54 protein-coding genes and 1 pseudogene (1 of these 55 running past the window's edge) are annotated in these 55,803 nt (G+C 58.2%); 30 read left to right on the forward strand and 25 right to left on the reverse strand.

Annotated features, from left to right (window positions below; genetic code table 11):
- The 6 genes from opgC to CYR55_RS06850 all read left to right on the forward strand — a co-directional run.
- A protein-coding gene (opgC, locus tag CYR55_RS06820; RefSeq protein WP_101815402.1) for an OpgC domain-containing protein crosses the window boundary here: on the forward strand, positions 1-262 show its 3' portion. The gene continues 950 nt to the left of window position 1, outside the view; the window shows 262 of its 1,212 coding nt (coding positions 951-1,212); its start codon lies off the left edge, out of view; its stop codon occupies positions 260-262.
- Between the two features lie 320 nt (positions 263-582).
- Positions 583-1,338 (forward strand): hypothetical protein, encoded by a 756-nt coding sequence (locus CYR55_RS06830; protein ID WP_101815569.1) that lies wholly within the window; start codon positions 583-585, stop codon positions 1,336-1,338.
- A gap of 26 nt (positions 1,339-1,364) precedes the next feature.
- Positions 1,365-2,642 (forward strand): PP2C family protein-serine/threonine phosphatase, encoded by a 1,278-nt coding sequence (locus CYR55_RS06835; RefSeq protein WP_101815403.1) that lies wholly within the window; start codon positions 1,365-1,367, stop codon positions 2,640-2,642.
- An 11-nt stretch (positions 2,643-2,653) separates the two neighbouring features.
- Positions 2,654-2,995 (forward strand): STAS domain-containing protein, encoded by a 342-nt coding sequence (locus CYR55_RS06840; protein WP_101815404.1) that lies wholly within the window; start codon positions 2,654-2,656, stop codon positions 2,993-2,995.
- Positions 2,996-3,005: 10 nt separating this feature from the next.
- Entirely contained in the window at positions 3,006-3,485 is a 480-nt protein-coding gene (locus CYR55_RS06845) for an ATP-binding protein (protein WP_101815405.1), read from the forward strand.
- Between the two features lie 170 nt (positions 3,486-3,655).
- Entirely contained in the window at positions 3,656-4,069 is a 414-nt protein-coding gene (locus CYR55_RS06850) for a GNAT family N-acetyltransferase (protein ID WP_101815406.1), read from the forward strand.
- An 81-nt stretch (positions 4,070-4,150) separates the two neighbouring features.
- Here the strand turns inward: CYR55_RS06850 and CYR55_RS06855 are convergent, their stop codons facing one another.
- Complete coding sequence (locus CYR55_RS06855; RefSeq protein WP_101815570.1) at positions 4,151-5,023, reverse strand: LysR family transcriptional regulator; 873 nt, start codon at positions 5,021-5,023, stop codon at positions 4,151-4,153.
- Positions 5,024-5,125: 102 nt separating this feature from the next.
- On the opposite strand from CYR55_RS06855, the gene CYR55_RS06860 reads away from it, so the two are divergent.
- Together CYR55_RS06860 and CYR55_RS24115 are read left to right on the forward strand one after the other, a co-directional pair.
- Positions 5,126-6,112, forward strand: coding sequence for an NAD(P)H-dependent flavin oxidoreductase (locus CYR55_RS06860; RefSeq protein ID WP_101815407.1), 987 nt, complete (start codon positions 5,126-5,128; stop codon positions 6,110-6,112).
- Positions 6,113-6,217: 105 nt separating this feature from the next.
- A complete protein-coding gene (locus tag CYR55_RS24115) occupies positions 6,218-6,535 on the forward strand; it encodes a nitroreductase family protein (protein ID WP_277622312.1) in 318 nt (105 codons plus the stop codon).
- Between the two features lie 135 nt (positions 6,536-6,670).
- Here the strand turns inward: CYR55_RS24115 and CYR55_RS06870 are convergent, their stop codons facing one another.
- Positions 6,671-7,285, reverse strand: coding sequence for a TetR/AcrR family transcriptional regulator (locus CYR55_RS06870; protein ID WP_101815408.1), 615 nt, complete (start codon positions 7,283-7,285; stop codon positions 6,671-6,673).
- Positions 7,286-7,384: 99 nt separating this feature from the next.
- On the opposite strand from CYR55_RS06870, the gene CYR55_RS06875 reads away from it, so the two are divergent.
- On the forward strand, positions 7,385-8,305 hold the full coding sequence (locus CYR55_RS06875; RefSeq protein WP_206604033.1) for a Rossmann-fold NAD(P)-binding domain-containing protein: 921 nt from the start codon (positions 7,385-7,387) through the stop codon (positions 8,303-8,305).
- Positions 8,306-8,548: 243 nt separating this feature from the next.
- Here CYR55_RS06875 and ftrA read toward each other — a convergent pair whose 3' ends face one another.
- A complete protein-coding gene (gene ftrA, locus CYR55_RS06880) occupies positions 8,549-9,562 on the reverse strand; it encodes a transcriptional regulator FtrA (RefSeq protein ID WP_101815571.1) in 1,014 nt (337 codons plus the stop codon).
- A 95-nt stretch (positions 9,563-9,657) separates the two neighbouring features.
- On the opposite strand from ftrA, the gene CYR55_RS06885 reads away from it, so the two are divergent.
- Positions 9,658-10,092 (forward strand): rhodanese-like domain-containing protein, encoded by a 435-nt coding sequence (locus CYR55_RS06885; RefSeq protein WP_101815409.1) that lies wholly within the window; start codon positions 9,658-9,660, stop codon positions 10,090-10,092.
- Positions 10,093-10,215: 123 nt separating this feature from the next.
- On the opposite strand, the gene CYR55_RS06890 is transcribed toward CYR55_RS06885, so the two are convergent.
- Both CYR55_RS06890 and CYR55_RS06895 read right to left on the reverse strand, forming a co-directional pair.
- Positions 10,216-11,343 (reverse strand): MFS transporter, encoded by a 1,128-nt coding sequence (locus CYR55_RS06890; RefSeq protein WP_101815410.1) that lies wholly within the window; start codon positions 11,341-11,343, stop codon positions 10,216-10,218.
- Complete coding sequence (locus CYR55_RS06895; RefSeq protein WP_101815411.1) at positions 11,340-11,885, reverse strand: TetR/AcrR family transcriptional regulator; 546 nt, start codon at positions 11,883-11,885, stop codon at positions 11,340-11,342. The genes CYR55_RS06890 and CYR55_RS06895 overlap by 4 nt, the downstream gene beginning before the upstream one ends.
- A gap of 327 nt (positions 11,886-12,212) precedes the next feature.
- Between CYR55_RS06895 and CYR55_RS06900 the strand changes: the two genes are divergently transcribed.
- Positions 12,213-12,716 (forward strand): DUF1543 domain-containing protein, encoded by a 504-nt coding sequence (locus CYR55_RS06900; RefSeq protein ID WP_101815412.1) that lies wholly within the window; start codon positions 12,213-12,215, stop codon positions 12,714-12,716.
- Positions 12,717-12,770: 54 nt separating this feature from the next.
- Here the strand turns inward: CYR55_RS06900 and CYR55_RS06905 are convergent, their stop codons facing one another.
- Entirely contained in the window at positions 12,771-13,493 is a 723-nt protein-coding gene (locus tag CYR55_RS06905) for an SDR family NAD(P)-dependent oxidoreductase (RefSeq protein ID WP_101815413.1), read from the reverse strand.
- Between the two features lie 112 nt (positions 13,494-13,605).
- Here CYR55_RS06905 and CYR55_RS06910 point away from each other — a divergent pair, with 112 nt between their 5' ends.
- Together CYR55_RS06910 and CYR55_RS06915 are read left to right on the forward strand one after the other, a co-directional pair.
- Positions 13,606-14,529, forward strand: coding sequence for a LysR family transcriptional regulator (locus CYR55_RS06910; protein WP_101815414.1), 924 nt, complete (start codon positions 13,606-13,608; stop codon positions 14,527-14,529).
- A gap of 170 nt (positions 14,530-14,699) precedes the next feature.
- Positions 14,700-15,461: an AraC family transcriptional regulator gene (locus CYR55_RS06915; protein ID WP_101815415.1), complete on the forward strand. Its 762-nt coding sequence runs from the start codon at positions 14,700-14,702 to the stop codon at positions 15,459-15,461.
- On the opposite strand, the gene leuA is transcribed toward CYR55_RS06915, so the two are convergent.
- Positions 15,451-17,121: a 2-isopropylmalate synthase gene (gene leuA / locus CYR55_RS06920; protein WP_101815416.1), complete on the reverse strand. Its 1,671-nt coding sequence runs from the start codon at positions 17,119-17,121 to the stop codon at positions 15,451-15,453. The genes CYR55_RS06915 and leuA overlap by 11 nt on opposite strands.
- A gap of 161 nt (positions 17,122-17,282) precedes the next feature.
- On the opposite strand from leuA, the gene CYR55_RS06925 reads away from it, so the two are divergent.
- A complete protein-coding gene (locus CYR55_RS06925; protein ID WP_101815417.1) occupies positions 17,283-17,885 on the forward strand; it encodes a LysE family translocator in 603 nt (200 codons plus the stop codon).
- Positions 17,886-17,897: 12 nt separating this feature from the next.
- Here CYR55_RS06925 and CYR55_RS06930 read toward each other — a convergent pair whose 3' ends face one another.
- On the reverse strand, positions 17,898-18,872 hold the full coding sequence (locus CYR55_RS06930) for a quinone oxidoreductase family protein (RefSeq protein WP_101815418.1): 975 nt from the start codon (positions 18,870-18,872) through the stop codon (positions 17,898-17,900).
- A 107-nt stretch (positions 18,873-18,979) separates the two neighbouring features.
- Here CYR55_RS06930 and CYR55_RS06935 point away from each other — a divergent pair, with 107 nt between their 5' ends.
- On the forward strand, positions 18,980-19,846 hold the full coding sequence (locus CYR55_RS06935; protein WP_101815419.1) for a LysR family transcriptional regulator: 867 nt from the start codon (positions 18,980-18,982) through the stop codon (positions 19,844-19,846).
- Between the two features lie 25 nt (positions 19,847-19,871).
- Here CYR55_RS06935 and CYR55_RS06940 read toward each other — a convergent pair whose 3' ends face one another.
- Positions 19,872-20,777 (reverse strand): LysR substrate-binding domain-containing protein, encoded by a 906-nt coding sequence (locus tag CYR55_RS06940; RefSeq protein ID WP_101815420.1) that lies wholly within the window; start codon positions 20,775-20,777, stop codon positions 19,872-19,874.
- Between the two features lie 331 nt (positions 20,778-21,108).
- On the opposite strand from CYR55_RS06940, the gene CYR55_RS06945 reads away from it, so the two are divergent.
- Both CYR55_RS06945 and CYR55_RS06950 read left to right on the forward strand, forming a co-directional pair.
- Positions 21,109-21,711, forward strand: a complete 603-nt coding sequence (locus tag CYR55_RS06945) for a glutathione S-transferase family protein (protein WP_101815572.1) — start codon at positions 21,109-21,111, stop codon at positions 21,709-21,711.
- A gap of 135 nt (positions 21,712-21,846) precedes the next feature.
- Entirely contained in the window at positions 21,847-22,149 is a 303-nt protein-coding gene (locus tag CYR55_RS06950) for a chorismate mutase (protein ID WP_101815421.1), read from the forward strand.
- A gap of 101 nt (positions 22,150-22,250) precedes the next feature.
- Here the strand turns inward: CYR55_RS06950 and CYR55_RS06955 are convergent, their stop codons facing one another.
- On the reverse strand, positions 22,251-23,147 hold the full coding sequence (locus CYR55_RS06955; protein ID WP_101815422.1) for a LysR family transcriptional regulator: 897 nt from the start codon (positions 23,145-23,147) through the stop codon (positions 22,251-22,253).
- Between the two features lie 85 nt (positions 23,148-23,232).
- On the opposite strand from CYR55_RS06955, the gene CYR55_RS06960 reads away from it, so the two are divergent.
- Entirely contained in the window at positions 23,233-24,003 is a 771-nt protein-coding gene (locus CYR55_RS06960; protein WP_101815423.1) for an NAD(P)H-dependent oxidoreductase, read from the forward strand.
- Positions 24,004-24,237: 234 nt separating this feature from the next.
- Here the strand turns inward: CYR55_RS06960 and CYR55_RS06965 are convergent, their stop codons facing one another.
- The gene (locus CYR55_RS06965; RefSeq protein WP_101815424.1) at positions 24,238-24,969 is read right to left on the reverse strand and encodes an SDR family oxidoreductase; all 732 of its coding nucleotides are present in this window, start codon (positions 24,967-24,969) and stop codon (positions 24,238-24,240) included.
- Between the two features lie 695 nt (positions 24,970-25,664).
- Between CYR55_RS06965 and CYR55_RS06970 the strand changes: the two are divergent.
- A pseudogene (locus tag CYR55_RS06970) lies at positions 25,665-25,889 on the forward strand (LysE family translocator); the annotation flags it as partial.
- A 245-nt stretch (positions 25,890-26,134) separates the two neighbouring features.
- Here the strand turns inward: CYR55_RS06970 and CYR55_RS06975 are convergent.
- Positions 26,135-27,445, reverse strand: coding sequence for a methyl-accepting chemotaxis protein (locus CYR55_RS06975; protein WP_101815425.1), 1,311 nt, complete (start codon positions 27,443-27,445; stop codon positions 26,135-26,137).
- 361 nt (positions 27,446-27,806) lie between these two features.
- Between CYR55_RS06975 and CYR55_RS06980 the strand changes: the two genes are divergently transcribed.
- The 5 genes from CYR55_RS06980 to CYR55_RS07000 all read left to right on the forward strand — a co-directional run bounded on the left by CYR55_RS06980 (position 27,807) and on the right by CYR55_RS07000 (position 36,661).
- Positions 27,807-28,409, forward strand: coding sequence for a DsrE family protein (locus CYR55_RS06980; RefSeq protein ID WP_101815426.1), 603 nt, complete (start codon positions 27,807-27,809; stop codon positions 28,407-28,409).
- A 475-nt stretch (positions 28,410-28,884) separates the two neighbouring features.
- A complete protein-coding gene (locus tag CYR55_RS06985; RefSeq protein WP_101815427.1) occupies positions 28,885-32,676 on the forward strand; it encodes an NAD(P)-binding protein in 3,792 nt (1,263 codons plus the stop codon).
- A gap of 192 nt (positions 32,677-32,868) precedes the next feature.
- Positions 32,869-34,704 carry an ABC transporter ATP-binding protein gene (locus CYR55_RS06990; RefSeq protein ID WP_101815428.1) on the forward strand — a complete coding sequence of 612 codons (1,836 nt, stop codon included), beginning with the start codon at positions 32,869-32,871 and terminating at the stop codon, positions 34,702-34,704.
- A 144-nt stretch (positions 34,705-34,848) separates the two neighbouring features.
- Positions 34,849-35,613 carry an isocitrate lyase/PEP mutase family protein gene (locus tag CYR55_RS06995; RefSeq protein ID WP_101815429.1) on the forward strand — a complete coding sequence of 255 codons (765 nt, stop codon included), beginning with the start codon at positions 34,849-34,851 and terminating at the stop codon, positions 35,611-35,613.
- Positions 35,597-36,661: a bifunctional transcriptional activator/DNA repair enzyme AdaA gene (locus tag CYR55_RS07000; protein ID WP_101815430.1), complete on the forward strand. Its 1,065-nt coding sequence runs from the start codon at positions 35,597-35,599 to the stop codon at positions 36,659-36,661. Before CYR55_RS06995 ends, CYR55_RS07000 begins: the two co-directional genes overlap by 17 nt.
- Positions 36,662-36,695: 34 nt before the next feature.
- Here CYR55_RS07000 and CYR55_RS07005 read toward each other — a convergent pair whose 3' ends face one another.
- Complete coding sequence (locus CYR55_RS07005) at positions 36,696-37,085, reverse strand: tautomerase family protein (RefSeq protein WP_101815431.1); 390 nt, start codon at positions 37,083-37,085, stop codon at positions 36,696-36,698.
- 130 nt (positions 37,086-37,215) lie between these two features.
- On the opposite strand from CYR55_RS07005, the gene CYR55_RS07010 reads away from it, so the two are divergent.
- Positions 37,216-38,181, forward strand: coding sequence for a LysR family transcriptional regulator (locus CYR55_RS07010; protein WP_101815432.1), 966 nt, complete (start codon positions 37,216-37,218; stop codon positions 38,179-38,181).
- Positions 38,182-38,219: 38 nt separating this feature from the next.
- Here the strand turns inward: CYR55_RS07010 and CYR55_RS07015 are convergent, their stop codons facing one another.
- From CYR55_RS07015 to CYR55_RS07030, 4 genes are all read right to left on the reverse strand, one after another.
- Entirely contained in the window at positions 38,220-39,080 is an 861-nt protein-coding gene (locus CYR55_RS07015) for a PhzF family phenazine biosynthesis protein (RefSeq protein ID WP_101815433.1), read from the reverse strand.
- A gap of 85 nt (positions 39,081-39,165) precedes the next feature.
- Positions 39,166-40,605: a cation:proton antiporter gene (locus CYR55_RS07020; RefSeq protein WP_101815434.1), complete on the reverse strand. Its 1,440-nt coding sequence runs from the start codon at positions 40,603-40,605 to the stop codon at positions 39,166-39,168.
- A 163-nt stretch (positions 40,606-40,768) separates the two neighbouring features.
- The gene (qhpR, locus tag CYR55_RS07025) at positions 40,769-41,842 is read right to left on the reverse strand and encodes an AraC-like transcriptional regulator QhpR (RefSeq protein WP_101815435.1); all 1,074 of its coding nucleotides are present in this window, start codon (positions 41,840-41,842) and stop codon (positions 40,769-40,771) included.
- Between the two features lie 78 nt (positions 41,843-41,920).
- On the reverse strand, positions 41,921-42,946 hold the full coding sequence (locus tag CYR55_RS07030) for a phosphotransferase enzyme family protein (protein WP_101815436.1): 1,026 nt from the start codon (positions 42,944-42,946) through the stop codon (positions 41,921-41,923).
- A gap of 241 nt (positions 42,947-43,187) precedes the next feature.
- Between CYR55_RS07030 and eat the strand changes: the two genes are divergently transcribed.
- The 3 genes from eat to oxlT all read left to right on the forward strand — a co-directional run bounded on the left by eat (position 43,188) and on the right by oxlT (position 47,380).
- Positions 43,188-44,549, forward strand: coding sequence for an ethanolamine permease (eat, locus tag CYR55_RS07035; protein WP_101815437.1), 1,362 nt, complete (start codon positions 43,188-43,190; stop codon positions 44,547-44,549).
- A gap of 54 nt (positions 44,550-44,603) precedes the next feature.
- A complete protein-coding gene (locus CYR55_RS07040; RefSeq protein ID WP_101815438.1) occupies positions 44,604-45,944 on the forward strand; it encodes an aspartate aminotransferase family protein in 1,341 nt (446 codons plus the stop codon).
- Positions 45,945-46,084: 140 nt separating this feature from the next.
- Positions 46,085-47,380 carry an oxalate/formate MFS antiporter gene (gene oxlT / locus CYR55_RS07045; RefSeq protein WP_101815439.1) on the forward strand — a complete coding sequence of 432 codons (1,296 nt, stop codon included), beginning with the start codon at positions 46,085-46,087 and terminating at the stop codon, positions 47,378-47,380.
- A gap of 41 nt (positions 47,381-47,421) precedes the next feature.
- Here the strand turns inward: oxlT and CYR55_RS07050 are convergent, their stop codons facing one another.
- Complete coding sequence (locus CYR55_RS07050; protein ID WP_101815440.1) at positions 47,422-48,228, reverse strand: MBL fold metallo-hydrolase; 807 nt, start codon at positions 48,226-48,228, stop codon at positions 47,422-47,424.
- 331 nt (positions 48,229-48,559) lie between these two features.
- On the opposite strand from CYR55_RS07050, the gene CYR55_RS07055 reads away from it, so the two are divergent.
- Positions 48,560-48,778, forward strand: coding sequence for a hypothetical protein (locus CYR55_RS07055; protein ID WP_101815441.1), 219 nt, complete (start codon positions 48,560-48,562; stop codon positions 48,776-48,778).
- Positions 48,779-48,828: 50 nt separating this feature from the next.
- Here CYR55_RS07055 and catA read toward each other — a convergent pair whose 3' ends face one another.
- The 7 genes from catA to CYR55_RS07090 form a co-directional block, all read right to left on the reverse strand.
- Positions 48,829-49,758 (reverse strand): catechol 1,2-dioxygenase, encoded by a 930-nt coding sequence (gene catA, locus CYR55_RS07060; protein ID WP_101815442.1) that lies wholly within the window; start codon positions 49,756-49,758, stop codon positions 48,829-48,831.
- A gap of 92 nt (positions 49,759-49,850) precedes the next feature.
- Positions 49,851-50,141: a muconolactone Delta-isomerase gene (catC, locus tag CYR55_RS07065; RefSeq protein WP_101815443.1), complete on the reverse strand. Its 291-nt coding sequence runs from the start codon at positions 50,139-50,141 to the stop codon at positions 49,851-49,853.
- 21 nt (positions 50,142-50,162) lie between these two features.
- Positions 50,163-51,278 (reverse strand): muconate cycloisomerase family protein, encoded by a 1,116-nt coding sequence (locus CYR55_RS07070; RefSeq protein WP_101815444.1) that lies wholly within the window; start codon positions 51,276-51,278, stop codon positions 50,163-50,165.
- A complete protein-coding gene (gene pcaD / locus CYR55_RS07075; protein WP_101815445.1) occupies positions 51,253-52,044 on the reverse strand; it encodes a 3-oxoadipate enol-lactonase in 792 nt (263 codons plus the stop codon). Before pcaD ends, CYR55_RS07070 begins: the two co-directional genes overlap by 26 nt.
- 9 nt (positions 52,045-52,053) lie before the next feature.
- Complete coding sequence (gene pcaF, locus CYR55_RS07080) at positions 52,054-53,256, reverse strand: 3-oxoadipyl-CoA thiolase (protein WP_101815573.1); 1,203 nt, start codon at positions 53,254-53,256, stop codon at positions 52,054-52,056.
- A complete protein-coding gene (locus CYR55_RS07085; RefSeq protein ID WP_101815446.1) occupies positions 53,234-53,932 on the reverse strand; it encodes a 3-oxoacid CoA-transferase subunit B in 699 nt (232 codons plus the stop codon). Before CYR55_RS07085 ends, pcaF begins: the two co-directional genes overlap by 23 nt.
- 10 nt (positions 53,933-53,942) lie before the next feature.
- On the reverse strand, positions 53,943-54,626 hold the full coding sequence (locus tag CYR55_RS07090; protein ID WP_101815447.1) for a 3-oxoacid CoA-transferase subunit A: 684 nt from the start codon (positions 54,624-54,626) through the stop codon (positions 53,943-53,945).
- 205 nt (positions 54,627-54,831) lie between these two features.
- Between CYR55_RS07090 and CYR55_RS07095 the strand changes: the two genes are divergently transcribed.
- Positions 54,832-55,650, forward strand: coding sequence for an IclR family transcriptional regulator domain-containing protein (locus CYR55_RS07095; protein WP_101815448.1), 819 nt, complete (start codon positions 54,832-54,834; stop codon positions 55,648-55,650).
- Positions 55,651-55,803 lie beyond the last annotated feature (153 nt).

Consider the following 55,803-nt stretch of genomic DNA (forward strand, 5'->3'; position numbering starts at 1 on the left):
GATTATTACCGTTTACCTGATCCTCAGCCGTTTCTGGACGCCGATTAACCGGCTGGTCGGCTGGTTCCTGATCCCTCTTGGGCAGCATTCGCTCTATACCTTCATCATCCACGTCTATTTTGTGCTGATCGCCAGCCAGATTGTTCATTTTGACCTGTGGCATCAGGCCTGGGTGACGAACACTGTGGTTCATGCCTCGATACTGATGGCGTTATGGCTGATGGCGAAATATGAGGTGGGCGGCAAATTTATTCCAAATTAGCCGGGCAGGCACAGGGGAAGAGGCACAACATGGGGGTGATTATCCGTTCACGGTTAAACAGGCAGGTATGGAGAAAACGGTGCCGCCGGGCAGGCGGCATCGGTTGTGTGTCTGCGCTGCTCTGCTGCGTTGCCCCCGGCGTTACTGCCGCGCAGGGCGTGGGCAAAAACCCGTTCAGCCAGGGCCAGAAAAAAGCAGCACCGGCCGCCGCCGCTAAGCCGGCCGCCGTTGCTAAGCCGGCACCCAAAGCGGCCGGTGATAAACCCGCCGGGGCGCAGCCGGCCACCCCCGCGCGGGTTTCCACGGGCCTCTGGGGGCGGATGTTTTATGGGGATAAGGCCAAGTTCTCCGGCGCGCTGACCTTTAACAGCGGGCTGAAGGATCAGCGGGTCAGCATCCCGACCGGGGAGGACTCCGTCGACCAGTCGAACCGGGTAAACCAGATGATGCTGCTCAGCCTGCAATATTCGCCGTTCAGTTACTGGTTCGCCAACGTGACGTTCCGGATGCCGGTGCGCGAGGTCAACAAGTACAGCCCCGATTTCCGCTACAGCTTCGGTTATGACGACTGGCACCCCAACACCTTCAGCCTGGTTTACGGCAACTACGGGGATAACCGCTTCTTCCCGACCTCTGATAACCGGCGCACCTACCCGGAGCAAGGCTCCTGGACGTTTGCGTACAAATTCACGTTGCCGAAAGCGGTGGAGAAACACCTGCTTTTGCAGAAAGGGGATGCGATGACCTGCCAGGTCGGCACTACCTGGGTGCCGCGCTTCTACTCGCTGGAAGCGAACGATCGCCTGAAGAATAAACATGTCCTGCTGGGCGGCTGCGGTTACAGTTTTGTGCAGCATTACTTCATCCGTTTTACTGCCTTCTACTATCCTGACAGCAGCCAGCAGCAGCCGTGGGATGCGGACTACACCTACAGTTTCGGCTATTCCGCCTACAAACCCGGCACATTTTCGATTCAGTACAACAACTACAGCGGCACGCGTTACCCGTGGCATAAAGATTCAAATGCCAATTTCCGAGAAGGCACCATCAGCCTGATCTATTACATCCCGTTTTAAGCACTGACCGTTTTGAGGAGCGTGCTATGCAATCATTAAGCGTGGAGCGCGAGCCAGCCACCATTCTGGTGGTGGATGACTCCTCCAGTTACCGGCTTTTGCTCTCCACCCTGTTGAAAAAATGGGGCTACCGGGTGTTTGAAGCGGAGCAGGGAGAGGCGGCGCTGGCGCTGATGGCGCAACAGCCGATTAACATGGTGATCAGTGACTGGGAGATGCCGGTGATGGACGGGCCGACGCTCTGCCGCGCCATCCGCAGCAATACCAGCACCCGTTACATCTACCTGATTCTGGTGACATCGCGCCATTCGGTGGAGGATCTCACCACCGGCATTGAGGCGGGGGCGGATGATTTCCTCAGCAAACCGGTGAATGCCGCTGAATTGCAGGCGCGCCTTTATGCCGGGCGGCGCATCCTGAACCTGGAGGCCAACCTGGCACTGCGCAACGCCAAACTGGCGCAGGCCTGGCAGCAGATGGAAGCGGATTTACAGGCGGCGGCGCGGCTCCAGCACTCCCTGTTACCGGCGCGCAATTTCGCCTTGCAGGGCTTCAGCATTGACTGGCTGTTTGTGCCGTCCGCGTATGTTTCCGGTGACATGTTCAACTTTTTTGCCCTGTCCGATCACCACATCGGTTTCTACTGCATCGACGTGGCCGGGCATGGGGTGACGGCCGCCATGCATTCGCTGGCGGTGGCGCGCCAGTTTCTGCATGGCCGCACCGTGGAGAACTTCCTCGCCCGCAACGGCCCGGACGGCGAGGTGATCATTACCCCGCCGCATCAGGTGGTGAGCCTGCTTAACCAGCGCTTCTGTTATGAGAATGACGATGTGCACAGCTACTTCACCATGATTTACGGCGTGATCAACACCCAGACCGGCCGGGGCAGCCTGTGCCAGGCGGGCCACCCGACGCCGTTTATTGTGCACCCGGACGGCAGCACCACGTCGGTGGGCGAGGGGGGCGGGCCGGTGGGGCTGTTTGAGATGCTGACCTGGGAAGAGTGCACCTTCACGCTGGAGGAGGGCGAATGCCTCTACCTTTACAGTGACGGCATCAGCGAGTGCGAAAACCAGGAGAGCGAGCAGTATGGGGAATCCCGGCTGAAAAGCGTGCTGGCAGAGCATCACCGGTTGCCGCGTGCGGAGCGTTTTCTCCAGGTTGAACTCTCCTTGCTGGCGTGGCGCAACGTCCAGCTGGAGGCGGTTGACCCGCAAAACGGCGTCAAATACGGCAACAGCAACCTGCATGATGATGTCTCGCTGCTGATGATTGAGCGGACATCCCCTTTTACGCCTTAAGAGGAACAACCATGAATGTTGAGACCACAAAAAGCGACAACATCACCATCGTCACGCCGGTGGTACGGCGGCTGGATGCGTCGGTGTCGCAGAGATTCAAAGAGAGTGTGCAGGAGATTATCCGGGGCGGTGAAACGGATTTGCTGATCGATTTCAGCCGCGTGGATTTTATCGACAGCAGCAGCCTGGGTGCGCTGGTTTCCCTGCTGAAAATGCTGAACGGCAAAGGCACGCTGGCGCTGTGCACCATGAACCCCAATTTACAGAACCTGTTTAAACTCACACGCATGGACCGGATTTTCATGACGTTCCCTACTCAGGATGAAGCGCTGACCAAGCTCAACAACCGATAGGTATGCAGCCATGCATGACTGGGTTCCCGATGATGTTGACCTTACGCTGCCGGCTGTCCCGGACAGTCTGGCCATTGCCAGCCGCGCCCTGGAGGCGTTCGCCCAGACGTTGCCGCTGGGCGAGGAGGGGTTGTTCCCGCTGGATCTGGCGCTCAGCGAGGCGTTTACCAACGTAATCAAGCACGGTTACGGCTATGACGCCTCTCAACAGATCGCGCTGTTATTCCACTATCAACAGGACCAGAGCACGCTTGAAGTGGCGCTGACAGACAGCGGCAGCCCCATCCCGCCGGTGCTGCTCCAGCAGGATAAGTGCCTGAACATCAACCCGGATGACATGGACAGCTGGCCGGAGAACGGGATGGGGCTGATGTTTATCCGCGCAAGCGTGGATGAGATGCGCTACCACAGCCAGGATGGCCGGAACACCCTGACGCTGGTCAAACACCTGCACCCGGGGGTTGCCGCTGACGAAGAGGCGGAAGGATAATTCCGGGATTACAGGATTACAGGATTACAGGATTACAGGATTACAGGATTACAGGATTACAGGATTCCGGCACCCTGTTTTTCTTAACATCCGGATATTTTTTCAGCACATTATGGTTGGGTTAAGGTAGAGTCAGAAAATGCGATCGTCGCGTTACTCAGGGAGCCTTTATGAAAATACATCTGACCAGCCAGCCCAGCCACGCCGATCTTGATGAGCTGAAACACGGGGTGCTGCGCTACTCCGCACAGCATGTGGATACCTCCGAAATCGAGGCGCTGGCGCTGTTTATTCTTGATGAGGAGAACAACAAGCTGGGCGGGTTATCCGGCTCCACGGCCGGGAACTGGCTGCGGATTGATGTGCTGTGGGTCAGCGAGGCGCTGCGTGGGCAAGGGGAAGGGCGGCGGCTGATGCTGGCCGCCGAACAGGAAGCCCGCCGCCGCGGCTGCCGCTTTGCCCAGGTGGATACCCTGAGTTTTCAGGCGCGCCCGTTCTACGAAAAGCTGGGGTATGAATGCCGGATGACGCTGGAAGCCTACCCGCGCCGCCATGAGCGCTACTATCTGACGAAAGTGCTTTGAGTCACGCAGCCGCTGAGCGCCTGCCGCTTTCTTACGTATAACGCCCTGTGGGAGCAGGGCGCTATACGCGTTCTCCGCCAGTCAGAATGTATGCTTGGCTATCCACTCAGAACAAAAATCCAGATAAGCCATCACAATAGCAGACGGATGTTTATGGCGGGCATAGACAAGGTGCAATGGCAGGGTTTGTTTAGGCAGATCGGGTAAAAGCTCTACCAACAGCCCGCTTTCCAGGTAGGGTTTTGCTAAAAAATCCAGGAGCTGTGACACTCCCATCCCGCTTACGGCATAGTGGCATAATCCCCGGACATTATTGGAGGAAAAGAACGGTTCATATTTAACCTTTTCCGGGCCGGTGCCCCACTCAAAAAATCCATGGTTCAGGCTTTCCCAGCCGGTAACAGGAAAACGTGCCAGTTCAGCCAGTGTCTGAGGTGTACCCCGGCTTGCCAACAGTTCAGGGCTCGCGACAAACAACGCTTTTACTGTCATAACAGGTCTGGCAATCACATCCTCAGTATGTAAATCGCCCATCCGCAGCGCAACATCAATGCCATCTTCGAATAAATCGATGACTCTTTCACTTGCGTGGCAAAAAATTTTTATATCAGGATAGCGTTGCTGAAACGCAGTGAGCAGATCCCACCACAAAGGGAAATCAGGCGGAACAGAGATCCGCAGTTTGCCCTGGAGTTTATGCGCTGACTGCACATTTTTTTGCGCCTCTTCCAGTAACTCCAGACCCTGACGTGACTGCTCAAAGAACTGTTGCCCTTTATAGGTAGGTTTTACCCCTTGTCTGGAGCGCTCCAGCAGTTGCACCCGCAGCGCTCGCTCAAGATCATTAATCTTTCGGCTCAGGGTCGAGATTGGCACACCTGTTCTTTCACTGGCTGCTGAAAAACTGCCGGCCTGAACCACTGCGATAAACAATTTCGTTGCGTTGAAATCCACAGTGCTTTCCATATTTGGTTAACAGTTGTCTATTTTTGGTCATTCCATTCCATTTTGCAAAGGTTAAAATTCTACCAGTCTTATTTTCTCCCGGATTGAAAAATGAATAACCGTGTCACTGAAATCTTGCATACCCGCTATCCGCTCATACAGGCACCCTTGTATTTCCTGACTAATGCTGAACTCGTCGCTGCCGTTTCAAATGCAGGGGGGTTGGGCACATTGGGGCCGCACGGCGGGCAAGACAGCCTGCCCGGCTCGCGTTATATCGCTCTGGATCGTATGCGGGAAGAGATCAGAAAAATAAAAAAATTGACGGAGAATCCTTTTGCCGCGACGTTGATTAACGGGCCTGATATGAGCTTCTGGCGGCCAACGGCGGAAATGCTTGTTGAAGAAGGCGTGGAAGTCGTCCTTATCAATGAGGTGCTGGATGCTGAGATATATGATTTTTTTAAAAGCAACCGCATAAAAATTCTCTACCGCGCCCTGACTCCCACGATAGCCAATTCGAAAGAGGCTGAGGAATTAGGGGCCGACATCATTATTGCAACAGGATTTGACGAGGGGGGGACCGTGCCGTCCCGCGTGATTGGTACGTTCAGTATCGTGCCGATGATCGTTGATAGCGTAAAAATTCCGGTCATCGCTGCTGGCGGAATAGGTGACGTAAGGGGTGTACGTGCCGCAATGGCGCTGGGGGCGGAAGGAGTATTTGCCGGCAGCCTCTTTTTGACGGCGCGTGAAAACCCTGCAGACGAAAAAGTGAAGCGTTTGATTATTAACTCCACAGCGGAAGATCTGCTGCTCTTCCGCACACTGCCGGCTTATTACCGCACCTTGCCCACCGATTTGAGCCCGAAACTGGCTGAACTTGAGGCGCAGGACACCGATCGTGAAACCATGTTTAAGGTAATGAACGGATATCACTCTTTGTGGCAGGCCATGAGGCTCGGCAATTTTGATCAAGGGGTTGTGTCTACCGGTACGGGTATTTCCGTCATCAAATCAGTGCGTCCGGCGGCAGAGATCGTTTCCGATCTCATGCAGGACTTTTCGGGTTCTGCGTACCAAGGCAATCATAAATAATACGTTTTAAGTGAGTGGGGGCAGTAAATGATCATGCCCGGCGCTGGCTGACGCGCAGGGCTATGAGAACACTGTGTAAAAGAGAGGCACACGATGCCCGGATTAATGTTATTCCGGGATGTAGTAGGTGAACGCCATTCTGTGCGTAGTTTCCTTCTTCAACCGGTTCCTGAAGAACTACTGCGTTCGCCATCTAACTGCAATACGCAGCCCTGGCAGACCCATATTGTCTCAGGCGCGAAGCGAGACGCGTTGAACAAGGTGATTCCCGCTGCCGATGACGCAGGCCAACTGACGCCTGATTTTAGTTTTGACACCCGTGACTTTCATGGCGTCTACCGTGAACGGTACAAAGATCAGGGGGCGGCTTATTATCAGGCCATCGGCGTTAAGCGTGAGGCGTTTGAGCAGCACCGCGATTGAAATTACTGTTTGGTATATCACTGGAATATCCTGAGCGGGAGCACCCTGCAAACTAGTACAGAATCAATAAAGCGCCGCTTGAAGAAAGTGTCATCTTTCATCCTTAAATTTTAGTGCCTGATGACCCTCAGCCTCTCAGTTGTCGCTCACCTGCACCACCCCTTTGATCAGCAAGGCGAAAGACGCTACGGCGTCATGCTCATTCAGTTGCCCACGGGCAACCGCAGCGGAAAGCGCTTCGCCTGCCCCCACCAGGCCGATGCAGCATTGCAGCAGCGCCCGGGGCGACGTATTGACATGTGGCGTCAGGATGGAGACGAACATCCCGACGCAGTTGTCCAGAAGTTCCTGAAAGACCGCTGACTTCTCTTCACTGCCCGCCAGGGCCGCCCCGACGGCGTGAAACTCGTCTGTTTTATCTGCGGCGCAATGGATATACGCGCCCGCAAGCATCTGTATCGTTTCCTGCGGATTTCTGGGCGTCGTGGCCATCACCTCGGTGAACGTCCTGACCCGCTCCGTATCAATCCACCGGTAGAGTGCTATCAGCAACGCCGAGCGGGTAGGGAAATGATCATAGACCACAGGCTTGGAGACCCCTGCCCGTATGGCGAGGTGCCCCAGCGTCAGACGATCGGCGTTTTCCTCGCGCACAACCTGAAGCGCGGTGTTGAGAAGCTGCTTACGTCGCTCTGCCTTGGATAACCTGCGCGCGGCAGGGCCAGATTCCGGGGTGTGCTCTTTTTCCATGTCTTCCTCAAATTAACCTACTAAAAGTAGCTTTCTGGTGTCGTCGGTGCTACCTTTCCTACTAATAGTAGCTTATCACGTCATTGAGGAACCTTACCTATGTCCTTTGATCCGATACTTCTACTGGGCGGCTCCGGTGCGATTGGCCACCAGGCTGCCCGTGCGCTACATGCTATTTACCCCGATCTGCCGCTGCTGATAGGCGGCCGCGACCTGGCCAAAGCGCAGCGTGCGGCGGCTGACATCGGGGGCGCGGAGGGTGTCCGGATCGACACCACCTCCGCCGATCTGGGCCTCGGCGAGCGGAAAATCAGTGCGGTGGTGGTGCTCTATAAAGATCACTCGCTCGCCGCCCTCCGCTTCGCGCAATCGCGCCGCGTGCCGCATCTGAGCATCTCCTCAGGCGTGTTCGAAATCGCCCCGGAAATCGCACACTTCATGCAGGCGCCGGATGCGTCAGCGATTGTCCTCGGCTACGAGTGGCTGGTGGGGGCCACGACGGTGCCTGCACTCCATCTGTGCCGCTCATTCAGCCAGGTGCATGAAATCCGGATAGGTGCGCTGGTCGATGAAGAGGATGTCGGCGGCCCTGCGGTCGCGGCGGATTTTGAACACCTGAATCACCTGTTGCCCGCGGCGCTTACGCGTCGGGATGGCGTCTACCTATGGCGCGAGGGCGAGGAGGCAAAATCCGTGTTTTCAGCGCTGGATGGCACCGACATTGACGCCACGGGCTTTTCGTCGATTGACGTGGCCGGGCTGGCAGCGGCAACCGGCGCGCACAGCATCCGGTTCGATTTGGGCATGGGCATCAGTTCCAGCCGACGCAAAGGCGGATCGTTCTCGACCGAAATCATCCTGGATATATCGGGGCTGGACGCGGCGGGCGCGCCGCGCCGTACCCAGCATGCGGTTGTGCATCCCGGAGGCGCGGCACCCCTGACAGGGATGGGGATCGCCTTGCTGCTTGAACGCCTGATTGGGCTGGATGGAAAGCCGCCGGTCGCGCCCGGCCTGTAATTCCCCTACCAGATTCTGGAGGCGTCACACTACCTGGCACGTCTGGCAGAGGAGGGCGGCGAGCTGCTGGCGCTCTCATCCTCATAAAGGTTACAGGCAGATCGGCAACCGGCAGGCTTGCCCTGCGCCTGCCGGTTTACTCTGGTTGGGGGAGGGCGTAATCAGCCCGCATCGGCACGAAGCAGAGAGTAAGAGGTGTTTCCTGCCCGCGTGGAGCGAAAAGCGGGCCAAAAGCTTGCAAGGTCACTTTGGCAATTCAACAGGGTGGGGCAAGTCCCGGTAACTTACTTGCTCCGTGCTTATTCCCCCAAACTTCTTGCGATAGGAAGAAGGTGAGATTCCAACAGATTTACGGAATGCAGCACGAAAACTCTCCATGGACCCGAACCCACAGCATTCCATAATTTGCTCATTATGCAGATGGTTACTTTCCAATAAGTCACGTGCAAGGTTCATTCGCGCCTGAAGCACCCATGCCTTGGGGGTAATACCCATCGCCTCCCTGAAACGTCTCAGAAACGTTCGCTCAGACATTAATGCTCTGTCTGCCATTTGCCTGACTGACAGCGTGCTATTCAGATTTTGAAGAGCCCATTCCAGTACAGGCGCAATCTCATCACGGGGCTTTTGTGCAACAGGAGAAGGTATAAACTGAATTTGCCCCCCAGAACGTTGAGGAGCCATGACCAGGCGTCTTGCAACGATATTGGCAACATGCATCCCGTAATCACGGCTAATCAAATGAAGGCAGGCATCAATACCTGCAGCACTCCCCGCTGAGGTGATAATTTGCCCGTTATCGACATAAAGCACATTAGGGTCAACAGTGATGCCGGGATAACAGTCTGCCAGCTCCGTTGTATATCTCCAGTGCGTTGTTGCGCGCTTTCCGTCCAATAAGCCGGCAGCGGCAAGTACAAAAACGCCCGAACAAATCGATAGCAGGCGTGCCCCGCGATGATAAGCATCACACAATGCGTCCAGGAGTGCCTGAGGCGGCCTTTCGTCACGGTTACGCCAGCCGGGGATAATAATGGTTTGCGCGTCGCTGAGAGAGCCCAGCCCGAAACTCGATACAACCTGAATCCCTCCTGATGCCTGCATGGGATAAGCATCAACAGACACTATCCGGTGGCTATACCAGGGAAAGTCAAATTCAGGGCGTGGCAGGCCAAAAATCTCTACAGCAATACCAAACTCAAAGGTACAAAGCCCATCATAGGCAAGAATGGCGACTAAACCTGGAGGATTTAACATTGGCGGAAAACTACCGGTTATTGTCAGATGCGCCACTTTATCAGCCTGAACCTGCTTCATACAATCAACGCACGTTCAAATAAGAGGCCATTCTCATGCCAAGCTTAATCAGTGAAATACCCGCAGCCACCCCTTCAGAATCTCTGCAGCATTTTAGCCGTCGCTTAGCTTTTGAGACCGACTGTTCCGATGTCCATCAAAGCCAGAAGATGGGCAATACAGACTACGTATTAGTTGATGTAAGAAGTAGCGGGGCATTTTCGACAGCGCATGTTCCGGGGGCGATCAACATTCCGACACGCTCCATAACCGAGGAGCGAATGTCTGCGTACCCACGCGACACGCTGTTTGTTGTCTACTGCGCCGGCCCTCACTGTAATGGTGTACACCGGGCAGCCGTTCGTCTGGCTGGCCTGGGTTTTTCGGTAAAAGAAATGATAGGCGGTCTTACCGGTTGGGTTGATGAAGGGCTTCCCCTGCAGGGGGACACGCCCGCCGCGTCTACCGATGGATTCTCCTGCGCATGTTAAATCGTCCTATCACTATCCGGGCAGCACTGCCCGATGATATCCCTGACCTGCTCAGACATATGCGTTCGCGGGCGGAATTCAAGCGTTATATCAGGGCGTTTAAGGTCGACGAAAAATCACTGCTTACACACGCCGGTGTTGTTTTCGAATCGCAAAAACCAATAACAGGGGCAGGGCGGCAAAAATAAGCAGGGCTGTCCCGCTGTTTGTCAGCGCATAGATCTGACCAAATAGCATCGATCCAACGACCTGCCCTAAAGCCAGCATGAAAAACAGCGCACTGACGCCGGTTGCCGGTGCACTTTCTGTCGCCGCAGCCCCCCACACCAGCAGCACGCCGGAAAGCGTCACATAACCTGCGCCACCCAGGGCCACACTGGGAAACAGCCACCAGGAAAAATGCTGGCTGAAGGCTATCAGTAATAGTGGAAGTGCCAGACAGCACTGTGAAAGCCGATAGATCTGTTTCATGGCAATGACGCTTGCCAGCGGAGCAGTGAGCGCGCCTGCAATGCCGGCAGCACCCGCCGTCACCCATAACAGACTGATGGTACCTTGCGCCATGCCAAGCCGATGCAGCAGTTCAGGCCCAAAACTCCACCAGGCGGCACTGGCGATACCACTAACAAAAGCAATCGCCATTAATCGTTGAAGTGCACGGTGGCGCCAAAAGCCCGGCAATGGGGCGGATTGTGCCGAGAGCTTCTCTTTCGGCAGAATACGCCACACCGGAAAGGCGCACAGCAACGCCAGCAGCGCGAACAGCGTACACGCCATCCTCCAGCCCCCCGGAAGCCAGAATAACACCGGCACAGAGACGATAATGCCTGCGCTCGTCCCGGCGTTGATTATCATGTTCATTTTTGGCTGCTTTGTGTCAGCGATCGTTTGGCTGACCGCTGCCGCAATGGCAGGGGAGGCAAGACCGGCGCTCAGCCCGGCAATAAAAAGTCCCAGAGCCAGCAACCATTCCGAATGCGCGACAGCAATAAGCAGCAGGCCAGAGGCGGCACTGAGCGAGGAGATAAACGCCGGCAGCCTCGGCCCTGCCCTGGCTGAGAGTAATGGTGCCGCCAGAATGGCCAGGCAATAGGCGATAAAACTGCACGCCGAGAGCATACCTGCCAGTTGCGGCGTGAAGGAAATATCACGCATGACATCAGGCAGCATCACGCCCCAGGCAAAGCGTGCCAGGCCATAGGAGACGGCGATCAGTGCAAACCCGGTCAGCCCCAGCCACGTGGCTCTCATGGCTGACCGCCCAGACTATGGATAAGTTGACGTGACGCTGTTTTCCCCGCCTCGCAGGCGGCGGGTGCCCCCATTACCAGGGCGGTCGTCAACGTGCCTTCAAACAGCGTCCAGATTGCGTCGGCAAGCGGAGTATTCTCTCTGCCACAGAGATGGCTGATGCATGTTGCAATGTAGGCACGCATGGCATGGCGGTAGGCCATGGCCTGTTCCGCCAGGACAGGTTCTTTTTCAGCGTACTCACTCCAGACCTTAAGAAAAAAACACCCTTTGATGCCATATTCACTCATCCATTTTCCCATCACATCAAACAGGTGATTTATCGACTCCGGGTCTTCTGAAGGGCGGAGCGCAGAGAAAAAGCGTTCACGGCGCCCGTCCATAATGGCCGCGGTCAGCGCTTCGCGTGAAGGAAAGTAACGATACAGGGTCCGGGTTGACACGCCCGCTTCCCGGCAGATGTTATCGGTACTCGTGGCATGAAAGCCGTTAAGGTAGAACAGCTGCTCAGCGGCCTGGATGATGTCTTGTTTTTTATTCATACGTTAAAAGTAAACCGATCGTTTTACTTTTTCAAGGTGATGTTTCCCGGCCATGCGTTTATACGTGACAGCGTCACGGGGCGCAAAGGCGAAGCAAGGGGCCGCCAGGACGTGGGCATTCTCTGGCGGCGTTGAGCGAGGAGCGGAAATGAGTTGTGAAGCTACCGTATGCCGGTATGAAAGGATTCCTATAGGTGAAAACCGGCGATGAACCTCAAGGCGCAAAAGCCTTTTTCAAAACCTCAGCTGTAAATTTTCTGGCAGATTGCAGTATGTATCGTTATGTAGTCAAATACATAACGAAATGACTGCTGAAAGAGGATTTCAATGAATCTGTATATGTTTTACATCGATGGAAATGCCGGTAAATCTAATATTGAAGTACATGACATCCAGTTTGTTGCTGCCAACGAACCAAAAGAGGCCTGGCCTGCTCTTCGGGAGGCGTGGTTCGGTGATAGCGATAAAATTCATATTGACGGCTACAGCCGTGTTACCTGGGCTAATGGATATTCTGTCACGCTCTCTGCTGAACCCTCTCAATCTGCAAAAAAATTATTTTTCGTCAACGCAGGAGGTTACAGGCCGGATACGCTTGCAGAGCTGCATGAATTTGACTTGTTTGTCGCCGAAAATGCCCAGCAGGCCAAAAAGAAGGCGCTACAAACGTTGCTCTGTGGCGTCGATCATCAGCATAAAGATAATCTGAAAGATGTTGACGATTGTCTGTTACTCGAAAAGGTAGGGGAGCTATACATTCATCTGACCCCCTGCGATTCAGGACAACGTGATCAACCAGAATGGCAGGGCTATCAACCAATAGGTGTCTGACATTGCAAAGACGGGCTTGCGCCTATCCAGGATGAAGGACGCGCTCAGGGCTGCTTACCATGCCACCACGTTCCCGAAACGGTCCAGATACTCCAGGCCCGGCCTGCTTTGCTTGACTTCAATCACGCTGACGATGTCAGGAATGGTTTCCTCCAGGCTGAACGCTCCGTCATCGCCTCCCAGCGCGGTGCGGATCCAGCCCGGGGCAAGCAACAGTAAAGCGCGCTCCGGATGCGTGACGGCCTGTCGCGCTGCATAGCTTCGCATGTATTGATTCAGGGCCGCTTTGGTACCGCGGTAAACCTCTCTGCCGCCTTTTTCGTTATTGCCGATGCTGCCCTGTCCCGACGACATAACGCCGATTAATCCATCCCCCTTTATCAGATCCTCCAGGGTTTCTACCACCCTCAACGGCGAAAGCGCATTGGTGATCATGACATGGGCAAACTCCTGGGTGCTGACCTCTGCAATGGTTTCGCCCGGGTTCTGGTTAGTGGTGCCGGCATTAACGAAAAGGGCATCGTAGCGCTGATGCTGCAACCGCACCTTCAACGCAGAAAGCTGCTCAGCATCGGTAATATCCAGGCGCTCAACGGTAAGCTGATGGGGAAAGTGTGCAGAGAGTTCCTCTAGCGCAGGCTGGCTGCGGCTGCGAACGGTGGCCGTGACTGCCCAGCCCCGGCGAAGAAGCTCTTCGGTCATGGCCAGACCGATGCCGCGCGAGGCACCAATCAGCAGCATACGCGGCATGTTTGTCTGGGATAGATTCAGCGTCATTTGCTTCACTCCTGTTCATCTCGGAAGTGATTAAATTAAGCGCAAGACGAACGTTGCACCAGACGCACGGGGTGCAATAATAGATTGCACTGAACACAATGATTAAACGCTTATGCCTGACATCGATCTGAACTTACTGACCGCGCTGGATGCGTTACTGATTGAGTGCAGCGTAACCCGGGCGGCGCAGCGGCTGGGGCTGAGCACCTCAGCCATGAGCCGTACCCTGACCCGTCTACGTACCGCGACGGGGGACAAGCTTTTGGTGCAGGCCGGCCGTCATATGGTGCCCACGCCCTATGCCCTGGAACTGGCCGGACGCGTACACGAAACGGCGCTCAGCGCGCGCGCCCTGCTGCAGCCTGCCGGCCAGGGGGTGAACCTGGCAACCACGGAGCGCAGTTTTGTTATCCGGGCGGGCGAGGGGTTTATCGATATGTCAGCGGCAGCGCTGCTGAAGGAGATACAGCAGGTAGCGCCCAGGATACGCCTGCTGTTTACCGGCAAATCAGATAAAGAGGCGCAGGCGCTGCGTGAGGGGAAAATTGACCTTGAAATCGGTGTCTTGGGGACGGATGCGCCTGAGTTAAAAACCCGGGTACTTTTCACTGACCGCTTCGTGGGGATCTGTCGTCAGGGGCATCCTCTTTTAGAGATGCCGGGCGTGACGGCAGAGCGCTACGCCAGCTTTCCTCATGTTGTCATTTCCAGAAAGAATAAGCTTCGGGGGCCGGTTGACCAGGCGCTGGATGCGCTGGGGCTTCAGCGACACATCATGATGTCTGTGCCTGCCTATACCAATGCGGTAAATATCGTACGTCATTCGGATGTCATCGGCCTGGTGCCGTTTACCGCTCTGGCATGGTGTGATCCCTGCTCAGAACTGATGCATTTTGAACTGCCGGTCACCACGCCGCCGATAAAGGTGTCGGTTATCTGGCATCCGAGGCTGCACGCGGACCCAGTGCACCAGTGGCTCAGGGAAACCATTGTGAAAGTGTGCCGCCGCGAATATAGCCGGCACGTCAGGACGTAACCGGAGAAGGGCAGGCGTTCGGGCTGTTCCAGCATGGGCCCCGCGTCCAAATAGTGATAGCGTCATAAAGGGTAGGCGGCAGAGGCCTGTGACCTCACAAACCATGTAAAACAGGGTGCCTGAACGCGGTGGTGTAAGGCAGCGCGTCGAAAGAGAGGGATATCAACTCAGTGACCAGACAAAGCGACTTTGATTTTTCATGCAGGCCGGTTATCCCGTATGCGCATGACTACCGGCACGGCGATTATGAGGGCTGGCATACGCACAACTGCGCTCAGCTTATTCATACGCTGAGCGGCGTTATCCGCATTGAGACCCGGTACGGGTTTTGGGTCGTCCCCCCTTCACGCGGCGTATGGATACCGGCACATATCCCGCATGCCCTGCATATCACCGGGGAGGTCAGGGCGAGGGTGCTCTTTGTCGAGCCGCTGGCACGGGCAGATCTGCCCGTCATCTGTCAGGTGGTTGGCGTGAGTGACCTGTTACGGGAGTTGATTATCTGCGCGCTGACGCTTCCTGAGGACTACACGCCGGGAAGCCGGGCTGAACGTGTTTATGAGCTGATGCTTGATGAAATCCGCCTTATGGACACGCTGCCGTTTCACCTGCCGGAGCCGGTCTCTGAGCGCCTGAAACAACTGTGCCGGGCCGTTCGCGATGCACCGCATGAGACCTGGTCGGTAGCGCAGGCAGCCGTAAAAATCAGCGCCAGCGGGCGCACGCTCAACCGCCATTTTTACCAGCAAACCGGCATGCAGTTCAGCGAGTGGGTGCGGCGGGCGCGTCTTCTGCACGCCCTGACGCGGCTGGCGCAGGGCGAGCAGATAACACGGGTGGCGCTGGATTCAGGTTACGCCAGCCCGGGCGCGTTCAGCGTGATGTTCCGGCGGGTGATGGGGGTGACGCCGAGTGATTACTTCAACCCGTGACGAAATTGGCCGCCGCGTTCAGCATGGCTTGCAGTGAGGCCCGGGTGATATCACTGTCGATACTGACGCCCCATGCACATCTCCCCGCCCTGTCCTGGCAGCACACATAGGCCACAGAGCGGCTGTCGCTGCGTTTACCCAGCGTGTGCTCCTGATAACTCACTATTTCAAGCTCAGTTTTTACCTCCCGGCAGAGGGCGGTCAGCGCCGCAGACAGAAAACCGTTCCCCTCTCCCGTCAGGCTCAGCGTTTTGCCCCGGCAGATAATCTCAGCAGAAAGCACGGTACGCTGATCGGGCTGGTTGTTGCAGAGATACTCTTTTAAACGCAGCGGTGGTGCGTCAACCACGCCATACGCCTGACGGAAAAGGTTCCAGACAGCCATCTGTGACATCTCTTTCTCCCCACATTCCGCCTCTTTCTGCACCAGGAGGCTGAAGGCCTGCTGAAGCGGGCGGGGCAGACTGAGGTTGTGATTCTGCTCCAGCAGCCAGGCCGCCCCGCTTTTGCCCGACTGGCTGTTTACGCGGATAACCGCCTCATAGCTGCACCCGATGTCTGCCGGATCGAGCGGCAGATAGGGCACGTTCCAGAAAGCGTCTGATGCGCCCTGCCGTGCAGCAAAGCCTTTTTTGATCGCATCCTGATGGGAACCGGAAAAAGCAGTAAACACCAGCTCACCGGCGTAGGGGTGGCGCGGCGCAACAGGCAGCTGATTGCACTCCTCCACCACTTCCACCACTTTTTTCATCTGGCTGAAGTCGAGCCCGGGGGAAACGCCCTGCGTATAAAGATTGAGCGCCAGCGTCACCAGGTCAGCATTCCCTGTACGCTCTCCGTTGCCAAACAGGCAGCCTTCAACGCGTTCAGCGCCGGCCAGTAGCGCAAGCTCTGCACAGGCAATGCCTGTTCCACGATCGTTGTGTGGATGAACGCTTATACACACCTGCCGGCGGCGCGAAAAATGGCGGCAGAAATACTCTATCTGATCGGCATAAATATTAGGCATGCTGACTTCAACCGTCGCAGGGAGGTTGATAATCATGGGGCGGGTTGTATCCGGATCCCAGACCTCAGCCACGGCTTCACAAATCTGCAGGGCAAAATCAGGCTCCGTAAAGCAGAAGGTTTCCGGGGAGTACTGAAATGTCCAGCGGGTTTCCGGTGCCTCTTCGCATAACCGGCGGATTTGCCGGGCCGCGCTGACGGCAAGCTGAACAATTTCATCACGTGTCTGACGAAAGACGATTTCCCTGAACAGTGGCGCCGTCGCATTATATAAATGGACGGTCGCCTGATGGACGCCGCGCAATGACTCAAACGTTCGCGTAATCAAATCCTCTCTTGCCTGAGTTAATACCTGAATGTTCACCTCTTGCGGGATACGTTTTCCTTCAATCAGCGATCGGACAAAATCAAAATCCGTTTGCGATGCAGAGGGAAACGCGACCTCAATTTCCCGGAAGCCACAGGCGATAAGCAGATCCCAGAATTTCATTTTCCGGGCGCTGTCCATCGGCTCAGCAAGCGCCTGATTACCGTCACGTAAATCGGTGGAAAGCCAGCGCGGAGGCCGGGTTAACGTATTGTCCGGCCATTGTCTGTCAGTCAGGGTGACGGGAGGGTGCGTTTTATACTTGAGTGAAGGATTATTCAACATACCGGGTTCCTTTTTAATAACGAGGCCCCAGTGTCGTGCTAAACCGGCGGGAAAACTCATCAGAAGATGACAACTGCTTATTCAAAAATGACAACTGCGGAGCAGGGATGAGGCTGATCAGACTGGCAGCAGAGTGAAGTATCACTTACTCTCCATAGCATATGGACATTAATCTCCCCGGCTTTATGCCTGCACTCCTGCCTGTTGCACTCTCTCCGGGTGCAAGTTTCACGCTTGTCATGAGCAGCGCTCTGGCAGGCGGACGCCGTGGCCTGTTCAGAACCCTCGCCGGAACCGCGTTGGGTATTTATACCCATGCGCTGCTTATCGGGCTCGGTATCACGGCAGTGATTGTCTCCTCGCCGGCGATGTATGGTGCCCTGAAAATAGCAGGAACAGTGTATCTTCTTTGGCTGGGCGGGGTGCTCATCCGCAGCGGCCTGAATGCAAAACACCCTCACCCCCAAAGCAGCCTGCCTGCCGTTACGGTAAAGGAGGCGTGGCTGGCTAACATCCTAAATCCCAAAGCAATTATTTTCTATCTGACGGTTGTTTCCCAGTTTGCCGGCAAGCATGGGGGCGTAGGCAATTTCCTGACCTTAGCTTCCGTTCACGTAGCGGTTATGTGCCTCTGGCTTATTACCCTCAGCTATACGCTGGTGTTCTCAGCCAAAAATGCCAACCCGGTGATGCTTAAAAAATATGTCAACATTGCCGGCGGGGCGTTACTCATTATTTTTTCACTACACAGCCTTCTTCACTAAGCAGCCTTAACACTAAACAGTCAGTATCACGCTTCCTGTGGTATGCCCGGCTTCAAGATCGGTGTGGGCTTTTGCCGCGTCCGTCAGCGCATATTCAGCGCCGATGTGATTTTCCAAACCGTTCTGGAGGGCAAACATAAGGTCTTCGGTTCCCTGCCTGTAAAGATCAGCATCGTCAGCATAGGCGATTGAACTTGGCCGCATCAGGGCAATGGAGCGGGCGAACCCAAGATCCTCTACGCGTACCGGAGGAATAGGCCCGGCAGGCTGGCCCAGGCTGGCCACTATCCCAAAAGGGCGTACCACGCTGAGCGTCGAAGAGAGCAGGGTGCCGCCGACCCCGTCGATGGCAAGATGGACCCCGCGACCCTCCGCGATTGCGCGCACCCTGTCCGGCCATGCCGCATCCGTGTGAAGAAGAACGTCGGTGGCACCCGCTGCCTGAGCAATGCGCATTTTCGCCGCGGAGCCCGTTGTACCGATAACCCGGGCACCTTTCATGGTGGCCCAGCGGGTGACCATCTGCCCCAGGCCGCCCGCGGCTGAATGAACCAGGATCCAGTCACCGGCTTTAACGTGCCGTACCTTGTGAAGCAGCATGTGTGCGGTGAGGCCTCGCAGCATCGAACTGCCGGCCGTCTGCATATCTACCCCATCGGGTATTTTAATGAGCCGGCCGGCAGGAATATTCCTGAGCTCTGTATACGCGCCCATCGGGTTGCCGGTGTAGGCAACCCGATCGCCTGGGGTAAAGGTGCGGACGTTACTGCCCACCGCCTTTACTGTTCCGGCCCCCTCAAACCCCGGTATAGCCGGAGAAGAGGGCGCAGGGTAAAGCCCCGAACGGTAGTAAATATCGACAAAGTTTACGCCGATCACCTTGTGCTGAATCTGAACTTCCTCAGGGCCGGGTTCCTTCAACGCTATTTCCGTTGCTTTAAGGACGTCAGGGCCGCCGGGCTGGCTGATAACGATGGCTACAGACATAGTTTTTCCTCACTGTTTAAGTGAGAAAATTATAAAGTTGTTCACGTTGGGAAAAATACGGGTATAAAAGCACCATGTATGCGTAAAAATGCACAAGGAGAGCATAAATGGACTGGCAGGATTTACACTACTTTCTTGCTCTGGCCCGCAAAGGCTCTATGTTCGCGGCGGCAAAAGAGCTTCACGTAGACCATGCCACCGTAAGCCGCCGTATCGCCGCACTTGAAACCTCTCTCGGCCTTCGCCTTACGGAGCGTTTGCCCCGGCGCACCACCCTGACAGAACAAGGGCGGGTCATTGCCTCGGTGGCTGACGAAATGAACAGGATTGCAGACCGGGTTTATTTACAGGCTAAGTCGCTGTCTGCTGCGCCAACGGCGGTTGTCAGGGTCAGCGCCTCCCCTGCTGTCGCTGCACAATTGATTGCGCCGGCCGTGGCTGACTTTATGCAAAAGCATCCGGGCGTCGCACTTTCATTATCAGGCGTCTCCCACCATGTCCAGATGGACAAAGGTGAGGCTGACATTGCGGTCCGCCTGGCAAGGCCGGATGATCCTGACCTGATCACAAGGCGGATAGGCACGATGCGCTTCGGCTTGTACGCCTCACCTTCCTGGCTGGACATGCCCCCTGAAAGCTGGGTATTTATTGCCTACGAAAGCTCACTGGAGCATGTGACACAGCAAAAATGGCTTGGCTCTCTGCTGAACGGACGGCGGATTATCTTCAGGGCAAGCGACCTGATGGCACAGCAAGAAGCAGCCAGGAGAGGGCTGGGCGTGGTGACCTTACCCTGCTTTATGGGGGACGCTGACAGTTCACTGGTAAAACTGGCGGTAAACTCACCGCCCCCTGTCAGGAGTATATGGCTGGTTGCCTATCCGGAGCACAGGCGCGATCCCTCGGCTGTCAGGGTCATGGAATTTCTGGCTGATATCATTGGGAAAGCCTGCCCGCCTGACAGACACCCCTGACACAGGGATTGGGGTGTCCTCTTTTCTAGGGGATATCGGGTGAGTCCTTCTGCTGATGCCAGGCGGCAATTTCCTCATCCAACCAGGCAATAAAGAGTGAAGCTTCCGGCTTTTGCTCTGCTGACGGGGAGGTGACCAGCCAATATGGCCAGGGATAGGGTGCAGTAAAGGGCGTGAGCTGTACCAGCTCTCCCCTTGCGATAGCCTCGTGAACCAGAGAGCGCCGTTCCAGGGCGATACCTTTACTCAGCCGCACAGCCTCCAGCACCAGATTAGAGTCGTTAATGCATAAACCGGTCGGGACAATCTCTCTCTCCAGCCCGGCGTTGGTGCACCAGGTTTTCCACGACTCCATTGAGAAGATAATTTTACTTTTGGCCACTTCTGAGGGTGTTCCGGGCAGCACACCACCATTAAAACAAGGCGCGGCGACAACGATCAGCTCATCTGAAAAAAGATAATGGCTTTTCATCCCCTCCCAGTCGCCTTTACCCATACGAATGGCAATATCTACGCCTTCCTGCAGCATGTTGGTTATGGTCAGGCTGGCCTGCAGCCTCAGCGTGATATGAGGGTATTTCGTGCGAAACCGCTCAAGGCGCGGCAACAGCCAGTGGCACCCAAAAGAGGGCACCATCGCCAGGGTCAACTCCCGCCTTCGCGGCTTGACCTGCACGAGTCTTGTGGCGTCGGCGATATTTTTCAGCGCCTCGCGCACCTGTAAAGCGTAAAGCCGCCCTTCTTCATTAATTTGTACTCCCCGGCCATGACGAATAAACAGCTTTACGCCGATAATTTCTTCCAGCACTTTTATTTGTTGGCTGATGGCAGAATGCGTAACATGCAAATCTTTAGCCGCTAACGTCACGCTACCAAGACGAGCCACTGCTTCAAAACTACGCAAACTCGCAATGGGTGGAAAATCAGACATGATAAAACTCCCTTACCGCCTCTCACTATGCCAACGTTACCATACCGTAAAAGCTTTTAAAGCTTATCTGGAAATATGGGGAACTCTATATAAAATAGTTATAACCCAATGAATTTAAAAGAAAAGATGATATAAGTGAAAGTTGATCGGCCCGGCAATATGTCAGCGTTAATGACAGCTCAGGTTAGATACTCATGATATTAAAGGTAATGAATATATTGTAATCTTTCATCACTCTATTAACCGGGTGGTAAAAGGGCGGGATTATCCCCGGCTGGTCTATTTATATTAATTAACCGCATGATTTTTTAGATACAGGAAAACAGGAATGATGAAACTTATTGGCATGATGGATTCTCCTTATGTAAGGCGCGTGGCCATATCCCTTGAACTTTACGGCATTGAGTTTGAAAACCTGCCACTGTCAGTATTCAGCACCTTCGACGCGTTCTCCAAAATTAACCCGGCGGTAAAAGCGCCCACGCTGATTCTGGATAACGGCGTAACATTGATGGACTCATCGCTGATCCTTAATTATTTTGAGGCACAGGCTGATACCCACCGGAAACGCCTGCCTGCTTCCCCGGATGCACTGGCAAAAGAACTTCAGGTATTGGGTTTTATTCTCTCCGCGTGTGAAAAAGCGGTACAACATGTTTATGAACATAATCTCCGGCCCGCGGAGAAACAGCATCAGCCCTGGATTGAGCGTATTACTCACCAGCTGCTGGCTGCCTGCCGGGAATGGCATGTTCTACTGGGGAATCGCCCTGTTTCCACAACGCCCGATCAGGTATCGATAACCAGCACCGTAGTATGGACATTTATTCAGACAATGATCCCCCATGTCGTGCCGGTTAATGATTTTAAAAATATCCAGTCAATGACTGAAGCATTCGAAGCCCATCCGGCATTTAAAAAATATCCTCTGTGATGTAAGAGGTTTGATTATGGTTGTCCCTGATAAGCAAAAAACGCACATTCCGCACTATTCCTTATGCTAAGCATTGGATTCAGGCAATATTTTATGTAATCTTCTGTACTCATGTACTAGCCAAGGAGATTAAAGGTGAATTTTTCGTCCATTGAAGAGGTGAGAAATCGCATCGACCACATCGATAGCGAACTGGTTAACATTATCGCTCAGCGCGCCGAATGTGTTAAAGCGGCTGCGGCTTTCAAAACCGACCACTCGGCCGTTCGTGCTCCCGACCGCGTTCAACAGGTAATCGACAAGGTACGTAAGAAAGCTGCTGAAGCAGGGCTTCCCGAAGTGATTATCGAGAAAGTCTATCGAACCATGATCGACGCGTTTATTGATTATGAGCTTGAACACCACGACCAATTGCGACAGGAAAAGGCCATCAACTGAGAAGCGTGTTGCTTACCAGGCCACCACGTTCCCGAAACGGTCCAGATACTTGGTTTTCTTAATGACCCATTGCGACAGGAAAAGCCGGTAACAATGGATGTTTATACCGAACGGGCAATATGTTCACGTAGCCACTGATGAGCCTGGTCACGGTGGACACGTTCGGGCCAGAGCATGAGCATCTCGAAGCCCGGCACGTCAAGGGGAGGCTCGACAACCTGTAGCGCGTCGTTTCCACAAACCAGTCGCCGGGGCACCATGGCGACCAGATCGGTGCTCGTCAGAACCGCACCAAGGAGCAGAAAACCCGGCACTGACAGCGAGACACGGCGTGTCATGCCCTGCTCGGCCAACACCGTATCTGTCGCACCATGAAATCCGCCCCCTTCGGGCGAGACAATCACATGGTCGAGCTGACAGAACGTCGCCAGCGAAGGCGGGCTCTGCAAGTGAGGATGGCCGGCGCGGCCGGCGAGCACGTAGCGTTCCGTGAACAACGTACGGCGATGTAAATCCAGCGGCGCTTCGGCACCTGTCATGAAAGCAAGGTCAATATCACCTTGTTCCGCTTTCCTCGCCACCTGTGAGGGAAGACTTTGTACGATCGCCAGACGTGCCGCTGGTGCAGCGGCACGCAGCATCTCCAGGGCAGGCACGAGGATAGTTAACGCACCGTAGTCAAAGGCGGCGACACGCCAACTCTGATTTGCCAGGGCAGGGTCGAAGGGATTTGACGGTGCGACCACCTGTTGCAGGGCTGCCAATGCCTGCCGCAGAGGCTCACGCAGCCCGTCGGCGCGTGCGGTCGGCCGCATCCCCCGGGGGCCGGGCAGCAGCAAGGGATCGCCAAATAACTCCCGCAGCCGGGAGAGCTGAACGCTGACGCCAGGCTGTGACAGATGTAAACGTTCAGCCGCACGCGTGACGTTGTGTTCTATCAAAAGCGCATCGAGAGTGACCAGCAGATTTAAGTCGATACCTTTTAGGCTATTACTCATGACAATACCAGATATATTGGAAATTCATTTCAACTATACCTCATACGAAATTACTGTGTCCTCATCTACTCATGAGGCATAAATTATGAACATTCTTCTTGTCCACGCACAGCCAGAAAGCACGTCTTTAACGCGCCACCTCGTCAACATTGCTACTGAGGTATTGACGGCCCAAGGCCATACAGTGGTCGAGTCCGATCTCTATGGTATGGCGTGGAAAGCCGTGTTTGACGGCCGGGACTTCCCCAATCGAAGCAATCCTGAGCGTCTGTCATTCATTGGGGAGTCGGAACACGCCTTTGCACATGGCTGCCAGACGTCAGACGTCGAACAAGAGCAACGCAAAGTCCTGGCTGCGGATGCGGTGATTATGCTGTTCCCGCTCTGGTGGTTCAGCATGCCCGCGATCATGAAAGGCTGGATAGAGCGGGTGTGGGCCTATGGCCTGGCGTATGGATATCAAGGCAAGGGCAATGCGCATCGCTATGGAGAGGGTGGCTTCATGGGCAAACGTGCATTGCTGGCCGTGTCCGTCGGTGGCCCGGAACAAGATTATTCTCCCAGGGGCATCAATGGCCCCCTGGAACAACTCCTGTTTCCCATCACACATGGTGCGCTGTTTTACACCGGCATGGAGGTATTACCCACGTTTGCGGTTTATGGAAGCGGGCGGCTCGATGCTGACGCTCTGCGCAGGGTGGAGGCCAATTGGCGCAACCGGCTGGAAGGACTCTTTGACGATGCGCCGATTCCCTTTCGGTTACAAAATGAGGGTAGCTACCCGGATCATCATGCTTTGGCCGATCATATTGCGCCGGGCCAAACAGGGCTGGCAGCACACATTGCTGATACTTAACAAGAGCCTGAAACTCACAGATAAGGCGTTAATGATATGCAGTAAGGCAATGAACAATGGATATCTGTGTCAATGTCGGCTGCCAACCCCGTTCAGAATAACGTGATAGCATAAAGAGAAAGGGCTGCCGGCGTGAACGGCCGCCCTGCTGAATGCATTTCCCTTAATCTCTTCCCGGGTCTGTATGGTTGCGCATGTTGGGTTGATGGCACCACATTACACAGGGAGTACGTCTTAAGGCGCGACCTGGAGCACGGGCCGCAACATGATCTCTTCAACCAGCACATTAGCGGGCTGGGCAAACGCATACACCAAGGCCTGAGCGACATCCTCTGCACTAAGCGCATCAAGCTTTTCACGACGCTCTTTCATCGCTTCGCTGACATTCTGGCCAAATTCAGTCCAGACGGCCCCCGGCTCTATGACTGACACACGGATCCGGTCTGGGCCCAGTTCTTTGCGTAGTGCATCATGAAAACCGACGACGGCATATTTGGTTGCGCTGTACACCGACCAGTTCTGCACACCATAACGCCCACCTACACTGGAAACAGACGAGATCATGGCCCCCGCACGGCCGCGCATTAATGGAATAGCTTCATGTGTACAGTTGAAAACACCATGCAGATTAACGTCAACCATGGTTTTCCAGTCTTCCGGCGTGCTCTCCTCAAACGATGCACTGACGCCTGTTCCGGCATTATTAAAAAGTAAGTCCAGGCCACCAAAACGCACTCGCACCTGCTCAAAAAGGGCTTTTACCTGGGCGTGATCGGCTACATCAACCTGAACAACAGTAGCAGCATCACCCAGTTCTTTTGCCAGTGCAGTGAGCCGGTCGATACGGCGCGCAGCCAGGATGACATGCGTCCCTTCCGCAACCAGAAGGCGTGCAGCAGCCTGACCTATACCGCTCGATGCCCCGGTGATAACGGCAACTTTGCCCGTGAGATCCTGCATTTTCATGATAATTCTCCGATTAATGATTTAACGGTGGCGAGGTGCCAGGTTCACGCTCCTGACGGGTTAATTTCAGAATCAATTTTCTAAATAATTCCCGTAGGTTAAGAAAAGTGCATCACGCGTCTTAACAATTCCTGCTTATGGGTGGCTGACGGCTCCGACCGCGCTATGGAGTATGGTCTATATAGAAAGGGCGATTGAGTAAAAAAAGCGAAAACACAGCTGCTTACATTCGGAATCCCTTCAAAAGGAGAGGGTACTTCCCTTAGATAGCAATGTTTTTATTGAAAGCTCTGCCTTCATCTATCACCTATTCAATATTGAGACGGTTATATCATGGGTTTTCTGTATTACTTCTCAGGTTAACCTGTCTCAATAATTACCCGCTCAGGCAATATTATTTTCGTGGCTGTCATGGTAAATCAGCTCAAAGTCCGGGAGTGTCGGTACATGTAATTTCAACCAGTCCAGGAGGATGCCGATATTCGTTTTTTAGCTGAGTTTTCTGGCCAGACCAGGTAATAACCGTCTCCTGTTGAAATCGCCTCCCTGAAGGGGAGTGAAAGGAGCCCGCTCTCTATGTTCTATGGCCATGGGAACAGCCTGGAATGGAAGCAGTATCTGCTCAGTGAGCCAGGTGCGCTTAATCCTGCACGCTGTCAGCTTCAGCTTCATATAAATAAGGACAAATCGTCAAAATGAACATGACTCTGCTTGTCGCTTACATACTTTCGGTCATGATGCTGCTGCTGACCCCGGGCCCGGTGGTGGCGCTGATTACCGGAACAGCAGCGCGTTACGGATACCGCAACGCTTTTGCCACAGCCGCCGGCACGAACGGAGCCTCGCTCGTGCTGATTGCACTGGCGACGCTCATGCTGAAAGGTGTTGTTTCCGTGTCACCGCTGTGGCTTAGTCTGCTTGTCGTTGCCTGCTTTGGCGTGATTTATAATGTGTCAGGACTGACAACTAACCCGCTTTTTTAGCATGACGGGCCTCTCCCGGCTAATTGACTGCTCCCTGGTGTTATTTAGTCTGCTTCCGGCACATAGCCAACCACCAGGCTCGTTCTCTGCCAACGTTGAGTGAAAAGCCGATATTGACGATTAAACAGCCCGTTCAGCCGTAAGCACCGCGTTACCCGTAACCGCATGGGGCCGGGGCATCGTTACCCCGTTTTCACCGAGCGGGCCACATCCTTCACGGCACTCTCTAAACTTTCTGAATTCTTCTGAATGCCGGCGATCACCTCACCGGCTTCGCGCATGAGTCTCCCTCCCTGGCCGGTATCCGTAAGGCTGCTTTCAATGCCCTTAAGCACCTCTTTAGCCAGCTGATTGTTGCCGGCCACCACCCGTTCGATGTTTTCGGTCGCACCACTGACACTCGCCGCCAGGCTACGGACTTCTTCGGCAACAACCGCAAAACTCCTCCCGGAGGTGCCTGCCCTGGCAGCCTCAATAGCGGCATTGAGTGCGATAAGCCGCGTCTGCATGGCAAAGCTCCGGATAGTTTCCACCATGCCGTCAATGCTGTCAGACTGACTGTTAAGGCGCGAGATATCGGCGGAGACGACGTTCATCCCCTGGGTAATCCGGTCAATCATCCGTATGCTGTTCTCAACAACAACGGCCCCGGCCTGCGCACTTGCCCGGGTCTGCACGGCCATATTCCAGGCATGGACCGCCGCCTCCTGCTCCCGCTGGTTCCGCAAAACCTGCTCCGTGACGTCTGAGGCAAATTTCACAATTTTGTACAGCTGGCCGTCACTGTTAAATACAGGGTTATAAGTCGCACGGAGCCAGAGCGGTTCACCATGGCGGTTAAGGCGCGGAAACAGACCGGAAAAAAACTCCCCCTGGTTCAGCCTCTCCCAGAACTGTCGGTACTCCTCACTGTTACGGAGTGTTTCTGAACAGAACATCCGGTGATGCTTCCCCAGCACGTTTTCCCGTTGATAACCGGTGGTCTTGAGGAAATTCTCGTTCACATCAAGCACGATGCCGGCCGGATTAAATGAAATGACAGCCATTGAACGGCTGATGGCATTGATGACGGATTCCTGCTCAAGGGCTGATTGCATGCGCTCTGAGATATCGGCAGCGATTTTAATGATTTTGCATACTCTGCCGCGCCAGTCAGTGACCGGAATATAACTGGCTTCAAGCCATACGGGGCGATTTCCCTTAGCCAGCCGCAGATATTTATTACTGAAACTTTCCCCTTTCGCCAGGCGCTGCCAGAAGCGGCTGTACTCAGGCGAGTTCACACATGAAGGCGGGCAGAACATGCTGTGGTGCCGGCCCGTGATTTCGTCAGCGCGGTATCCCATGGTTGCCAGAAAAAGCGGGCTGGCCTGCTGAATAATCCCGGCAGGGGTGAATTCTATTACGGGCATCGTCTGCGCCAGCGCGTTAAACGACGCCGCTGAGCGCAGACTGCTCAGGAAGGGGATATTTTTCAGGAAACTCACGCGCATCAGATAAACCGGTTTAAGGAGTGACTGCTGGTATTATCGGCAGCCCTCCCGCCTGCATTATGTATCGCTGTGATAGTTTTCACTGATTATTAGCGGGTTGCGCGCAACATCCCGCCTAATCGGGCAGGTATATAAGCAGCCCGCACCTGCCTGGACGTCAAGAGGGTGAAGTTATGACATTAACGTATCGACAAGTCACCCCATGGGACTCCTCTTAAAAGCCCCCTGACGCCCGGCTGCCGTTACCCGGTTACGTAGCGTGCGTGGTAAATTAACCCGCTACATATTCTGATACAGATTATTTCCTGATCCACTGTATTGACTGTAACGGCCGCATCACGGCCTGTTCAGGGAGAACGCCATGCGCCATCTGACATCATTAGCGATCGTTGCCCTACTGGGCGGGGTAGTGGGGGCCGCAGCCACGCACTTGCCGAAATTGATCGCTTCCGCTTCCGGCACGCAGAGTGCGAAAACGGCACCGGCCGGGTTCTGGCAGACCCCGGCCATCCAGGGTTACGGCAAAATCCACTATCTGCCGGAGTCTGCTTACCTGCCGCGCACGGACAAAGTGCATAAAATTGTGTTCCAGATTACTGAACAGGCGGAAGCGCCCGATAAAGTCAATAAGGAGCTGGATCACCTGGCGCGTACGGTTAACCTGTATGTGGCAGCGGGTGTGCCGCTCAGCCAGCTTAAGTTTGTCGGGGCGATTTCCGGTTCCGCGACCGATGCGATCTTAAGCAATGAGCACTACCATGAAATGTTCGGCATCAATAACCCGAATGTCCCGTTAATTGAGCAACTGACCCGCGCCGGGGTGGATCTGGCGATATGCAGCCAGGCGGTGGCCGGGCATCACTACCCCTATGACTGGATCGACCCCCACGTCACGCTCGCCCTCTCGAGCCTGACGACCATTACCTCGCTGGAAGAGGACGGCTATGTATTAATGCCGCTGTGATTCTCCTGCCCTGAACCGGCGCTATTTAGCATGATAAAAAGCGCTGGTTTAGTAATTCGTGCTAATAACCCCGCCTTTACTTTGTAAAAAAACGTTTATTTAGGTTATTCCAGTTCAAAGTTTTGTATCGCGTGCATAAGCCACTGGGTGAACAATACTTCTACTATCCTGACTCTTAAGTGGGATGGACAAACCTGTCCCTGACATCCTCAGAAGAACGATATGTCATTGCCAACAGACCCTGCTGATTTGCCGTTTTTTCATCATCCCGGCATCGGTCTGCGGCCTTTCTCTTTTGCGCGTAGCCGGTCACCGGTACGCCGCACCACACAGTGATACCGTTTTGCAACACGGCCGTTTTCCTGCGGATGGAAGGCGGCTCCCCCAGCCATTGTTTAGCTTCGCCCCGTCTGCCGGAAATGGCCAATGGGCAGGCAAAGGACAAGGCCGGCTCATTTATGCAAAAGGAAACGTCATGACCCCATTTTCCAGTTTCTGGCAAGCCGGATATGAAGGTGCGGATCATATCAACCCACTGGGTGAGCCGCTGTCGATGAATGAAGCCACCGGCCACTTCGCGAAAGTGCGGGAGGATTACACCGCGCTGCTGGGTTTTAACATCCGCTGCGTGCGCGAAAGTGTGGGCTGGCGGCTGGTGGAAAAGGACGGGCAATTTGATTTCAGCTCCCTGGAGGAGCGCGCCCGGATTGCCCAGGAGCTGGGCATTCAGATCTGCTGGACCTTCTGCCATTACGGCTACCCCGAAGATGTTGATTTTTTCTCCCCTGAATTTATTACCCGCTTTGCCCGCCTGTGTGATGCCCTGACGCGTTATCTCGCCCCTTATACCGACACGCCGATCTACTCGCCGATTAACGAAATCTCCTTTACCAGCTGGGGCATGGAGCACGGCATTTTCCCGGTGCCGCCGGGTGCCGGGGATAACGTGGCGGATGAGGGCAAACGCCAGTTCGTGCGCGCCACCATCGCCGGGTGTGACGCCATCTGGGCGGCCGACCCGCGCGCGCGCATTTTGCAGTGCGACCCGATTATCCACCTGGTGCCGCCGGAAATAGAGGTAGAAGGGTTTGACGGCTCCGTCGAAGGCTGGCGTCAGGCGCAATACGCCGGGTGGGACATGCTGTGCGGCCGCCTCGCCCCAGAGCTTGGCGGCTCACCGCGCTACCTCGACCTGATTGGTGCCAACTATTACCACAGCAACCAGTGGGAGGGCGGCACCGAAGCCCGGCTGTGGTGGCATTTGGGTGACCCGCGGCGCAAGCCCCTGCACCTGATGCTCAAGGAACTTTACCAACGCTACGGCCGTCCGATTTTGCTGGCAGAAACCAGCCATGTCGGCAGCGGTCGCGGTACCTGGGTCAATGACATTACCAACGAAGTGGCGCAGGCGCTGCTGGCGGGGGTGGATGTCCGGGGGGTATGTCTCTACCCGATTATTGACCGTCCCGACTGGGACAACGTCACACACTGGCACCGCAGCGGCCTGTGGGATCTGGACTATCTCGGCCCAGACCCCCATGCCCGGGTACTGGTTCCTCACTATGCCGCCGCCCTGCGCCGTGCTCAGGGCATGTTGCATCGGCTCCACTCGAAACTGTGTTTCAACAACAGCCCAATGGGCCAGGAAAGCTCTATGTCGACAATTATTGTGTTTTGCCACTTGCGCTGGGATTTTGTCTACCAACGACCACAACAATTACTTAGCCGACTGGCTCAGTTTCACAAGATCCTGTTCATCGAAGAACCGGTGTATGACGAAGGTAAACCCTATCTGGAGACCAGTACCCCAGCAGCCAATATTACCGTTTACCGCCCTCATACCCCGGTGCATGCGCCTGGCTTCCATGATGATCAGATAGCGGTGCTGCAACCCCTGCTGGAAAACCTGCTCGACGACAGCAGCGACCCGATTGTCTGGTTCTATACCCCGATGGCGCTGCCGTTGCTGGCCCCGCTCCATGCCAGCCTGGTGGTGTATGACTGCATGGATGAACTGGCGGCGTTTAAAAATGCGCCGAAACAGCTGCTGCAACGTGAGTCGGCCCTGTTGACGCGGGCCGATCTGCTGTTCACCGGCGGGCCGAGCCTGCATGCGGCCAAGCAGGGCCGCCACGACAACAGCTACTGCTTCCCAAGCAGCGTGGATGCCGTGCATTTTGAACAGGCGCGTGACCGCAACAACGGCCACCCGCTGCAGGATGATCTGCCGCACCCGCGCCTTGGTTTTTATGGCGTGCTGGATGAGCGGCTGGATCTCGACCTTATCGCCGCCCTGGCGGACAGTCACCCGGAGTGGCAGCTGATCATGGTCGGGCCGGTGGTGAAAATCGACCCGGCGACGCTGCCGCAGCGCCCCAATATCCATTACTACGGCCAGCACACCTATCAGGCGCTGCCGCACTTCCTGGCGGGCTGGGATGTCTGCCTGCTGCCGTTCGCGATCAATGAGTCCACGCGCTTTATCAGCCCGACCAAGGTGCTGGAGTATATGGCGGCGGAACTGCCGATCGTCAGTACCGCCATTAAAGATGTGGAGGAACCTTACGGCGATGTGGTAGCGATTGGCCACACCGCGGAGGAATTCATCGCCGCCTGTGAACAGGCGCTGGCGCAGGATGAGGAGCAGCTGGCTGAAACCGCCTCGGTGATGCGCACCCGCATCGCCCGCACCTCCTGGGATGCCACCGCCGAGCAGATGGCGACGCTGATGGATGAGGCGCTGCTGCACAACCGCCACCCGGTGCTGGAAACAGAAATGCCGACCCGGGCCGAACTCTCCGGCTCCAACGTCGCGGTGCTCAGCACCGGCAATGTCCAGAGCGAGGCGCAGCGTATCCCGTGCCTGATCGCCGGTGCCGGGCCGACCGGCCTGAGTGCCGCGTACCACTATGGCCCCGGTGCGCTGCTACTGGAGCGCCATGACAGCGTCGGCGGCTGGTGCCGCTCCGTGCAAGACAATGGATTCACCTTCGATTACGCCGGGCACATCATGTTCTCCAATGACCCGTATGTGCTGCAACTCTATGAGATGCTGCTGGGGGACAATATGCACTGGCAGAACCGTGAGGCCTGGATCTACAGCCACGACGTCTACACCCGCTACCCGTTCCAGGGGGCACTGTATGGCCTGCCGCCTGCCGTGATCACCGAATGTATCGTCGGCGCGATCGAAGCCCGCTACGGCGAGGCAGCCCAACCGGCCGGCGGTACCGTGGTCAAGCCGCTGGATGACTGCTGTGCAGACGGCAGCGCGCCGGATGAGAACACCCCGGCGCGTGACGGCGGCAACAAAAAACCGCAGAACTTCGAGCAGTTTATCCATCAGGTCTGGGGCAAAGGGATCGCCAAACACTTCGCCGTGCCTTACAACAAAAAACTCTGGACGGTGCCGCTCTCTGAGATGGAGACCTCCTGGCTGGGCGGGCGTGTGCCGCTGCCGGAGCTGGACCAGATTATCCAGGGCGCGCTGGAGCCGGCACCGCCGCCGATGGGGCCGAACTCGCGTTTCGGCTACCCGCTGAAAGGGGGCTTCCAGGCGTTGATGGAAGGGTTCCTGCCGCATATTGAGGGCCAGCTGGAAACCGGCGCGAAAATTGTCCAGGTGCAACCGCGTGAACACCTGCTGACGCTGGCCGATGGCCGCCGCTACCGTTATGACCACCTGGTCAGCACCCTGCCGCTGCCGGAGCTGATTAAAATGATGGGCGATGCTGCGCCGCCGGCGATACACGCCGCCGCTGCCGGTTTGCAGCACATTTCGGTGAAATGTGTGAACCTCGGCATCGGCCGTGAAAACCTCACCAACAAGCACTGGATCTATTACCCGGGCGACACTATTTTCCACCGTATCTTTGTGCAGGGGAATGCCAGCCCGCACTGTAATGCGCCGGGCGGCTTCGGCATTACCTGCGAAATCACCTATTCGCCGCATAAACCGCTGCCGGTGGATGGTCAGGCGCTGATCGACCGCTGCATTGAGGAGTGCATCCAGGTCGGGATGTTTACCAAAGAGGACAAGGTGCTGGCGGCCAATATCGTCGACATGCCTTACGCCTATGTGCTCTACGACCATACCCGCGCGCAACATGTCTCGACGGTGCGCACCTGGCTGGCGAAGCATGACATCGTGCTGGCGGGTCGCTATAGCGAGTGGGAGTACTACAATTCAGATCACGCCTTTGTGGCCGGTAAGAATGCAGCACAAAAAGTGAAAGCGCTGCAACGCAAAGACGGTACCGGCAGTTAACCTCCGCGCGCCCCGCTTGCCGGGGCGCCGCTTGTTCTGCCTGGGCTGCGGCCGGGCATGCACCACACCCCGCCGTCCGGCATGTAATCTCCCATAAATGATAAATATGTCTACACTTTATAGCGGTGACAACGTCACCTTTGAGGCCGCAGGCGGCCTTCTGGACTCCGCACAAGACATGAGAGGCGTAATATGTTGTACCGCAGCTTCGAAAGGATGATTGATATCTTTAAACCTGCCCCGAAGGAGACGCCGCCAAACCGGGTCTGGGCTTTTTATTTCTATTTTCTGCGTCAGGCCTGGCCCAGTTTCACCGGCCTTATGTTTGTCGGGTTGATCAGCGCCCTGCTGGAAGTGGTGCTGTTTGACTTCCTCAGCCGCATCATTGACCTCACACGCGACACCACGCCGGAACGGTTCTTCAGCGAGCACAGCGGCGAGCTGATCTGGATGCTGGTGGTGGCGATGATCCTCCGGCCCCTGTTTATCGCCCTGCACGATCTGCTGATCCACCAGAACATTAACCCCAGCATGTCCAGCATGATTTTGTGGCAGAACCATAACCATATCCTGCGCCAGAGCCTGCGCTTCTTCCAGAATGACTTCTCCGGCCGCATCGCCCAGCGCATTACGCAGACCGGCAATGCATTGCGCGATTCCGCCGTACAGGCAGTGGATGCCATCTGGCATGTGCTGATTTACGCCATCGGCTCGATGGTGCTGTTTGCCGAGGCGGACTGGCGGCTGATGATCCCGCTGCTGGTGTGGATCGCCGCCTATGCCATCAGCCTGGCGTATTTTGTGCCGAGGATTAAAAACCGCTCGGTGGCGGCTTCCAACGCCAACTCACGCCTGATGGGCTGCATCGTGGATGGCTACACCAATATCCTGACCCTTAAGCTGTTCGCGCATAAAAACCTGGAGCAGGATTACGCCCGCGCCGCCCTGCAGGAGCAGACCTACAAAGCCCAGCTCACCAGCCGGTTAGTCACCAGCATGGATGTGGTGATCAGCACCCTGAACGGGTTGCTGATTGTCGCCACCACCGCGCTGGCCCTGTGGCTCTGGACGGAGAACATCATCACCGTCGGGGCCATCGCGCTGGCGACCGGCCTGATGCTGCGGCTGGTGAACATGTCCGGCTGGATCATGTGGGTGGTGAACGGCATCTTCAGCAATATCGGCATGGTGCAGGACGGCCTGGAGACGCTGACCCAGCCGGTCAGCGTCACTGATGAACCGAATGCGCCGGATTTGGTCGTCTCACAAGGCGAAATCCGCTTTGAACATGCGATGTTCAATTATATCCGCGAAGGCACACCGCTGATCCCGGACTTCAATCTGGTGATTAAATCAGGTGAGAAGATCGGCCTGGTTGGCCCATCCGGCTCCGGGAAGTCAACGCTGGTTAACCTGCTGCTGCGTCTGTATAACCTCGACGGCGGCCGCATTCTGATTGACGGGCAGGACATCTCCAAAGTAAGCCAGCAGAGCCTGCGCGCGCAGATCGGCATGATCACCCAGGATACGGCGCTGCTGCACCGCTCCATCCGCGATAACCTGCTGTACGGCAAACCGGACGCGACGGAAGAGGAGCTGGAGCGCGCCATCAAACGGGCGCACGCTGACCAGTTCATCCCGTACCTGACAGACGACCAGGGCCGCATCGGGCTGGACGCGCATGTGGGTGAGCGCGGCGTCAAACTCTCCGGCGGCCAGCGCCAGCGTATCGCCATCGCCCGCGTGCTGCTGAAGGATGCGCCAATCCTGATCATGGATGAGGCGACCTCCGCGCTCGACTCCGAAGTCGAAGCCGCGATTCAGGAGAACCTGAACGCCCTGATGAAAGGCAAAACGGTGATCGCCATCGCCCACCGGCTCTCCACCATTGTCAAAATGGACCAGCTGGTGGTGATGAAAGAGGGGCAGATTGTCGAGCTCGGCAACCACGAAGAGCTGCAAACCGAACAGGGGCTTTACTCCCGCCTGTGGCGGCACCAGACCGGCGGCTTCGTCGGCGCGCGCTAACAGGTCACACAACAAAAAGGGACGGCTTGCCGTCCCTTTTTTTTCGCCCCGGCGAGTAAGTTAATAAATACTCGTCCGATTTTCGGTTGTGGGCGGTATGTTGAAAACGGCAAACTTCCCGGTACACGACAACCGGAGAACCTCATGGACTTCAACGCACTTCACCATCAACACTCACCGTTACTGATTGCCAATGTATGGGATGCCGGCAGTGCCCTGGCTGCACAACAGGCGGGATATTACGCATTGGGCACGTCCAGCGCCGCCATGGCCGCTATGTTAGGGTATGAAGATGGGGAGGGCATGGGTTTTGATGAATTATTATTCATTGTCGCCCGTATCAGAGCCGTCACGGCACGTCCTCTCAGCGTTGATGTAGAAGCCGGATATGGCGACACCACAAAAGAGATTATTAAGAATATCCAACGGCTGGTACAACTTGGCGTCGTGGGTATTAACCTGGAAGACAGCCGGGTGGCAGATGGCGTTCGGCAGCTTGAGGATGCCTCCCTGTTTGCCGATAAATGTCAGGCAATCGCCCAGTCATGCCCTGACATTTTCCTGAATGTCCGCACGGATACTTTCTTACTCAACACCGAAAATGCGCTCAGGGAAACAGTGTGCCGCGGCCAGTTATATGCAGACCATGGCGCAAAGGGTTTTTTTGTTCCCGGTGTGACCCAGTCTGAAGATATCGCCGCTATAGCCCGTAACGTCGCATTGCCTCTGAACGTCATGTGTCTGCCTGGCCTGCCGGATTTCGGTACGCTGGCAACATTGGGTGTACGCCGTATTTCAATGGGGAATGTTGTCTATTCGGCCATGCAGGCGCAGTTAAAGGATTTACTCTGTACAATTCAGGAACAACGCACGTTTGCAGGAGTTCTCAACCATGAAAATCACCGATAATTTCCAGTGCGATCAGTGGTATCAGGCATTGCTGGCGCGCGCAGCAGAGTTCACCGGCGTTTTTTTTGTGGGTGTCAAAACCACGCGCGTATTCTGTATCTCAATCTGCCGGGCGCGAAAACCGAAGCGGGAAAATGTCGAGTTTTACGATGATGTTAACTCGGCGCTGGATGACGGTTTCCGCCCTTGTAAGATCTGCCGCCCGACAGAAAACGCCTTCACTGCCCCGGCTTTTATCCAACAGGCGTTAAAACGGGTGCGTGATAGACCTGACGAGCGGGTCAGCGATACCGAACTGCGCCAACATGCTATCAGCCCGGAGCGCGTACGGCGTTGGTTCCTGCAACATCATGGCATCACCTTCCAGGCTTTTCAGCGCATGCAGAGGGTTAACGGGGCGCTTCAGGCGCTAAAAGCGGGGCGGACAACCACGGAGGCGGCATTCGAGAGGGGTTACGAATCGCTGAGCGGGTTTGGCTACACGTGCAAAAAACTGACGGGTCATGCGCCAAGTGAAACCCACCAGACTCTTTTACTCCACCGTTTTACCACGCCCCTTGGCCCGATGGTTGTCTGTGCAACCGACCGCGGTGTGTGCCTGCTGGAGTTTGCCGACAAAGGAATGCTGGATACCGAATTTGGCACATTGCAGCGTCTGTTTACGGCAACCATGCTGGCGGGAGAAAACAGTCATACCCATCAGGCAGAAAAAGAGATTGGAGAGTATTTTTCGGGCTATCGCCGGACGTTCGGGGTGGCACTGGATACGCGGGGCAGCGAATTTCAGCGCACTGTCTGGGCGGGGCTGCGCCATGTTGCCTTTGGTCAGACCCTAAATTATCAGGCGCTTGCAGCAGAAATCGGGAAACCGGCCGCGATGCGCGCCGTGGCAGCCGCCAATAGGGCCAACCGGGTGGCGATTATTGTTCCCTGCCATCGCGTTATTGGTAAGGATGGATCACTGACTGGTTACGGCGGTGGCCTCGCCCGTAAAGCCTGGTTAATTGCCCATGAGGCAAAGCACGTTCAATCAGACGAGTGCATCTGACCGCACCCCACCCACCCGGGCGGGGTGCCGCCAGTCAAAGCTCGCCTGTCAGATACTGCGCAACACCGTTGCCGAAACTCCAGTCGGAACGGTCATTATTGATAAACGACACCATCACGTCGCTGGGCGCAATACCGCAGTACTCGTGCAGTTCGCGGCAGAGTTCCGTCAGGAACAGCGCTTTCTGCTCCGGGCTGCGCGGGCTGGTAAAGACCCGCAGCACCACTACCTTCTCTGTGCGTTCAATCCCTAAGCCCGTATCCTGGATGACCATCTGGTAAGGCTTGTTTTCGTGAACAATCTGGTAGCGGTCACGCTCCGGTACCTTGAACGCGGTCAATACGGCGCGGTGGGCGGCATCCAGCATGGCTTTGGTTTCAGCTTCACTACGCCCTTCAAGGACGTCAAACATTAATAACGGCATGGATCACCTCACAATGTACATTCGGGTTCAAAGGGAGAGTTGCCCTTCACTGATGATCAGCGTAAAGCAAGAACGCGGCGGGAAAAAGCGCTATCCTTGAACTGATTATTCACCCTATTGAACAATGACGATGAAAGATCTGAAACCTGATGCCCTCTGGACGCACCTGCACTGGCTCTCGGTGCTGGCGGAGCAGGGCAGTTTTACCCGCACAGCGGAACGGCTGGACGTCAGCAAGGCGGCAGTCAGCCAGAAAATCAAAGAGCTGGAGCAGCTGGCCGGGGTACCGCTGGTGCGCCGCACCACCCGCACCATGCAACTGACCGACGCCGGGCAAAAGCTGGTGGAGGAGCTGAAAGCGCCGTTCTCGGAGATCATGCGCAGCTTTATCGGTATCCGTGATGCCCAGGGGCCGCTGCGCGGGCGGGTGCGTGTCACCGCGCCGGTGGCCTTCGCCCGTCAGCAACTGGTGCCGCACATCATCGGCTTTATGCGCCGCTACCCGCAGGTGCGGGTGCAGCTTGAAGTGAGTGACCGGCTGGTGTCGCTGGCGGCCGAAGGGTTCGATCTGGCGATCCGCCACAGCGACACCCTGCCGGAGACCCATGTCGCCCAGCGGCTCTGTGCCACACGCACCCTGATGGTAGCGTCACCGGACTATCTTCGCCGCCACGGCACCCCGGAAGCGCCCCAGCAGCTCGCCGGCCACCAGTGCCTCTACTACCCGCGCGGCAGCGAACAGCCGGGCTGGGCCTTTGTTTTAGAACAAAAAGAGGCGCAGCAAAACGTGCCGCTCGGGGCATCGCCGGGCAGCGCCACGGTCACGGTGCCGGTCAGCGGCATGTTCGCCACCAATAACAGTGAATCGATCCGGGATGCGGCGATCGCCGGGATGGGCATCGCGCTGCTGCCGGATTTCAGCGCGCAGTCTGCCTTAGACGCCGGTACCCTGGTGCCGCTGCTGGCCGCCTGGCAGCCGGTCGGGGTGTTTGCGCAAAACCTCTACATTGTGCGGCCATGGAGCGCACAGGTGCCGCGAGCGGTCACGGCGTTTACCGCCTATCTGCGTGCAGTGTTCAGCGGGGAAACGGCATAAAAAAAGCGGCCCGCAGGCCGCCAGGAAAGGGGAAGCGGTTACGCCACGTTGATGCCGGTGTTATCCATGGGCCGGGCCGTGCCGGCCACACGGATGCTGCCGCCCGGCTCATCACTGATGCGGATGTTCAGCAGTGAACGCATACCCATATCTTCGCCCTGAATAATGTCCACCTCGCCGCCGTGCGGCCAGCCGATATCACGCAGATAGCCGCCAAGTGCCGCCGCTGCCGCGCCGGTGGCCGGGTCTTCATACACACCGCCGATGGCAAACGGGTTGCGGGCATGGAAGCGGGTGGGGCTTTCCGCATGGACCAGACAGAAAGTAGTGATGCCGTGCGCTTCCATCATGGCCTTGCCTTTGGCCTGATCGTAATGCATCGCCCGGAGGGTGTCGTGGTCATGCAGCGCCAGCACCAGGTGGTGGGCGCCGCCCTCTGCCCAGGCCGGCGGCAGGCGCGTGTCCAGATCCTCCTGCTGCCAGCCGAACAGCGCCAGCGCTTCTGCCACCAGCTCAGCCGGGGCAGGCTCGCTGCGGGTTGGAGGGGAGTACAGCGCGGCCGTGGAAAGCCCCGCCTGATTATCGCCTTCTACGCTGATCTCGCCGTCGTTCAGAAACAGCCGGTAGCGGCTCGGCCCGAAACGGGTGGTCAGGACAGCGCCCGCGGCAATGGTGGCATGGCCGCAGAATGGGATCTCAATCTCCGGGGCAAAATAACGGACGCGCCAGCCGTCATCCTGCGGGGCCAGAAACGCCGTTTCTGAGTAGCCTACCGCCGCGGCAATCTGCTGCATGTCAGCCGCCTCCGGCAAGGCATCGGTTATCATTACACCGGCGGGGTTGCCACCCTGCCATCTGTCAGAAAAAGCGGCAATACGTGCTACGTTCTTGGGTTCCATTTGCTCACATCCTCAGGTATTGGCTAAAAAATAACTATAGCCAACATACCTGAAATCCGGCAAAAGCGCGCGTCCGGCAAAAAGATTAATGCTCTGATTTTTCAGCTTTTTCACACTGTTTCTGTTGCGCTTCCTGCTCGCCCTCTTCTCCTTCGGCGCGCTGTTCCTGCTCCTGACGACGGCGCTCCTCTTTCGCCGCCTTGCGGGCCTGGCGCAGGTTAAGCAGCGGTGTCACGGTAACGCCATGCACAATCACGCTGGCGGCAATCACCGTAAACGCGATGTCCACCATGCGGGTGGCGTCCGGCCCGCTGCCCAGCCCATGCGTATAGGCGTAAGCAATATAGTTGATACTGCCGATGCCGCGGATCCCCAGCCACCCCAGCAACCCACGGCGCAGGGCGGGGGTGCCGGTGCCCATGCTCACGATCCACACCGACAGCGGGCGGATGACGATAAACAGCACCGCCGCCATCAGCAGCCCCTGATAATCCCAATGTTGCGCCAGGGTAATGCCCAGCACAATCACGATGGCGGCAGCGAAGATACGCTCCATGATGTCCCCGAAGGCCAGCGCATCCCCCACCACCAGCCCGACCGAATGGGCCGGGCCGCTGGTGTTGAGCGTATGGCGCTGGTTGGGGTTAACCAGCTCTTCGGCGGGCGGGTAGTTATCGTGGTCACTGATCTCCTCCGGCGGATGGAGGTTAATCACTTTCATCTCCGCCCGGCGCAGCCCGACCCCTGCGGCAAAGGCCGCCAGAAAGCCGGAAGCCTCCAGGCTTTGTGCGGCGGCGTAGCTCAGGGCGATCAACGCCAGCGCCAGAAAATCATTGGGGGCGACATCATGCTGTTTGCTGCGCAGCAATGTCGCCAACAGCCCCACCAGCCGGCCCATCACGAAGCCGATGCCCAGCCCGCCCAGCAGTGCCCAGAGCACGTCCACCAGCGCCCAGTGCCGCCATGCTTCGCCGGTCAGGGTGCCCTGGGAGGTGATCAGCATCATCGCCAGAATCAGGATCGGCAGCGCCGAGCCGTCGTTCATCCCGGCCTCACTGGAAAGCGCTACCCGGAGGTCATCGTTGTCACTGGCATCGTTGACGGAAATCAGACTCGCCAGCACCGGGTCAGTCGGTGCGACAATCGCCCCGAAAGCCAGCGCCAGCGGCCAATCAAAGCCCAGCATATAGTGCGCGGCCGCTGTCACACCGCCAACCGTGAGCAACATCGCCGGAAACGCCAGCCGCGCGCCCATCCGCCAGCTGCGGCTTTTAAACGGCAGGCGCAGTTTCAACCCGGTAATAAACAGCGAGGCGGCCATGGCGATCTCAGTAACCCGGCCAACCAGTTCAGAGTGGTCGACGACATCAATCCGCAGCAGATCCAGCGCCCACGGGCCGCAAATTATCCCGGCGGCCAGATACAGCCCAAAGGTGCTGACCGGGCTGCGGCTAATCCACCCCGATGCCAGCGACATCATCAGCAACAACCCACCGGTTGCGGCCGTCCAGCCTAAAAAATCCATAGCGCGTATCCTCTTGTTCTCTGCCGGGGCGGGTTCACGCCCGGTTTTCTTCTGCCGTGTGCGTATAAAAGTGTAGCAGGTGCAGGGGGTTAGATAAGAAAAGCAGAGAGAATAAGCGGTTGGCGTTAAAAAAGCAGCGGGCGGCAGGAACCGCCCGGCATTGTCAGCGGTTGGCTTGCTGGTGCCGCCAGGCCCGCGGGCTGAGGCCAAACCAACGGCGGAAGGCGCGGGAAAAGGCGCTCACTTCAGAATATCCCAGCAGGAAAGCCATGTCAGAAATCGGCAAATGCCGCTGCGCCAGATAGTGGGTTGCCATCTCCTGCCGCACCTTGTCCACGGCCCGGCTGAAGGTCAGCTGTTCATCACTGAGCCGCCGTTGCAACGACGCCCCGGACATGCCGAGCAGCCCGGCCACCTGCTCCATCACCGGCTCGCCCTGCGGCAACTGCTGGCGGATGGCGGCGCACGCCTGATCGATAACCGACAGCGGCTGGCTGCTCTGGTTCAGGCGGCGCATCGCATCCTGCATCACCATCAGCAGGATCGGGTCACTCTCGGGCATCGGCCGTTGCAGCTCATGGCGCGGGATAAGCAGCGAGTTGAACGGCTGATCGAAATAGACCGGCGCGTCATAATATTTGCAGTGCTCATGCCAGTGCTCCGGCCGTGGGTGTTCAAAGTGAACCTCTTTCGGCGCCCACTGCGGCCCCAGCGCATGGCGCAGCAGGTTGATCACCATGCCGAGCGTCAGTTCGGCATCCTGCCGCTGTGAGATGATCGCCCCATGGCGGATCTGGTAATCAAAGCGCACGCAGTGCGGCAGATCCACCAGCCGGGTCAGGGTGGCGTGCTGGTGCCACGGAAAGGCAAACACCAGGTTGCGCAGCGCCTGCTCCGCCGTGGCAGAGCAGAGGCCAACATAGCCAATCAGGCCGAGCTGCTGGGGTTTGAATTGCAGGCCGTAGTGCAGGCCAAAATTATCCGCACCGGTCTGGCGCGCGGCTTCCTCCAGCACCCGGCAGTAACCGGGCAGCGTCAGGCTCTGGGTAGGCTGGGTCAGCAACGCCGGGGAGATCCGGCACATACCGAGAATGCGCTCCGGGTCACCGCCCTGCTGGGTGATAAAGTCCTCCAGGCCGCTGGCGGCAGCGGCCAGAATACCCTGATGGCCGGAGATCGCCGGTTGCGTCAGCGCCGGGAGCACAGCGGGGTGGGGCAAGGTCTGGGCGAGTGTCATAGCGATCTCCTGATAAAAGGGCATGTCAGGAAAGAAGCAAAAGGTGTGCCACCGCGCCCGCGCTCAGGGAAAACGGACTCACTCCGCGCCGACCGGCAGCCCGCGCTGATCCAGGTACCGGCGGCAGAGCCGGAGGCTCTCCTGCGCCCAGTGCGGCCCCAGCGAGCGCGCCTGCTCGGTGTCGGCATGGGAACCGACCCACGCCAGCAACTGAATACGGCGCTGGATCAGCATCGAGGGAATGATCGCCACCTCGGCCGGGGTCAGCGGGCAGTGCTGCTGATACCCTTCCAGCCAGCCCGCGACCCATGCCGGGGCATCAGGATGGTGCTCTACGAAGCTGACGGCTGCTGCCAGATCGTGCAGGTACCAGCCAAACCCGCAGTCATCAAAATCGATCACCCGCGTCTGCTGCTGGTGGCGCATCAGGTTAGTGAGGCGCAAATCGGCATGGATCAGCCCGAAGCGATCCGGCCCCTGGCCAAACGCCTGCATCGCGGCACTGACCTGGTGCAGCGTCTCCTCTACCAGCGGCATATCCGCCGTGCGCAGCCCCGGCGCGGCGCGCCAGTCGCCCCAGTGGCCGTCCGGGCCGGTCATGGTGGCATGGTCCCAGCGTAACCGCCGGAAGTTTGCCGGGCGCCGCCAGCCCCGGCTGTGCTGGTGCAGGCGGGCGGTGGTACGCCCCAGTTCGATAAAATCCTCACGCGCCACCCGGCTGAGGTCACTTTGCAGCACCTCCCCGGCGATCCAGTCAAACAGCACCGCATAGCGGGTGTCGCCCGTGTCCGTGCGCAGCGGGATCACCTGCTGCCCGTCGCGGTTGGTGTGCGCCGCCGGCACCTCAATCCCTGCGTCACGCAGCGCATCCAGCCACAGCAACTCGCTCTGGATCTCCGGCTGCTGGTGGTAATCGGGCCGGTGGATGCGCAGCGCATAGCGCCGCTGCCGGGCATCGGTGACCTGAAAAGTGGCATTCTCTGAGCGGCAGAACAGCGCGATCTGCGGCGCGATGACCTGCGGGCAGGTTGCCAGCGCCTGCGCGGCGAGGCGGGTAAGGGCGGCGTTGTCCAGCGTGTCGTACTGTTTGGCGATGGTGGTCATGGTGGCGTCCCCTGTCATTGGTGCATACGGCCTGAGCGGTTGATGCCGTTAGCATGCGGCGGGGCGGCAGGGCGTTACCTGACTGCACAGGGCGGGAAGTTGACCGCAGAAGCGTGGGGCGCGTCCGCGGCGGTAAAGTTGACTTCAGCGCGCAGCGGCTGACCGGCTGCGGTCAAGTCAGCGGCGTACAAGGGGTGCATTATCAGGATCAACCTCTTTTGACCTCGGCTGGAGTGATGCGATGAGTCAGTTAAAACCCTCTTTGGGCAGTTGGCAGTTGTGGAGTATTGCCGTCGGGCTGGTGATCTCCGGCGAGTATTTCGGCTGGAGTTATGGCTGGGGCGTGGCCGGGACGCTGGGTTTCCTGGTCACCACGCTGGTGGTGGCGGCGATGTACAGCTGCTTTATCTTCAGTTTTACGGAGCTCACCACCGCCATTCCCCATGCGGGCGGGCCGTTTGCCTACAGCCGCCGTGCCTGGGGCGAAACCGGCGGTTTCCTGGCCGGGATGGCGACGCTGATTGAGTTTGTTTTTGCGCCCCCGGCGATTGCCATGGCGATCGGTGCCTACCTGAATGTGCAGTTTCCGGCGCTGGATCCGCGTTACGCGGCGATCGGTGCCTATCTGGTGTTTATGACGCTGAACATTCTCGGCGCACACCTGGCGGCGATGTTCGAGCTGCTGGTCACGGTGCTGGCGGTGGTGGAGCTGCTGGTGTTTATGGGCGTAGTTTCGCCGGGGTTCAGCGTGGCGAATTTTGTCAGCCACGGCTGGGCGGGGGCGGATCACTTCTCGCTCCAGACCCTCTCCGGCATTTTTGCCGCCATCCCGTTTGCCATCTGGTTCTTTCTGGCGATTGAGGGCACGGCCATGGCCGCGGAAGAGGCCAAAGACCCGGTGCGCACCATCCCGCGCGCCTATATCGGCGGTATTCTGACGCTGGTGGTGCTGGCAATTGGTGTGATGCTGATGGCGGGCGGCGTGGGCGACTGGCACAGCCTTTCAGGCATTAATGACCCGCTGCCGCAGGCGATGAAACGGGTGGTGGGAAGTGATTCCCGCTGGATGCATATGCTGGTCTGGATCGGGCTGTTCGGGCTGGTGGCGAGTTTCCACGGCATTATCCTGGGTTATTCGCGGCAGGGGTTTGCGCTGGCCCGCGCCGGGTTCCTGCCGCCGTCGCTGGCGAAGCTGTCGCGCTTTTCCACCCCGCACCGGGCGATTCTGGCCGGGGGGGCGATCGGGATTCTGGCTATCCTGGCGGACGGCCGCGTGAATTTGCAGGGCATGAGCCTCACGGCGGCGATGATCACGCTCTCGGTGTTCGGCGCGCTGGTGATGTACATCATGAGCATGTTGAGCCTGTTCCGCCTGCGCCGCACCGAGCCGGGGCTGCGCCGCCCGTTCCGCGCGCCGGGTTACCCCGTGGTGCCGGGCATCGCGCTCGGGCTGGCGCTGCTTTGCCTTGTTGCTATGTTCTGGTTTAACCCGGAGGTGGGTACCCTGTTTATCGGCCTGATGCTGGTGGGCTATGGCTACTTCCGCCTGACCCACGCCCAGCGCGCCGCCGCGCCGAAAGACAGCATGCTGACCCACGATTAACTGATACCCATTATGCGCGGGGGACGCCCGCGCCCAGCAGAGAAAGGGAACATTATGGCTACACGCTCAACCATCATGGACACCAACAGCTTCCGTGCTGAACATGCCGGGCAGCTGGACAGCGAAACGCGCCGCCTGACTGACCAGCGCAGCCGGGTGCTGGGGGAGTCCTACCGGCTGTTCTACCGCAAACCGGTGCATCTGGTGAAAGGCCGCGGCCAGTACCTGTGGGACGCCGCCGGGGACAAATACCTGGATGTGTATAACAACGTCGCCAGCATCGGCCATTGCCACCCGGCGGTGGTAGAGGCGGTGACGGCGCAGATGCAGCAGCTCAATACCCATACCCGCTACCTGCACCAGCGCATCCTCGACTACTCAGAGGATTTGCTGGCGACGCTGCCCGCCGCCATCGACCGCGCCATGTATATGTGCACCGGCTCGGAAGCCAACGATCTGGCGATCCGCGTGGCGAAGGCGTACAGCGGCGGCACCGGCATTATTGTCACGCAGGAGGCGTACCACGGCACCAGCGAGCTGACCTCCGGCGTCTCCCCGGCGCTCGGCAGCGGCCAGCCGCTGGCGGCCACCACCCGGCTGGTGCCGCCGCCGGACCGCTACCGGGTGACGGACCCGGATCTCGGCGTCTGGTTTGCCGGCCAAATCCAGCAACAGATTGATGATATGGCCGCACACGGCATTAAATTTGCCGGTTTCCTGGCGGATTCGATTTTTTCCTCGGATGGCGTCTTGCCGGACCCGGCCGGGTTCCTGCAACCGGTGCTCGACGTGGTGCATAAAAACGGCGGGATTTATATCGCCGATGAGGTACAGCCCGGCTTTGGCCGCACCGGTGAGGCGTTCTGGGGCTTCGCGCGCCACGGCATCGTGCCGGACATCGTCACCACCGGCAAGCCGATGGGTAACGGCATCCCGATTTCCGCCCTGCTGGCCAAAAGCGAGGTGCTGGCCGCCTTCAGTGACACCATTCCCTACTTCAATACCTTTGGCGGCAACCCGGTCGCGATCGCCGCGGCGCAGGCGGTATTGCAGGTGATTAAAGAGGAACAGTTGCAACAACACAGCCTGACCGTGGGGCAGCAACTGTTGCGCGAGCTTCAGGGGCTGAAGGATAACTATGAGTGCGTGGGCGATGTGCGCGGTGCCGGGTTGTTTATTGGGTTTGAACTGGTGAGTGACCGGGCAGCGAAAACCCCGGATAAAGCGCTGGCGCTGGACGTGACTGAACGGCTGCGCGAACAGCGGGTGCTGACTTCCGTGGCCGGGCCGTACGGCAACGTGCTGAAACTTCGCCCGCCGCTGGCGTTCCAGACTAGCGACATCGACTGGCTGGTCAGTGCGCTCGACACCAGCCTGGCCGCGCTGTCCCGCTGAATGCGAAAGGGGCGGACGCCCCTTTTTTAGCCGTTACGCCCGCTGCTCCCTCTGGCACACATCCTGCATTCTCTGCTTATCCCGGTTTGCGGCCGGCGCGATCCCCGCGTCTGGCTGCGGTATTAAAGGACTTGATAAGTATGACTGCACACTCTCTTCCGGTTCGCGTGGCGGCACGCACCAAATGGCAGCAACTGGTGCTCGGCCTGATCTGTATGGCGGCCATCTCCAGCCCGCAATATGTCTGGACGTTACTCACCAAACCGCTGGCGGCGTCACTCAATGTGCCGCTGGCCGAGCTTCAGGTGACGTTTTCCCTGCTGATTATCCTTCAGACGTTCTTCTCGCCGTTTCAGGGCAGATTGATTGACCGCTTCGGCCCCCGGTTGCTGATCTCCCTCGGCACGCTGCTGGCGGGCTTCAGCTGGGTGCTGACCTCACAGGTCGCCAGCCTGCCGATGCTCTACCTGGTGTATGGCGGCATGGGCGGCCTCGGCACCGGTATTGTCTATGTGGGCGTGGTGGGGCTGATGGTGCGCTGGTTCCCGGCACAGCGCGGGTTTGCCGCCGGGATGGTGGCGGCGGGCTATGGCATGGGCGCGATTGTCACCACGTTTCCCATCTCCGCCTCGCTGGCCGCCTACGGCCTGAGCCATACTCTATGGGTGTTCGGGCTGATCTTTGCCGCCATCGGTTTTGTGGCCGCGCAGGGGCTGCGGGTGCCGCCGTCAGCGGTGACGGCACCGGGCGAGGCGGCCGCAGGCGCGCCTGCCCAGCGGCAGTTCCGCCCCGGTGAGATGCTGCGCCAGCCGCTGTTCTGGCTGATGTTTTTGATGATGACCATGATGTCCACCTCCGGCCTGATGGTCACCTCGCAGATGGCGATCTTCGCCCACGATTTCGGCATGACCGGCGTCACGGTGTTTGGCCTGGCGGCGCTGCCGCTGGCGATGACCATCGACCGCTTTACCAACGGCCTGACCCGCCCGCTGTGCGGCTTTATCTCTGACCGCATCGGGCGTGAAAAGATGATGTTCTGGGCGTTTGCGCTGGAAGGGGTGGCGATGACGCTCTGGCTGATGTGCCGCAGCGATCCGGTGCTGTTTGTGCTGCTCTCCGGGCTGGTGTTCTTTGGCTGGGGCGAAATCTTCTCGCTGTTCCCGTCTACCCTGACGGACACCTTCGGCACGCAACACGCCACCAGCAACTACGGCTGGCTCTATATGTCGCAGGGGGTGGGGTCCATCTTCGGCGGGCCGCTGGCCGCGATGCTCTACCAGCACAGCGGTGGCTGGGGTCTGGTGTTCGGCAGCGCAATTACCCTGGATTTCATCACTGCTGCCCTGGCGTTATGGGTGCTGAAACCCTGGCGCGCCCGGTTCCTGCGCCGCCCGCCGGTGGCCTTTGCCCCACAGGCGGTATCCACCGCGCCATAACCTGTCCCGGCCGGGCATCCTCTGTCCGGCCGGTTTTGCCGCTAGTTCAGCAAGTCGATATACCGTTTTACGTCCTGCGCCACGATGCGCTTGCCATCCTGCAGGATCTGCTGGCCGGGAAACGCCCCATATAACCGGTTGAAAGCCAGGGTAGCGAGCCGGTTACCAATATGGCGGACGTCGCTTGCGCCCAGCGGCAACAGATTGGGGTAACTTCGCATAAAGGAGACGTGGGCGTTGTCCGGGGAGATTTGCAGGGTGTCACCCACCAGCACCACGCCGGTGCGATCGTGGGTGCCGCTCCAGTGCAACACTGTGGCACCGGGGAAGTGGCCGCCGAGGCAGGCGAGCTGAACGCCGGGCAGCAGATCCAGCGATTCCCCCTTCCAGAAATGGATCGCCGGGGAAGGGCGCACCACCCACGCGCGGTCAGCAGCGTGCAGGTGGACCGGCACATTGCCGAACGCCGCGCTCCAGTCCTGCATCCGCGTATAGTAATGCGGGTGGGAAACGGCAATATGCGCCAGCCCGCCGAGGCTCTGCACCAGGGCTTTGGTGGCATCATCGAGCAGGGCGGTGCAGTCCCACAGAATATTGCCGTGCGGGGTTTGCAGCAAAAAGGCGCGCTGGCCGATGCCCAGCTCAGGGGTCGGGTGCAGGCTGAACAGCCCCGGTTCGTGCAACTGCCAGGCGTGGGTATAGTGCCGGTCGATGTGCTCATCGGTGGTCCACTTCTGCCCATCAGGCGGCACCCACTGGCGTTCATCATCGCAAATTGCGCAGTGTGCCGGTGCGGCCGCGACCGGGGGGTAAGCGGTGCCGCACGTGGAACATACATAAAGGGTCATCGAATGCCTCCCTGTCGTCACGCGCCGATCGGGGGCATCCTCCGGCCCACATGGCGCAACGTCAGCACCGAGCATCGGTTTACCCGCCATCAGTGCCACCACCGATAAGGATAGTTGATGATTACGCGTGTGCCTGTTATTGCTGCCGTTCCTGCCGCGGCCGGTTTTACCGGGCGTATCTCCCAATCCCGTGAGTAGCCTTTTGGTTTGTGTGGCTAAGTTTGTATACTCTCCGCGCCCGATTTAGCGGGTAAACGCCACAGGCGGCGGGCGTTTTGCGCACGCGCCGCCTTTTTAATGACACATGGTCGTGTTTCTGGAGTCACGGATTATGAAAAAAGAAGAGAGAGATAATATTTTAGACCAGCTTGAGCAGGTGCTGATCGGCAGCAAGCTGGAGGCCGAGGAGCAAGTGGCGGTAGTGATGTTGCTGGCGTTTAACCTGCTGGCCGCCAGCCGCACCAATGCCGTCAGCCTGGAGATTTCCGACGGGCGCACCCTCTCCGTAAGACTGGAAAATCCCCATTCTGCGCCGGTTCACACCCACTGAATCCCCCCTTGTTCACGGGCAGGCATGCTGCCCGTGTTTATCCTCCTGGTTTATGCCTGCAAGGCGCGCTGGCGGTTAATACGCTGCTCTTCCAGCGGCTGGATGGCCGGGGCCAGCATAAAATCAAATTCAATCTCGGTGTGCGGGTGCGGCAGGTCACGCTGGGCGCTGAGTTTAGGGTCGGTAATCTCGACCGGGTCGGCGATCAGGTCATCCCGGGTGGCAAAGGCGAAATCGTCCCACAGGTACTGGTCGCCGTTGAGGTTGATCTGGGTGGTGAGGTGCTTGTGGCCGGGCGCGGAGATAAAGAAGTGGATATGCGCCGGGCGGTTGCCGTGGCGGCCGAGGCGGTCCAGCAGCGCCTGCGTCGGGCCGTCCGGCGGGCAACCGTAGCCGGAGGGCACAATGCTGCGCACGGCGTAACGGCCGTCGGCATCCGTTTTCACGCGGCGGCGCAGGTTGTACTCGCTCTGGGATTTATCAAAGAACGAGTAGTTGCCGAGCGTGTTGGCGTGCCAGATATCCACAATCGCCCCCGGCAGCGGTTTGCCGTCGGTGCCTTTCACCTGGCCATGCAGCCACATCACCCGGCCCTGATCCCGGCCGTCATCCATGCGCGCATAACCGTCACTCAGTGGGGCATTCGCCACATACAGCGGCCCCTCAATGGTGCGTGGGGTGCCGCCGCCAAAGCCCGCTGCGGCCTCGCGCGCATCTTCGCGCAGGTCGAGGTAGTGCTCCAGCCCGAGGCCCGCCGCCAGCAGCGCCGCCTCCTGCCGCCCGCCGAGCGTATGCAGGTAATTAGCCGCCTGCCAGAACTCCTCCGGCGTAATATCGAATTCATCAATCAGGTGACAAATATCACTGACCAGCCGGTGCATGATTTTTTTAAAGCGGATATCCCCGCCGTCGCTATTAAGCCCGCAGCTGATTTCAATTAATTTTTTTACGTCTTCATGTTGGCTGAATTGAGTTGTCATGTTATCGCCCTCAGTGCAGTGTAGGGTAAGGTCAGAAAGAGAGAGGGTGGGCGGAGATAATACGCCGCCCGGGTAATACTCTGTTTTTTTAATTAACGATCGTCAGACTGAATGCTGGAGGGGTGGCGGCACAGGGGCGCGACACTGATCTCCATATAGGGGTAAAGCGGCAGCCCGCTCAACAGGTTATGCAACTCCTCGTTACTTTCCACATCAAAAATACTGACGTTGGCGTAACTGCCGGCCACCCGCCAGATATGGCGCCATTTCCCCTGTTCCTGTAGGGCCTGGGAATACGCTTTCTCTTCCGCTTTTATTTTATCTGCCGTCGCTTTCGGCATATCCAGCGGAATATTGATGGTCATTTCAACTTTAAATAACATCCGGTGACTCCTGTATAAGTTCTATTTACGCTGGTAGAAACGGAATTTATCGTCATCCAGGGTAATGCCTAACCCCGGGCCTTCCGGCAGCGTCACCTGGCCGTCCCGGAAAACCGGTGGATTGGCGATAATATCGTCTTTCAGTAACAGCGGGCCAAACATCTCGGTGCCCCAGCTGAGCGGCAGGGTTGACCAGGCGTGCAACGAGGCCACGGTGCCCAGTGTGCCCTCCAGCATGGTGCCGCCATAGAGCGCGATGCCCGCCGCCTGCGCCACATGGGCCAGCTTCAGCGCCTGCGCCGGGCCGCCCGCCTTGGCGATTTTCAGCGCATAGGCGCCGGTAAACCCGGCGGCCGCCAGCGCATAGCCATCGTGGGCGTCGGCCACTGCTTCATCCGCCAGCACCGGCAACACAAAGCGTTGGCTGAGGCTGACCAGCGCGGCGCGATCCCACAGCGCCACCGGCTGCTCCACCAGATCGATGCCGATCGCCTGCAACGCGGCCATGCCGCGCACGGCGGTGACTGCGTCCCATGCCTGATTGACATCCACCCGGATGCTGACGCCGTCGCCCAGCCCCTCTTTAATCGCCTGGGTATGGCGCAGATCTTCCGCCAGCGTTTTCGCGCCGATCTTCAGCTTAAACGCCTGATGGCGGCCTTCGGCCAGCAGACGTTTGCCCTCTTCAATATCGCGCTGGGTGTCGCCGCTGGCGAGTGTCCACAGCACCGGCAGCGACGGGGAAATCGCGCCGCCCAGCAGGGTACTGACCGGCACGCCGAGGCGTTTGCCCTGAAGGTCGAGCAGGGCGGTTTCCAGGGCGGATTTGGCAAAGGTGTTGCCCTTCACCGGCAGGTTCATTGTCGCCGCCAGTGACGCCGGGCCGTCAAAGCGCTTGCCGCACACCGCCGGGGCGAGGTAAGTGTCAATCGCGGATTTGATGCCCTCCGGGCTTTCCGGGCCGTAACTCAGGCCGCCAATGGTGGTGGCCTCGCCCCAGCCGACGGCGCCGTCGCTGTCGGTCATTTTCACAATGGTCAGGGTCTGGCAGCCCATGGTGGCCATCGAGAGTTTATGCGGCCGGATGGTGGGGATATCCACCAGCCAGCTCTCAATGCGTGCGATCTGAATGCTCATCGGCGGCTCCTTGTCGTTCTAAAAAATGCAGCAGGCAGGCGGTAAACGCCTCCGGCACGGCAATATTACTGAGGTGCGAGGCAGGCAGAATATGCAGGTCGGCGTCCGGCGCGTGGCGCACAATCTCCCCGGCGTCCTGCACGGTGGTGACCGGGTCATCCTGCCCGGCCAGCACCCGCATCGGGCGCGGCATGGCGGGCAGTGCGCTGCGGAGATCCGCCCCGGCCAGCGCCTCACAACAGGCGGCGTAGCCTTCGGCGTCGGCGGCCGCCAGCGCGGTGGTCAATGCATTAACCTGCTCCGGGTGGCGGCGGATAAACTCCGCGCTGAACCAGCGGGCAGGCGAGGCCTCCGCCACCGGCTTCAGCCCCTCAGCCCGCACCATGGCCGCCCGTTCCAGCCAGCCTTCACGGCTGCCGATGCGGGCGGCGGTATTGGCGACCACCAGGGCGTGGAAGCGTGAGGGTGCATAGCGGTTGAGCCACAGCCCGGTCAGCCCGCCCATGGAAATACCGCAGAAGTACGCCTGTTCCACGCCCACCGCATTCAGCAGGGTGATCACATCTTCACCCAGTTGCGCCAGCGTCAGCGGTTCAGCGGGCAACGGGGTATTACCGTGGCCGCGCTGGTTATAGCGCAACACCCGGAAATGGGCGGTCAGCGCCGCCATCTGCGGCTGCCACATCGTGTAAGTAGTGCCGAGCGAGTTGGCGAGCACCAGCAGCGGGGCCTGTTCCGGCCCGTCGAGGCGGTAATCAATCTCCATCATCTCTCCTCAGACCCGTTCGAGGATCAGCGCGATACCCTGGCCCACGCCGATGCACATGGTGCACAGGGCGTAGCGGCCGCCGGTACGTTGCAATTCATAGGCGGCGGTCATCGCCAGCCGCCCGCCGGAGGCCCCAAGCGGGTGGCCGAGGGCAATCGCGCCGCCGTGCGGGTTGACGTGCGGTGCGTCGTCCGGCAGCCCCAGTTCGCGGGTCACTGCCAGCGCCTGCGCGGCAAAGGCTTCGTTCAGTTCGATCACGTCCATCTGGCCGAGGGCCAGCCCGGCGGTACGCAACACCTTACGCACGGCGGAAATCGGGCCGAGGCCCATCACGGCGGGTTCCAGCCCGGTGACCGCGCTGGCGACAACCCGTGCCAGCGGCGTCAGGCCGTTGCGGTGCGCGCCGCGCTCACTGGCCAGCAGCAGCGCGCAGGCCCCGTCATTCAGGCCGGAAGCGTTGCCCGCTGTCACGCTGCCCTGGGCATTGACCACCGGTTTCAGTTTCGCCAGCGCCTCCAGGGAGGTGGCACGCGGGTGCTCATCCTGTTCAACCCGCAGCGGGTCGCCGCGTTTTTGCGGGATGGTCACCGGCATCAGCTGGCGGGCGAACACACCGCCCTCCTGTGCGGCGGCGGTGCGCTGCTGGCTGCGCAGAGCAAAGGCGTCCTGATCTTCCCGGCTGATGCCAAAGCGCGCCGCGACGTTTTCGGCAGTCTGCGGCATGGAGTCCACGCCATACAGCGCCTGCATTTTCGGGTTCACAAAGCGCCAGCCCATGGTGGTGTCTTCCAGCTGCATGGTGCGGCTGAAGGCGCTCTCCGCCTTGCCCATCACAAAGGGCGCGCGCGACATGCTCTCCACACCCCCGGCCAGCAGCAGATCGCCTTCACCGGTTTTAATGGCGCGGGCCGCCATCGCCACCGCATCCAGGCTGGAACCGCACAGCCGGTTAACGGTGCAGCCCGGCACCGAGACCGGCAGCCCGGCCAGCAGCAGCGCCATACGCGCCACGTTGCGGTTGTCTTCGCCGGCCTGATTGGCACAGCCAAACAGCACATCCTCCAGCTGGCCCCAGTCAACCTGCGGGTTGCGCTGGATCAGCGCCTGTATCGGCAGTGCGGCCAGATCGTCGGCGCGCACCGCTGCCAGCCCGCCATTCAGGCGGCCAAAGGGGGTACGTACCCCGTCACACAGATACGCGTCGTTCATCATTGGCCTCGGTTTGCGTCAGGTTGAAAGTGAGGCGAACCGGGGTCACCTCCTGTAATTGTTCCGGCGTCAGGCCGCCGAAAATTTCCGTGACCACCAGCCCGTCGGGCGTGACATCCATCACCGCCAGATCGCTGTAGATGCGGCTTACGCAGCCGATGCCGGTCAGCGGATAGGTGCAGTGCTCCACAATTTTGCACTCTCCGTGGCGGGTGAGGTGTTCGGTCATCGCGAACACCTGCCGCGCGCCAATCGCCAGATCCATGGCGCCGCCCACCGCCGGGATCGCGCCCGGTTTGCCGGTGCTCCAGTTCGCCAGGTCACCGCGTGCCGACACCTGATACACACCCAGCACGCAGATGTCGAGGTGGCCGCCGCGCATCATGGCGAACGAGTCACCGTGGTGGAAATAGCAGCCGCCGGTCAGCAGCGTCACGTACTGTTTCCCGGCGTTGATCAGCGCCGGGTCTTCCTCACCTTCGGCGGGGGCCGGCCCCATGCCGAGAATGCCATTCTCACTTTGCAGGAAAATCTCTTTATCGTGCGGCAAATAGTTGGCGATCTGCGTCGGCATCCCGATGCCCAGATTGACATACGCCCCTTCCGGGATGTCCTGGGCGATCCGGCGTGCCAGCTGTTCGTGGGTCAGTTTTTGTTCGTTTATCACGAGATCCATCATCGGCTCCTCAGGCGGAAAGGCGGTCAGCCGGGGCAGTCGCCACCAGCCGCTGGACAAAAATGCCGGGGGTGACCACCTGTTCCGGGTCAAGCCCGCCCAGCGGCACCAGCCGGGTCACCTCGGCAAGGGTGCAGGTCGCCGCCATCGCCATGATTGGCCCAAAGTTGCGCCCGGTTTTGTCATACACCAGGTTGCCCCAGCGGTCGCCCAGGTGGGCGCAGATCAGCGCATAATCGGCCTTCAGCGGTCGTTCAAACACATAGTGGCGGCCGTCAATCTCCCGGGTCTCTTTGCCCTCGGCCAGTTGGGTGCCGTAACCGGTGGGGGTGAAAATCCCGCCCAGCCCGGCGCCGCCTGCCTGGATGCGTGCCGCCAGGTTGCCCTGCGGCACCAGCTCCAGTTCCAGTTCGCCACGGCGGTAGAGATCATCAAACACCCAGGAGTCGGACTGGCGCGGGAAGGAGCAGATCACCTTGCGCACGCAGCCCGCTTTCAGCAGCGCCGCCAGCCCGGTGTCACCGTTTCCGGCGTTGTTGCTGATAAGCGTGAGGTCACGCGGGCGGCGGCGGATTAACGCCTCCAGCAGCGCGTACGGCTGCCCGGCCTGCCCGAACCCGCCAATCATCAGGGTTGCCCCATCGGGGATGTCTGCCACCGCGTCGTCGGTGGAGGTGACGCTTTTATCAATCATCGGCTCTCCTGTCCTGTGTCTGCCTTATTGGCTGCTCTTTTTTCACCCTATGCCCGGCCACCGGACGCTGCAAGGCCGAATATCAAAACATTGTGCGATTATCGGACAGTTTGTTGTTGTAGTGTTAAAATTGTGATCGACCTGGAGAAAACCCGTGAAGCAGGCTTGCATCACAGACCGTATTGAGAACCACGAAAGGAGACTCATGGACAGCAACAGTGAATTACAGCGTCTGGATGAGATTGGCGCACTGACGGACGCCACCTACAAAGGCGACCCCAATTTTATGGCCTCGCTGGCGCGTGGGCTGGAAGTGTTGCAGGCCTTTACCCCGTTGCACCACCGGTTGTCGGTGTCGCAGATAAGCCAGAGCACCGGCATCCCGCGGGCGGCGGTGCGGCGTTGCCTCTACACGCTGCGTGCGCTGGGCTTTGTGCACTGCCCGGACGGGCGGCACTATGTGCTGCTGCCCCGGGTGCTGACCATCGGCCACGCCTATCTTTCCAGCTCGGAGCTGGCGAAAGCGGCGCAGAACTCGCTCGAGTTCCTGAGTAAACAGCTTAATGAGTCCTGCTCGGTTGCCACGCTCGACGGGGACAACATCCTCTACATCGCCCGCGTCAATGTAAAACGCATCATGACCATTGATCTCGGGCGCGGCAGCCGTTTACCCGCTTACGCCACCTCGATGGGGCTGGTGCTGTTAAGCGCGCTGGATGAAGCGGAACTGGACGCCTATCTCTCCCGCGTCACTTTTGAACCGCTGACGCCGCACACGGTGCGCAACGCGGAACAGCTGCGGGAGCAACTGGCGCGGGTGCGGCGGCAGGGCTATGCGATTAACGACCAGCAACTGGAGATCGGGCTGCGCTCGATTGCGGTACCGATGCATTCGCGCAAAGGGGGCGTGGTGGCGGCAATGAACGTCGGGGTCAACGCGTCCCAGGTTCCGGCACAGACGCTGCGCGAGAAGGTGCTGCCGCTGTTACAGCGCACGGCGATGGAGTTAGCGCTGCTGCTATAAACGGCCGGATATATCCGCCGCGGCGGCGGCGATATTTCCCGGCGTATACTCTGTGCATCGGCCTGCTATTTCCGCCGTATCCTGCCGGTGAGGGGAATAAACCCTTTCCACCGCGCGGACTATATCCGCCCGGAATCGGGTAATATTTCATCT

Source organism: Chimaeribacter californicus (assembly GCF_002858675.1).
GTDB lineage: Bacteria > Pseudomonadota > Gammaproteobacteria > Enterobacterales > Enterobacteriaceae > Chimaeribacter > Chimaeribacter californicus.

Excerpts from the sequence above, each read along its gene's own strand:
- CYR55_RS07095 (WP_101815448.1), top strand. The coding sequence starts at position 54,832 with ATGGACAGCAACAGTGAATTACAGCGTCTGGATGAGATTGGCGCACTG.
- CYR55_RS07050 (WP_101815440.1), bottom strand. The coding sequence starts at position 48,228 with ATGACCCTTTATGTATGTTCCACGTGCGGCACCGCTTACCCCCCGGTC.
- CYR55_RS06835 (WP_101815403.1), top strand. The coding sequence starts at position 1,365 with ATGCAATCATTAAGCGTGGAGCGCGAGCCAGCCACCATTCTGGTGGTG.
- CYR55_RS07070 (WP_101815444.1), bottom strand. The coding sequence starts at position 51,278 with ATGAGCATTCAGATCGCACGCATTGAGAGCTGGCTGGTGGATATCCCC.
- qhpR (WP_101815435.1), bottom strand. The coding sequence starts at position 41,842 with ATGACACTCGCCCAGACCTTGCCCCACCCCGCTGTGCTCCCGGCGCTG.
- leuA (WP_101815416.1), bottom strand. The coding sequence starts at position 17,121 with ATGTTGAATAATCCTTCACTCAAGTATAAAACGCACCCTCCCGTCACC.
- CYR55_RS06830 (WP_101815569.1), top strand. The coding sequence starts at position 583 with ATGTTTTATGGGGATAAGGCCAAGTTCTCCGGCGCGCTGACCTTTAAC.
- CYR55_RS07085 (WP_101815446.1), bottom strand. The coding sequence starts at position 53,932 with ATGGATCTCGTGATAAACGAACAAAAACTGACCCACGAACAGCTGGCA.
- CYR55_RS06840 (WP_101815404.1), top strand. The coding sequence starts at position 2,654 with ATGAATGTTGAGACCACAAAAAGCGACAACATCACCATCGTCACGCCG.
- ftrA (WP_101815571.1), bottom strand. The coding sequence starts at position 9,562 with ATGTTAAATCCTCCAGGTTTAGTCGCCATTCTTGCCTATGATGGGCTT.
- CYR55_RS06940 (WP_101815420.1), bottom strand. The coding sequence starts at position 20,777 with ATGTCTGATTTTCCACCCATTGCGAGTTTGCGTAGTTTTGAAGCAGTG.
- CYR55_RS06955 (WP_101815422.1), bottom strand. The coding sequence starts at position 23,147 with ATGAGTAATAGCCTAAAAGGTATCGACTTAAATCTGCTGGTCACTCTC.
- CYR55_RS06895 (WP_101815411.1), bottom strand. The coding sequence starts at position 11,885 with ATGAATAAAAAACAAGACATCATCCAGGCCGCTGAGCAGCTGTTCTAC.
- catC (WP_101815443.1), bottom strand. The coding sequence starts at position 50,141 with ATGTTATTTAAAGTTGAAATGACCATCAATATTCCGCTGGATATGCCG.
- CYR55_RS07010 (WP_101815432.1), top strand. The coding sequence starts at position 37,216 with ATGAAAGATCTGAAACCTGATGCCCTCTGGACGCACCTGCACTGGCTC.
- CYR55_RS07040 (WP_101815438.1), top strand. The coding sequence starts at position 44,604 with ATGGCTACACGCTCAACCATCATGGACACCAACAGCTTCCGTGCTGAA.
- CYR55_RS06975 (WP_101815425.1), bottom strand. The coding sequence starts at position 27,445 with ATGCGCGTGAGTTTCCTGAAAAATATCCCCTTCCTGAGCAGTCTGCGC.
- CYR55_RS07015 (WP_101815433.1), bottom strand. The coding sequence starts at position 39,080 with ATGGAACCCAAGAACGTAGCACGTATTGCCGCTTTTTCTGACAGATGG.
- CYR55_RS06900 (WP_101815412.1), top strand. The coding sequence starts at position 12,213 with ATGAATCTGTATATGTTTTACATCGATGGAAATGCCGGTAAATCTAAT.
- CYR55_RS06945 (WP_101815572.1), top strand. The coding sequence starts at position 21,109 with ATGAAACTTATTGGCATGATGGATTCTCCTTATGTAAGGCGCGTGGCC.
- CYR55_RS06850 (WP_101815406.1), top strand. The coding sequence starts at position 3,656 with ATGAAAATACATCTGACCAGCCAGCCCAGCCACGCCGATCTTGATGAG.
- CYR55_RS06935 (WP_101815419.1), top strand. The coding sequence starts at position 18,980 with ATGGACTGGCAGGATTTACACTACTTTCTTGCTCTGGCCCGCAAAGGC.
- CYR55_RS06960 (WP_101815423.1), top strand. The coding sequence starts at position 23,233 with ATGAACATTCTTCTTGTCCACGCACAGCCAGAAAGCACGTCTTTAACG.
- CYR55_RS07005 (WP_101815431.1), bottom strand. The coding sequence starts at position 37,085 with ATGCCGTTATTAATGTTTGACGTCCTTGAAGGGCGTAGTGAAGCTGAA.
- CYR55_RS07055 (WP_101815441.1), top strand. The coding sequence starts at position 48,560 with ATGAAAAAAGAAGAGAGAGATAATATTTTAGACCAGCTTGAGCAGGTG.
- CYR55_RS06890 (WP_101815410.1), bottom strand. The coding sequence starts at position 11,343 with ATGAGAGCCACGTGGCTGGGGCTGACCGGGTTTGCACTGATCGCCGTC.
- CYR55_RS06925 (WP_101815417.1), top strand. The coding sequence starts at position 17,283 with ATGGACATTAATCTCCCCGGCTTTATGCCTGCACTCCTGCCTGTTGCA.
- oxlT (WP_101815439.1), top strand. The coding sequence starts at position 46,085 with ATGACTGCACACTCTCTTCCGGTTCGCGTGGCGGCACGCACCAAATGG.
- CYR55_RS07030 (WP_101815436.1), bottom strand. The coding sequence starts at position 42,946 with ATGACCACCATCGCCAAACAGTACGACACGCTGGACAACGCCGCCCTT.
- CYR55_RS06930 (WP_101815418.1), bottom strand. The coding sequence starts at position 18,872 with ATGTCTGTAGCCATCGTTATCAGCCAGCCCGGCGGCCCTGACGTCCTT.
- CYR55_RS07020 (WP_101815434.1), bottom strand. The coding sequence starts at position 40,605 with ATGGATTTTTTAGGCTGGACGGCCGCAACCGGTGGGTTGTTGCTGATG.
- CYR55_RS06985 (WP_101815427.1), top strand. The coding sequence starts at position 28,885 with ATGACCCCATTTTCCAGTTTCTGGCAAGCCGGATATGAAGGTGCGGAT.
- CYR55_RS06870 (WP_101815408.1), bottom strand. The coding sequence starts at position 7,285 with ATGGAAAAAGAGCACACCCCGGAATCTGGCCCTGCCGCGCGCAGGTTA.
- CYR55_RS06980 (WP_101815426.1), top strand. The coding sequence starts at position 27,807 with ATGCGCCATCTGACATCATTAGCGATCGTTGCCCTACTGGGCGGGGTA.
- CYR55_RS07090 (WP_101815447.1), bottom strand. The coding sequence starts at position 54,626 with ATGATTGATAAAAGCGTCACCTCCACCGACGACGCGGTGGCAGACATC.
- catA (WP_101815442.1), bottom strand. The coding sequence starts at position 49,758 with ATGACAACTCAATTCAGCCAACATGAAGACGTAAAAAAATTAATTGAA.
- CYR55_RS06995 (WP_101815429.1), top strand. The coding sequence starts at position 34,849 with ATGGACTTCAACGCACTTCACCATCAACACTCACCGTTACTGATTGCC.
- CYR55_RS06965 (WP_101815424.1), bottom strand. The coding sequence starts at position 24,969 with ATGAAAATGCAGGATCTCACGGGCAAAGTTGCCGTTATCACCGGGGCA.
- CYR55_RS24115 (WP_277622312.1), top strand. The coding sequence starts at position 6,218 with ATGTTATTCCGGGATGTAGTAGGTGAACGCCATTCTGTGCGTAGTTTC.
- pcaD (WP_101815445.1), bottom strand. The coding sequence starts at position 52,044 with ATGGAGATTGATTACCGCCTCGACGGGCCGGAACAGGCCCCGCTGCTG.
- CYR55_RS06990 (WP_101815428.1), top strand. The coding sequence starts at position 32,869 with ATGTTGTACCGCAGCTTCGAAAGGATGATTGATATCTTTAAACCTGCC.
- CYR55_RS07000 (WP_101815430.1), top strand. The coding sequence starts at position 35,597 with ATGAAAATCACCGATAATTTCCAGTGCGATCAGTGGTATCAGGCATTG.
- eat (WP_101815437.1), top strand. The coding sequence starts at position 43,188 with ATGAGTCAGTTAAAACCCTCTTTGGGCAGTTGGCAGTTGTGGAGTATT.
- CYR55_RS06875 (WP_206604033.1), top strand. The coding sequence starts at position 7,385 with ATGTCCTTTGATCCGATACTTCTACTGGGCGGCTCCGGTGCGATTGGC.
- CYR55_RS06905 (WP_101815413.1), bottom strand. The coding sequence starts at position 13,493 with ATGACGCTGAATCTATCCCAGACAAACATGCCGCGTATGCTGCTGATT.
- CYR55_RS06910 (WP_101815414.1), top strand. The coding sequence starts at position 13,606 with ATGCCTGACATCGATCTGAACTTACTGACCGCGCTGGATGCGTTACTG.
- CYR55_RS06885 (WP_101815409.1), top strand. The coding sequence starts at position 9,658 with ATGCCAAGCTTAATCAGTGAAATACCCGCAGCCACCCCTTCAGAATCT.
- CYR55_RS06860 (WP_101815407.1), top strand. The coding sequence starts at position 5,126 with ATGAATAACCGTGTCACTGAAATCTTGCATACCCGCTATCCGCTCATA.
- pcaF (WP_101815573.1), bottom strand. The coding sequence starts at position 53,256 with ATGAACGACGCGTATCTGTGTGACGGGGTACGTACCCCCTTTGGCCGC.
- CYR55_RS06845 (WP_101815405.1), top strand. The coding sequence starts at position 3,006 with ATGCATGACTGGGTTCCCGATGATGTTGACCTTACGCTGCCGGCTGTC.